At 43.6% G+C, this 57,671-nt stretch carries 32 protein-coding genes, 1 tRNA gene and 1 pseudogene (1 of these 34 running past the window's edge); 14 read left to right on the top strand and 20 right to left on the bottom strand.

What is annotated here, in order from left to right:
- A protein-coding gene (locus EJ419_RS03505; protein ID WP_131283669.1) for a GNAT family N-acetyltransferase crosses the window boundary here: on the bottom strand, positions 1–517 show its 5' portion. It extends 155 nt beyond the left edge of the window; the window shows 517 of its 672 coding nt (coding positions 1–517); it begins with the start codon at positions 515–517; its stop codon lies beyond the left edge, outside the window.
- A gap of 251 nt (positions 518–768) precedes the next feature.
- Here EJ419_RS03505 and xseA point away from each other — a divergent pair, with 251 nt between their 5' ends.
- From xseA to EJ419_RS03460, 9 genes are all read left to right on the top strand, one after another.
- Positions 769–2,046 carry an exodeoxyribonuclease VII large subunit gene (gene xseA, locus EJ419_RS03500; protein ID WP_131283667.1) on the top strand — a complete coding sequence of 426 codons (1,278 nt, stop codon included), beginning with the start codon at positions 769–771 and terminating at the stop codon, positions 2,044–2,046.
- Positions 2,047–2,105: 59 nt separating this feature from the next.
- Entirely contained in the window at positions 2,106–2,384 is a 279-nt protein-coding gene (locus tag EJ419_RS03495) for an exodeoxyribonuclease VII small subunit (RefSeq protein WP_131283665.1), read from the top strand.
- Positions 2,385–2,517: 133 nt separating this feature from the next.
- Positions 2,518–2,590: transfer RNA gene (locus tag EJ419_RS03490), tRNA-Arg, on the top strand.
- Between the two features lie 139 nt (positions 2,591–2,729).
- A complete protein-coding gene (locus tag EJ419_RS03485; RefSeq protein WP_205668816.1) occupies positions 2,730–3,470 on the top strand; it encodes a TraX family protein in 741 nt (246 codons plus the stop codon).
- 264 nt (positions 3,471–3,734) lie between these two features.
- Positions 3,735–4,475, top strand: coding sequence for a hypothetical protein (locus tag EJ419_RS03480; RefSeq protein ID WP_131283661.1), 741 nt, complete (start codon positions 3,735–3,737; stop codon positions 4,473–4,475).
- A 10-nt stretch (positions 4,476–4,485) separates the two neighbouring features.
- Positions 4,486–5,817, top strand: coding sequence for an InlB B-repeat-containing protein (locus tag EJ419_RS03475; RefSeq protein WP_131283659.1), 1,332 nt, complete (start codon positions 4,486–4,488; stop codon positions 5,815–5,817).
- A gap of 314 nt (positions 5,818–6,131) precedes the next feature.
- Entirely contained in the window at positions 6,132–6,563 is a 432-nt protein-coding gene (locus EJ419_RS03470; protein WP_165496217.1) for an Rrf2 family transcriptional regulator, read from the top strand.
- Positions 6,556–7,938, top strand: coding sequence for a hypothiocyanous acid reductase MerA (merA, locus tag EJ419_RS03465; protein ID WP_131283655.1), 1,383 nt, complete (start codon positions 6,556–6,558; stop codon positions 7,936–7,938). Before EJ419_RS03470 ends, merA begins: the two co-directional genes overlap by 8 nt.
- Before the next feature lie 101 nt (positions 7,939–8,039).
- The gene (locus EJ419_RS03460) at positions 8,040–9,839 is read left to right on the top strand and encodes an aryl-sulfate sulfotransferase (protein WP_131283653.1); all 1,800 of its coding nucleotides are present in this window, start codon (positions 8,040–8,042) and stop codon (positions 9,837–9,839) included.
- Between the two features lie 333 nt (positions 9,840–10,172).
- Here the strand turns inward: EJ419_RS03460 and EJ419_RS03455 are convergent, their stop codons facing one another.
- From EJ419_RS03455 to EJ419_RS03405, 11 genes are all read right to left on the bottom strand, one after another.
- Positions 10,173–10,826: a peptide deformylase gene (locus EJ419_RS03455; RefSeq protein WP_131283651.1), complete on the bottom strand. Its 654-nt coding sequence runs from the start codon at positions 10,824–10,826 to the stop codon at positions 10,173–10,175.
- A gap of 74 nt (positions 10,827–10,900) precedes the next feature.
- On the bottom strand, positions 10,901–12,271 hold the full coding sequence (gene glmM, locus EJ419_RS03450; RefSeq protein WP_131283649.1) for a phosphoglucosamine mutase: 1,371 nt from the start codon (positions 12,269–12,271) through the stop codon (positions 10,901–10,903).
- A 162-nt stretch (positions 12,272–12,433) separates the two neighbouring features.
- A complete protein-coding gene (gene pepN / locus EJ419_RS03445; RefSeq protein ID WP_131283647.1) occupies positions 12,434–14,992 on the bottom strand; it encodes an aminopeptidase N in 2,559 nt (852 codons plus the stop codon).
- A 164-nt stretch (positions 14,993–15,156) separates the two neighbouring features.
- A complete protein-coding gene (locus EJ419_RS03440; RefSeq protein WP_131283645.1) occupies positions 15,157–17,079 on the bottom strand; it encodes a ribonuclease J in 1,923 nt (640 codons plus the stop codon).
- Between the two features lie 65 nt (positions 17,080–17,144).
- Positions 17,145–18,044, bottom strand: a complete 900-nt coding sequence (gene dapA / locus EJ419_RS03435) for a 4-hydroxy-tetrahydrodipicolinate synthase (protein ID WP_165496218.1) — start codon at positions 18,042–18,044, stop codon at positions 17,145–17,147.
- A gap of 46 nt (positions 18,045–18,090) precedes the next feature.
- Positions 18,091–18,831: a 4-hydroxy-tetrahydrodipicolinate reductase gene (gene dapB, locus EJ419_RS03430; RefSeq protein ID WP_131283641.1), complete on the bottom strand. Its 741-nt coding sequence runs from the start codon at positions 18,829–18,831 to the stop codon at positions 18,091–18,093.
- Between the two features lie 76 nt (positions 18,832–18,907).
- A complete protein-coding gene (locus tag EJ419_RS03425; RefSeq protein ID WP_131283639.1) occupies positions 18,908–20,242 on the bottom strand; it encodes an MFS transporter in 1,335 nt (444 codons plus the stop codon).
- Positions 20,243–20,349: 107 nt separating this feature from the next.
- On the bottom strand, positions 20,350–21,030 hold the full coding sequence (locus EJ419_RS03420; protein WP_165496216.1) for a GNAT family N-acetyltransferase: 681 nt from the start codon (positions 21,028–21,030) through the stop codon (positions 20,350–20,352).
- A 370-nt stretch (positions 21,031–21,400) separates the two neighbouring features.
- Positions 21,401–25,489 (bottom strand): ATP-dependent helicase, encoded by a 4,089-nt coding sequence (locus tag EJ419_RS03415; RefSeq protein ID WP_420836909.1) that lies wholly within the window; start codon positions 25,487–25,489, stop codon positions 21,401–21,403.
- A 62-nt stretch (positions 25,490–25,551) separates the two neighbouring features.
- A complete protein-coding gene (locus EJ419_RS03410) occupies positions 25,552–29,781 on the bottom strand; it encodes a PD-(D/E)XK nuclease family protein (protein WP_131283633.1) in 4,230 nt (1,409 codons plus the stop codon).
- A gap of 72 nt (positions 29,782–29,853) precedes the next feature.
- On the bottom strand, positions 29,854–30,465 hold the full coding sequence (locus EJ419_RS03405; protein WP_240680322.1) for a holo-ACP synthase: 612 nt from the start codon (positions 30,463–30,465) through the stop codon (positions 29,854–29,856).
- Positions 30,466–30,594: 129 nt separating this feature from the next.
- On the opposite strand from EJ419_RS03405, the gene EJ419_RS03400 reads away from it, so the two are divergent.
- Positions 30,595–32,151 (top strand): carboxylesterase/lipase family protein, encoded by a 1,557-nt coding sequence (locus EJ419_RS03400; RefSeq protein ID WP_131283631.1) that lies wholly within the window; start codon positions 30,595–30,597, stop codon positions 32,149–32,151.
- A 339-nt stretch (positions 32,152–32,490) separates the two neighbouring features.
- On the opposite strand, the gene EJ419_RS03395 is transcribed toward EJ419_RS03400, so the two are convergent.
- The 7 genes from EJ419_RS03395 to EJ419_RS03365 form a co-directional block, all read right to left on the bottom strand.
- Complete coding sequence (locus EJ419_RS03395) at positions 32,491–33,174, bottom strand: YesL family protein (protein WP_131283629.1); 684 nt, start codon at positions 33,172–33,174, stop codon at positions 32,491–32,493.
- A 246-nt stretch (positions 33,175–33,420) separates the two neighbouring features.
- Entirely contained in the window at positions 33,421–34,350 is a 930-nt protein-coding gene (locus EJ419_RS03390; protein WP_131283627.1) for a carbohydrate ABC transporter permease, read from the bottom strand.
- Between the two features lie 21 nt (positions 34,351–34,371).
- The gene (locus tag EJ419_RS03385; RefSeq protein ID WP_131283625.1) at positions 34,372–35,379 is read right to left on the bottom strand and encodes an ABC transporter permease; all 1,008 of its coding nucleotides are present in this window, start codon (positions 35,377–35,379) and stop codon (positions 34,372–34,374) included.
- A gap of 10 nt (positions 35,380–35,389) precedes the next feature.
- The gene (locus tag EJ419_RS03380; RefSeq protein ID WP_131283623.1) at positions 35,390–37,225 is read right to left on the bottom strand and encodes an alpha-glucosidase; all 1,836 of its coding nucleotides are present in this window, start codon (positions 37,223–37,225) and stop codon (positions 35,390–35,392) included.
- Between the two features lie 304 nt (positions 37,226–37,529).
- The gene (locus EJ419_RS03375) at positions 37,530–40,703 is read right to left on the bottom strand and encodes a glucodextranase DOMON-like domain-containing protein (protein WP_165496215.1); all 3,174 of its coding nucleotides are present in this window, start codon (positions 40,701–40,703) and stop codon (positions 37,530–37,532) included.
- Between the two features lie 440 nt (positions 40,704–41,143).
- A complete protein-coding gene (locus EJ419_RS03370; RefSeq protein ID WP_131283619.1) occupies positions 41,144–44,584 on the bottom strand; it encodes a glucodextranase DOMON-like domain-containing protein in 3,441 nt (1,146 codons plus the stop codon).
- 213 nt (positions 44,585–44,797) lie between these two features.
- Positions 44,798–46,462 carry a type 2 periplasmic-binding domain-containing protein gene (locus tag EJ419_RS03365; protein WP_240680321.1) on the bottom strand — a complete coding sequence of 555 codons (1,665 nt, stop codon included), beginning with the start codon at positions 46,460–46,462 and terminating at the stop codon, positions 44,798–44,800.
- A 377-nt stretch (positions 46,463–46,839) separates the two neighbouring features.
- Between EJ419_RS03365 and EJ419_RS03360 the strand changes: the two genes are divergently transcribed.
- The 3 genes from EJ419_RS03360 (at position 46,840) to EJ419_RS03350 (ending at position 51,669) form a co-directional block, all read left to right on the top strand.
- Entirely contained in the window at positions 46,840–47,859 is a 1,020-nt protein-coding gene (locus tag EJ419_RS03360) for a LacI family DNA-binding transcriptional regulator (RefSeq protein ID WP_131283615.1), read from the top strand.
- A gap of 1,884 nt (positions 47,860–49,743) precedes the next feature.
- The gene (locus EJ419_RS03355; protein ID WP_131283613.1) at positions 49,744–50,724 is read left to right on the top strand and encodes an Abi family protein; all 981 of its coding nucleotides are present in this window, start codon (positions 49,744–49,746) and stop codon (positions 50,722–50,724) included.
- A 291-nt stretch (positions 50,725–51,015) separates the two neighbouring features.
- A complete protein-coding gene (locus EJ419_RS03350) occupies positions 51,016–51,669 on the top strand; it encodes a DUF4145 domain-containing protein (protein ID WP_131283611.1) in 654 nt (217 codons plus the stop codon).
- A gap of 503 nt (positions 51,670–52,172) precedes the next feature.
- On the opposite strand, the gene EJ419_RS03345 is transcribed toward EJ419_RS03350, so the two are convergent.
- On the bottom strand, positions 52,173–55,562 hold the full coding sequence (locus tag EJ419_RS03345) for a glucodextranase DOMON-like domain-containing protein (protein ID WP_131283609.1): 3,390 nt from the start codon (positions 55,560–55,562) through the stop codon (positions 52,173–52,175).
- Between the two features lie 1,892 nt (positions 55,563–57,454).
- On the opposite strand from EJ419_RS03345, the pseudogene EJ419_RS03340 reads away from it, so the two are divergent.
- Positions 57,455–57,570, top strand: a pseudogene (locus EJ419_RS03340) (IS30 family transposase); the annotation flags it as partial.
- Between the last annotated feature and the right edge of the window lie 101 nt (positions 57,571–57,671).

The following is a 57,671-nucleotide window of genomic DNA, read 5'->3' as shown; positions in this document are numbered from 1 at the left end:
GCACAACTTTCGTTCCATGCTCGTCGATAACGCGGAAAAGCTCTTTGAAAAATTGGTCAATCAATCTCATCCCACGATAATGTGTGCTCATAGCTGCACGGTGAAGAACTGCGTATTGGCCGTACTCATCGACCGGATAGCGGACAGTTCCACCATGAATTGCGCTGTAGCCTGCTTCTTCCCCAAAAGAAATCATCGTCGTTCCAGCTACATGGGAATCAACAGTTATAACATAACTCGCGCCGGCATCAATATCAGATATAAATGTAAATTCGTTCGGGTAGCCATTTTGCCATTGAGAGCTACCATCTTCTTTCAATAATCTTTTTGCATCGTTAACGATATTCATAATTTCAGGCAAATCGTCAATCGTTGCTTTACGCACTTCAATGAGATGTTGGTGAGAACGTTTCTCTAATATTTCGTTGTTTTCAAATTTGGCAAAGTCATCTTCAACGTGCTCTCCCCCGATACTCTCACCTTCCGCTTGCAGATTTATCTTTTCTGATTCAACCAATCGACACACATCTCCTCAATTTTTCACTCCGCGCTCTCACATAAAGCATAAAGCACTAAACATATATCGCACGGCATGCAACACTGTGATACATATTGTTATATGGCGCTATGACTAATTCGTCCTCAAATCGACATGCTTCCGTCAGATTAACGAAAAATAATCTAAGTAGCTCCAAACCGTTATAGGCAGTCTATCGCACGAATTGTTTTCACATGTTAAGTGTCACAAGATTCGCATATTCTTGAATCATGCCTTTCCAAGCACATGACACAACGAACAATGCTTTAACCAATGAGCAACATCAGCTGCCTGCATTGGCGAGTCAAACGACTAAGGATAATCCTTGGCCAGTTTCCATGCTTAGTAGTAAATACGCTTCTGCTGTAGACCGCTGGCCAGCAGCATGGGTAAGTGGACAGGTGCACCAAATTAATGCACGTCGTGCCGGTCAAGTGTACATGACTTTACGCGATAACGATTCACCGACACAAATGGATGTTGTCTTTTTCGGAGCGCCCGCGTATGAAGCAGCCCGATTCCAGCAGGGCGATTTAGTCGTTGTTCACGGAAAAGCAAATATTTATCAACCGCGCACTTCGCTTAGTCTTCGTGCCGATGAGATACATCATGTAGGACGCGGCGGTTTGATGGAGCAGATTGAGCAACTGCGTAAAAAGCTCAAGGGCGAAGGCCTTTTCGACGACTCACGGAAAGTTGAAATTCCTCATTTTCCACATAAGATTGGTTTAATTTGTGCGCCTGGAGCTCGAGCTGAAGGCGATGTTATAACGAACGCTCGTTTGCGCTGGCCAAGTATCGAATTCGAGACTAAACATGTCCACGTTCAAGGCCCTCAATGCCCGCCAGAAGTTATCACTGCAATAGCAGAACTTGATGCAGATATCACGGTCGATGTCATTGTCGTAGCACGAGGTGGTGGTGCATTTGAAGATCTTATCGGTTTCTCTGACGAAGGCGTTGTTCGTGCTGCTGCAAACTGTGTAACTCCACTCGTTTCTGCTATCGGCCATGAAGACGATTGGACGCTTATTGATCTTGCTGCTGATTTACGCGCATCTACTCCAACCGATGCCGCGAAGCGCATTGTTCCTGATATACGCGAGGAAATGGCACTCGTTGCTGAGGCTCGTCGTCGAAGTTTTGAAGCTGTTCAACGTAAAATTGATGTGGAACATCAACGTTTGTCTGCTTATTCCAACCGTCCTAGTCTCACACACCCACAGACGATACTCGATAAGCCTTTGCAATTCGTTGCGGATGCCCGTTTGCGTATCCAAACTGCTATGAATTTCATGACTGCTGATGCCACATCGACAATTGATCGTCTCCACGCAACTCTGACAGCGCTTAGTCCGCAATCAACTCTTAATCGCGGTTACGCAGTCATTCAGTCAACCGATGGAACCGTAATTGATTCCTCTTCAGTGCTGACAGTTGGAGATAGCATTTCTATCACGCTTAAATCTGGCTCAGTCCACGCTGATGTCAGCGAAATTCTTCCGTAATCTCAAAACTTAATAATCCTATAATCATTCGAAAAACTTTCTAAACGATAAGGAAAATCATGACAGACACAAAAGCAACGAATCATTTAACTCCAGAACAAATCAAGGAAATTGAATCTTTGACATACGAGCAGGCACGCGACCAGCTCGTTGAAGTCGTACAAAAGCTCGAAGCTGGCGGACTTGAGCTCAATCAAGCAGTACAGCAGTGGGAATTAGGAGAAGCGCTATCGCGTCATGCTCAATCATTGCTTGACGATGTAGCTAGGAAACTCAATGAAGTTCAGGAATCCCAAGCACAATTCCAAGCAAATGCCGGAACTCAAGGCAACGAATAAAAGCTCCTTAAGACATCTTTTAAACGCTAGAATTTCATAATAAAACGCATGTGTACACAATACGTGCAAAACCGTGTACACTTTTACACGTATGCATGTACTCATATGAATGAATATATGTGCGTGATTACTTGCCTCGGTAGCTCAGGGGATAGAGCACCGCTCTCCTAAAGCGGGTGTCGTGCGTTCGAATCGCATCCGAGGCACGCGATTTTTGACCTATTCATTTTATTATCTGATTATTAACTAATTGTCATCCAATTGTCATCTAATTATCATCTGATTGTCATCTGAGCACGCGTAGTTTAATACATAGAATCCGACTATCCTTGTATATTCGCTGATATGAAAAAAATCTTAACCGGAAATCACATTAAACTCATTGCAATCATTGCTATGACGATTGACCATCTCGCATGGGTATTTTTTCCAGGAACACAAACCATATGGTACGTTTACGCATTGCATATCATCGGACGATTAACTGCTCCGATTATGTGGTTCTTCATTGCAGAAGGAGCTCATTATACGCATGATATGGGTCGATACATTGGCAGGTTATTCATATTCGCCGTTATCTCACACTTTGCTTTTACGTTTGCGTTTGGCATTCCAATGATTCCATTATCATCAGGACTATTTAACCAAACAAGTGTCATGTGGTCTCTTGCTTGGGCAGTCGTCCTTATCGCATTATTTCGTATCAGGGAGATTCCAGACTGGGCGAAAATTGCTTTAATCATTATCATATGCCTTATCACTTTCCCTGCTGACTGGTCGAGTATTGCAGTCATGTGCCCATTTTTCCTTTATCTCCATCGCGGTAATTTTACTGCTCAAACAAGAGACCTCGTCATCTGGGCATTCGTGTATGCCACCGTTTATTTCTTCTTCCTTGATAAACCGTATGCTTTTTTGCAATTATTCATCTGTTTATCTATTCCTATTCTCGCAACATATAACGGAAAACGTGGAAGCTGGAAGGGCATGCAGTGGTTTTTCTATATCTACTACCCTGCTCACATGGTGATTATTGGATTACTTCGCTTGTATCTGCACGGCAATGTTCCGATTATTTTCTCGTAGGACGTGTACGCTTTTTTGCAGGTCGTATTGTTTCAGCTTTAGCTGTTTATGAAGGAAATACGCAGCGATACGACATGCAAAAAACCATTTTTATTTTCTATTTTTTAGATCATAATTTCATCGACACCGATAGATCCGCTGAGTCATTCTCCCGAGTACAATTACATATGAAGGGGCTAAAAGCTTTTGCATAAGGTAGTGCATGAGCATATCTGATGAGAAAACTCTTAGCTCGAGATTTTAAGAAGATCAAAGGAGGATACCATGAAGCGTAAGAGTTTTAGCGCAATAGCTTTTGCAATTTTTGCAATACTTGCTACAACGCTCGCCTTACCTATTTCCAACGCTTCTGCAAGTACATCAGTTCCAAGTAATTTTACAAATTCACGTTCATCAATCACCGGAACTATTGACTTATCATCACATGCTATTAACTCGGGCACAGTCGAAACCACAAACGGACATACTTACTATAACGGTGTAGTAAGCGGATCTGTAGAAGCAAGTGACTTGTTCGAAGGCGCATACAATAAATACGTAAAGGATTTTCAAGGGAAAAGTGGTTATCGCAATAAACACTTTGAAAATATAGTCATGTTTGGAAAGAACAAAACTTTCCCTACAGCTTCCTACACAGTAACTTTCCCCTCCTACTTTTCGGTAAATGAAGCTGCCATTTCCGTAGCTGAAAATACCTCTACGATTAGCAACATCAGTCATGAATACAATCCAACAACGAATTCCGTAACGTTTACTTTTAATCTTGGGAATTGGAACGATTATAAAGGGTTCTTCGAACTTTATAAGAGTGAGCGTGGAGCTTCAGGCCATCCAATTTCTATCAGCATCCCTTATACAGTTGACATCACAGACATTTCTTCTTCCCAGATCGGACAAATCACTGCCAAGGGATCATGCGAATTGTATAAGTATGGTCGTCTGTTTTTTAGTTCCAAGATTGTAAACATTTCCATTGTTACCAACCCAATAACAGTTACTCGATGAGGAGCATATAGTGAAAAAGAAAAATATTTTAGCAAGTGTTACGTCCTTAGCATTGCTTGCAAGCGCATTGTTTATTCCAAGTGCTTTCGCAGCTGATCCCGATGTGAACGGCGGAATTCGACCGTTAAACGAAACCCGACTTAACGATTTCAGCCCTTATGCCGGATCTCGTATCGGATCCGTAGGCTTGAGCGACAGCGATGGTCTCTTCTACTCAGAGATTTTGGGAGATATGACCGATATTGAAAAGGATGCATTAGGCTCTGAATGGGATAATCAGCAGGTCATCAATGCGCTTGGAATTAACGTTGAAACAGATACAATTAAGAACTCAACCGAATACTCATTCCCTGGAAAGCTTGAAACAGATGCGCCACAACAAGTAGCAAACGGTGAACATATACAAGCCACCTATACTCTTGATGCATCATTGCTCAAAAAGACATTAAATACATGGCTTATAACTTCGACAAGTTCTGAAAACGCTGCAACGCATGAAGATTCATGGAATACTCCATCTAACTCGTGGTGGAAGAACTCGGATACAAAATCAGATCCCGAGCTTGCTTTTATTTTCGACCTTCCATCCCAAATTTCTGCGACTTCTGCTACCGCAAGCGTATCAGGACTTGATGGACTTGGTTTCAACGTAACGACGACTGTTGACGGCCAAAAGTTACGCGTGAACGTTCGCAAATCTGCAATAGAGACTGGTTCTCTAGTTGATTTATTCAGAAAAATTAATTCTGTGTCCACAGTTACGCTCACCGTTAATAACCTGACTGTGCAATCCGTAACTAGCGCACAAGACTTATCAATTTCAGCTCAGGCTTATGGAGAATACAGCTTCTATGCTACTTCCCCAGGAGCAGCAGAGCCATATTCCTATGGATACTGGGCAATGGGTGCACAGCCAAATCCTGCAACTACTACAGTTCATGCAGTAGCTACAAGCACGGTAACATTCATCAACAAGGGCCAGACCTACGCAAGCGTCACTGTGCCTACTGGTTCGACACTCAATACTGAAAACAGCATGCCAGCAAATCCAACTACTGATTCTCAATCCACATTTAGAGGATGGAATACTAGCGAAGATGGCTCTGGTCAGTGGTTTACCGGAGATGACACCGTTAATGGAGATGTCACGGTTTATGCCGTATATGACACGGTACCGGTTGTCACACCAACAGTTAAGCCGACTCCAAAACCTGCAAAGAAAACGACAAAGCCAAAGGTTCTCTCCAATACCGGTGCTGACATCAGTATCGTCGCTATGACCATGCTTGCTTTGTTGAGTTTAGGCGGTTATTTACTTCGTCGCCGTGCGACTCATAAGTAACGACTTAGCTAGCTACATCTGCTAGTAATTAAAAAGCAGCCCCTCACGGTGGTGCTATTCGAAGGAATAGCACCACCATTTTTTGCACGTCGTATCGTTTCGTTTTTTTTGAGGATTTAGCGATAGCAACTTTCAAACGATACGACCTGCAAAAAATGTAAAACCGTCAAAATTCTCTCCATTTGGGAAGTCCACCCTAAGTATTTTAATTGTAACTATAATAATTACAGTTACGCATGTGGATTATGTAATACACCTTCATGTGCGACGATACGACCTGCAAAAAATCATTTGCACTTAGGCGAGGAGGCAGAATGAATCTTCACTTCACGATTGCCATGCATGCACTTGCATACCTTGCGAAACATCACGACAGCTCATTTTCGTCTTCGCAGCTTGCCGAACTCATCTGCGTAAATCCAGTTCAACTACGCACAGTTATGACCCAGCTCGTTCATAACGACCTCGTCATTGCTAGTCCTGGGAAATTTGGCGGATATAAATCGATTGAGAACGCGCAAGAAATACAATTATCTTTGATCTTTAATCTTTTTCGCATTAAGACACCAGATACTCGAGTTATAACAGGCGAACCTACGAGCACCTGCGCTATTGCGCGAAATATGAAATCAATTATTGAAGATTTTCAAACTGAGGAACTGACACTACTCAGCGATTTTTATAGTCACAAAACCATCGGTGACATACTCACCATTGTAAATTCGAAGGAGAATTCTCATGATTAACAACTCTGCTGATACTGCTCAGTATGTAGACAGCAAGACCCCTACTCCACCAGTCAAAAATTATGACATACTCATAATCGGTTTCGGCAAGGCTGGGAAAACTTTTGCAAAGACGGCAAGCGCTCAGGGACTTAAAGTTGGCGTGGTTGAAATGTCACCTGCTATGTATGGCGGTACGTGCATTAACATTGCTTGCATTCCAAGCAAAACTCTTGTTAAGGCAAGCAATGAAGGCTTGAGCTTTGATGAAGCCATGAATCGCAAACACAATGTAGTTAGTGCATTAAACAATAAGAATTATCATATGCTTGCCGACGATGACAATATTGATATTATTGACGGTGTCGCTCGTTTTATCAGCGATAAGAGCGTAGAAGTTCTCCACGATGATCAAGTAATTGCTACGATTATTGCCGACCGTATTATTATCAATACAGGCGCAGAACCTATAATCCCCGATATTCCAGGTCTTGCATCCTCGAGATTTGCTTATACTTCTACAGAAGCGCTCGATTTGGATCATTTGCCAGAGCGAATTGTTATTATCGGGGGCGGTTATATCGCTTTAGAGTTCGCGTCCATGCTCAACACTTTCGGGGCTCATGTCACAGTTCTTGAGAAGTCTGACGCAATTATGCGTCGCGAGGATGAAGATATTGCACACTTAGCGTACGAAGACTTGAAGAATGCTGGCATAGAATTCCACCTTCACACGAATACTCTTGGCGTTGAAGATTTGGATAGTTCAGCACTCGTTCATACAAGCGAAGGTGATTTTGAAGCAGATGCCATCTTGGTAGCGGTTGGACGACGTCCTCGTACACAATATCTTGGTCTTGAAAATACTCATATCTCTGTTGGTAGTCGTGGCGAGGTTATCGTTAACGAGCGTCTTGAGACAAGTGTCCCAGACGTATATGCAGCCGGTGATGTCACTGGAGGTATGCAATTTACATATATTTCTTTAGATGATTTCCGCGTACTTCGTAGCCAAATTTTCGGGGACGGTTCGCGAACTACTCTCAATCGTGGCGCCATTCCGTACTCGGTATTTATTACACCGACCTTGAGCCGCATTGGTCTTACTCGTAAAGAAGCTCAATCGCGCGGATTTAACATCGCGAGCAAGAGCTTGCCGGTTTCTTCAATTCCACGTCATAAGATTAATAACGATCCTCGTGGCCTATTTACGGTTGTCATTGATCGTGATTCTCAAGAAATTCTTGGTGCAAGTTTGTATGGCGATAAATCCGAAGAACTCATTAATTACATCAAGATGGCGATGGATAATCATATCCCATATACGTATATTCGCGATGCTATTTTCACTCATCCAACGATGAGCGAATCATTTAACGACCTCATGAATATCTGATAGCGCTATCCCCAACGAAACTGATAACCGCATTCTCCCGCGGTTATAATGCTCTTTGCATATAATAGGTATGCAAAGAGCATTATTAATTCGGAGGATTTATGGCAAGACCTGAACTCATCCATTACGCGTCTGGATCGCGAACAAAGAGTTCACAATACCGGTCCATTCCAAGTCCTCGCAATTTTACGGGTGATTCTTCCAATTCTCCGCGTAAAACTGCACGCGAGCGCCTACGCCAGTATGCGGTAATTATTTCTGTTATCCTCGTGCTCGCTCTTACCTTATGGGGAGCTGTCACGTATTATAATGCTCGCAGAAATTCTCCTGAAAATGTTCTCACCCATAGTGTCGAGCGAATTTATACAGTTGGATATCAAAATCGCGCAGCCACGCAAATTGATCGCAAAAAACGTGCGCATAATTACACCATGAATGACATGCTCATTGAAGCTAATCCTTATGGCACGAATACCACATCTCTTTACGTGTACTTTGTTACTGAGCAGCCGATGAGTGTCTCCTACACAGTTAACGCTCCTGAGACCGATTATCCGGCTTTTACAAGAACTATATCCGACGCAACTCATCGTGGTCGAACCCATGAATTCCAAGTCATCGGGCTGATTCCCTCAACGAAGAATATTGTAACTTTTACTATTACGGATGCGAACGGAAATACGACCACTCGCGATTACACCTATGATATGGGCGATGTCTTGGGATCCGAACCTGTACAAGTCGATGTGAATGATGTGCAAAATTCAGGCGACTCCGTTCCTTTGCAAGATATCGGTAACGGATTATTTGCCGTTATGCCTCAGACTTCAGGCTCTACCAATTTCACTTTCTTGTATGATTCGCATGGAATTTTACGCGGCGAGATTCCACTCAAAAACATAACCGCTACACGATTCATGTGGCATAGGAATCGTTTGTATTACGCAATTAGCCCAACCCAATTCGTTGCAGTAGACCGATTGGGACGTGTAGAAAATTTCATAACCTTTGACGGACGCTACAGCCTTGCCAGCGATTTTACGATGGATTCGCGCGGAAATATCGTTGCTATTGCTACGAATGCCGGTTCGCGAGATTATTCTGGCGAAATAGGAAATTATGTCGTTCGTATCAATATTCTTAATGGGAAAATGCGCGTTGTTGCTAATTTGTCAACCATTTTAAACACATATCGCGCGACGACTGTGCGCTCAGCATTAAATTCTGACGGCACTACGAATGATTCCTTGTGGAATTGGCTTGGGCTCAATTCCATCTCAATGATTGATGATACTCACATCCTTCTTTCTTCGCGTGAGACCTCATCATTGCTCACCTTGGATATATCGGATTCCCCATCAGTTACTTCAATACTCGGACCAGCATCGCTATGGTCCGACCCTGAGTACTCATACCTTCTCATTTCACAAAATGGCAACTTCGACCAAGCTGCTGGACAAAGCGATATTCAAGTCCGAAATGTTACATCTGATGGATATGACGTCACATTATTTAACAATAATTTCGCCGCTTCCCCATCGAATCCAACGTTTTCATGGGCGACTGCCATTCCAACCGCATCTTTGGATTTCGCGCCACGCATGAGTACCGTACATTCATATGCATACACATATCATGTGAACACGGTAGAAAAGACATATTCGTTGACTTCCTCACAACGCGTTGATTTCACACCTATTAACGGAAACGCCCAGCATATCAATGGCAAACTCATTACCACGACCACACAAAATCGTAGCTGGGAAGCGTCAGAATCGGGGATGCCCGTTACCAGATATTCATTCCCAAGCAATCAAGTTAACTCTGCCTCCACTTTCACTACGGCTTTGTACCGAGTGCAGTATGTGCCGTTTACGGACTTTTATTTTATTGATAAATAATGAAAAAGACCCGATGCTGAGCTGTTTATGGGTGAGCCGCCTGGTGGGAGTTGTGTCTATCTTTTACATTGCCCTGTGGTCATAAAACTTTCAGATGATAAATGACTTGAGCGTCATTCATAAACTAAATCGTATGAGGCCTATTTAAAGCATCTTTTGAGCAAAACGGGTCGTTATGGATATCATTTTTATCAGTTTCGATCCAAAAGTTGACCCGTTATGCACAAAACCTTGTAAAATCGCCAGCTTTACATGAAATAAGGTGTGAGGAAATAATTCTCACTCACACCTTGTAACTCGCTTGTTCTTATAAACTCCAGAACGTTGCCAAGCTTACAGCTCAAAGCCTAACGTTTCGGCAGCTTCACGCGGCACAGCTTCGAAAGCCCAATAATCTTCAAGATTATCGTACGTAGTTAAGCTTCGCGTTTCCGCCTTATCTATATAAACTTCACCGGAAAGATGATCAGTTTCATGCTGGAAAATGCGAGCAGGCCAGTTATGCAATTCCTGCTCGTGTTCATTACCTAATTCATCCAACCACGTAGCTTTGATATGCAGATAGCGTTTACGCACTGCTTGGTATCCATCAAAACTCAAGCAGCCTTCATAAAAGCTCGCTGTTTCGTCATTCAATGGCTCGTAGTGGGGATTTATTATTGCCATGAAAGGCAATTCATCAATGCCGCGAGGATCTTCTTCATCACCACGAATATGATCTTCTACGACTGCGATAGCTAGCCCCAAACCAATTTGAGGACCAGCTAAGCCAACTCCAGGAGCTGCAAGCATAGTCTTATGCATTACCTCGATAAGCTTCAGCAAAGTTTTATGGCTAAGCTGACCATCGTAGAGTTCAGTTTCCATGCGTAAAACTGGTTCACCTAATTGAACGATAGGCAAATTCCCATCTTCATCCGTGTCTACAAGTAGTGCACGGACGTCACGATCAAAATCCTTGTCAACATTCTTGCTTGTCCACGCCATTTTGATCCCCTTCTATGATTGCTCCATGTACGCAATGAAACATTTATGCGCACAAATTATCCCATTACTAGTACTTACAATGCCAATTCGCGCGCTACAACTTCAGCCAAACGATTGCACACAGCATCTGCTTGCTCCTGAGTTGCCGCTTCCGCCATAACACGTACGAGAGGCTCTGTACCTGAAGGGCGCAAAAGCACACGACCCGTTTCGCCCAAAAGTTCTTCTTCTTGGCGTACTGCCTCTTGAACAGCCTCATTCGTATCAGCTGCAAGTTTGTCTACATTTGGTACGTTAACAAGCTGCTGAGGAAGCTGAGGGAAGTCAGATGCTAGATCTTTCAGACTTCTACCCGACTTCATGACTTCATTTGCCAAGCATAGCGCTGTCAAGGTACCGTCGCCCGTGGTCGCAAATTCACGATTGATGACATGTCCTGATTGCTCGCCGCCTAAGGTATATCCACCTTCAAGCATTTTTTCAAGAACATATCGGTCGCCTACACCTGTTTGTACCGTTTTAATTCCCATGCTCTTCAAGGCGAGGATAAGACCCAAGTTGCTCATAACAGTAATTACGAGGGTGTTATTCTTGAGCTTTCCTTGACGCATATAGGAACGTGCCAAAATACCCATAATTTGGTCGCCATTAACAAGCGTGCCATCTTCATCCACAGCGAGGCAACGATCAGCATCACCATCGAAAGCCACACCCATCGTTGCATCGCTTGCCTTAACCATGGCTTGAAGCTGTTCAGGATGCGTAGAGCCAGCATGATCGTTAATATTGTAGCCATCAGGAGAAGCATTAATAACGACCACGTCTGCACCTGCGCGACGAAGAGCCTCAGGGGCTACTGCCGATGCCGCACCGTTGGCACAGTCAACGACAATGCGCAAACCTTTCAAAGGTTGAGGCTGAACTTTATCACTTCCCATAGGTGCAATGGAATTGACCAAATGTTCGATATAAAGATTACTAGCGGTTACATTATCATGTGAAATTCGCCCTACACCGGCACCTGTTGGTCGTTCCCAATCAGTTCCAAGAATCTCTTCAATTTCATCTTCTTTGGCATCAGGAAGTTTAAAACCGCCTCGAGCGAAAAACTTAATACCGTTATCTGGCATAGCATTATGCGATGCAGAAATTACAGCACCCATTTCAACGTTGAGAACCGATGTCAAAAAAGCTAATCCTGGGGTAGGTAAAATACCCACATCGATAACATCAAAACCGCCCGAGCTCATACCTGCTGCGAGCGCGGAAGCTAAGAAATCTCCCGATACGCGTGTATCACGTCCGATTAAAGCGCGCTTTCGCCCAGAAATATTATCATCACCAAAGACACGAACAGCAGCGTCACCCATTTTTAACGCTAGATCAGCGGTAAGCAATCCATTCGCTAAACCGCGCACACCATCAGTTCCAAAAAGACGAGGCATTTTCTCTCCTTATGCATATAGAAAAACCTGCCGTTAAACTATTGTAGTCTGACGGCAGGTTAGGCGTGTCATTTATGGTTTTGTGCATAAATTTCAGAAGTAAAATTCATGCCTTCAGTACTGTAAATCAAACGGTTAAGGTCAATTTACAATACCTCTCCCTTACAATGACTCGTTGTAACGCTGGACGCGAAGGATGCGTTCAGAGCTATCCAAATTCTCCGATACCATACGACGCAAAGCAGCATCTGTATGAGGGTGATCTTCAAGCCACTTCTTTCCAACTTCAACAAGTCGAGCTGTGTCAGCATAGCTTGGATAAAGGCTGGTCATTAATGTTTCCGCCATATGGAAGGTCTTATTCTCCCAAATCCAATTAATGGTGTCAGCATACTTTGCTACGTACTCATCGTACAACTTTGGTTCGCTGTTCCATGAGAAGCCGAGAGCAACATTACCAAGCTGAGAATTTGTGAGCTCGTCATTATGCAATGCTTGATCCCATGCCCAAGCCTTAGCTTCAGCTGTTGGAATTGCAGCCTTTGCCATAACAGCAAATTCGCGGTTCTCAGTCGTATCACGCAAAGCAAGCTCTGCATCAATTTCTGCATTGGTGATAACACCTGCAGCTGCCTGAGCAATGACAATGCTCCAACGCATATTGTTATCAATGTCAAGACCGTCAAACTTCAAAGAACCATCAAGCAAACCTGCAGCACGTTCTTTGAATTCAGGATCGCTACCATTGTTCAAATATGCCTTAACAAGCTGGAACTGCTCATCAGAGCCAGCCTTTGCATCCTGAGCAAGTGCGAAGAGTGCATTTGCTACTTCAAGCTTCAACTCATCGCGCTTTGCAGCTGGAACATAATGCCCCACAGCTGTATTAACCTGACCCAAAGCGTAGCGGAAGGTGGTCGACTCCTTCTCGGTACCCAATGCCTTCAAGCTTGTCTCCACGAAGTCAACTGCTGGGAACTGTGCATCGCGAGTCATATCCCACAAGCTGAGCCATACAACTGCACGAGTCAAAGCGCTGTCAAACTTATAGAGATTGTTCTTAGCAAATTCAAGAGACTGTGCATCGAAGCGAAGCTTAGTGTAAGTCAAATCATCTTCGTTTACCATGATAAACGCTGGACGCTTCTTACCAGCTACTGCTTCTACTACAGTACGCTCACCGGTTACATCAAGATCGAAGCGTTCAGTCATAACAATCTGACCGCTTTCGTTCTCGTCATAGAAGGCAACTGCCAGACGGTGATCGCGAAGCACAGGATACTCTTCAGATGCGCTCTGAATTAATGCCATCTCTTCGATTGTGCCGTCTTCAGATGTGCGGACTTCGGAAGTAATAGTGTTGATGCCCGCATTCTCAAGCCACTGCTTTGACCAGTGCTTCAATTCGCGACCAGAAGTCTTTTCAAGCTCAGCAAGCAAATCAGCAAGAGTTGCGTTAGAGTACTGATACTTCTCCAAGTAGTTATGAATACCTGCAAAGAATTCCTTACGACCTACATAAGCCACGAGCTGCTTCAAAACGGAAGCACCCTTTGCATAGGTAATACCGTCGAAGTTAACTTCGGTATCGTGAATATCGTTAATTTCTGCAACGATTGGGTGAGTTGTAGGCATTTCGTCTTGTGCCTGGCCCCAGCTCTTTTCACCAGATGCGAAGGTAGCCCATGCATCCTTCCACTGTGTCGTTTCAGCGGTAGCCAATGTCGAGGTGAACTCTGCGAAGGACTCATTGAGCCACAAATCGTTCCACCATTTCATGGTGACCAAATCTCCGAACCACATGTGTGCAAGTTCGTGAAGAACAGTCACATCGCGACGCTCAAAGATAGCGTCAGTTACCTTAGATTCGAAGATATAAGAATCACGGATGGTAACAGTACCGATGTTTTCCATTGCGCCAGCATTATATTCAGGAACGAAGAGCTGATCATACTTAGCATATGGATATGGCACGCCCCACGTCTGATCATAGAAGTCCATGCCCTTCTTGGTGACATCGAAGAGATAGTCGACGTCCTTCGCCATAGCATCTTTCAATGCTTGGCGAGCATAGATAGCCATAGGAACTTCGCGGCCATTAGACAAAGTATGGGTTGTGTTCCAACGAGCATATGGACCAGCTACAAATGCGGTAAGGTATGAGCTCATCTTTGGTGTAGTTGGGAATGTCCAGCGCACCGAGCCATTTCCGAGATCTTCTGGCTCGTTAGCTGGTGTAATTGAGATTACTTCCCAGCCTTCAGGTGCATCTACGCTAAAGTCAAAGGTTGCCTTAATATCTGGCTGATCGAATACTGCATATACGCGACGTGCATCAGGTACTTCGAACTGAGTATACAGATATACATTTCCATCGGTAGGATCAACACTACGATGCATACCTTCACCAGTATGGGAATACTGCGCAAGCGCTTCTACTGTTACTGTGTTATGAGCTTTCAAATTTGTGAGCTCTACACGAGAATCCTTGTATACTACTGAAGGATCAAGTTTTTCACCGTTGAATTCTACAGAGGTTACTGTATTAGCAATAAGATCAACGAATGTTGATGCACCTTCTACAGCATCAAATTCGATAGTGCTAACCGTGCGGAAATCCGTATCGCCTTGATTAACATCCAAATGTACTGTGTAATGTGCATTGGAAACGATACCAGCACGCTCTTGTGCCTCGACACGAGTGAGATTTGCTCCTGGCATTTTACTCTTTCTGTACAGGAGAACAGCTTCAAGTAGTTCCTCCACCTCACTCTATCGACATACTCGTTGCCGTAGTCATTCGAGTATGTCCATTGTGTAAGAATGAACGATATCTTGAGCTGTTCTCTTTTATTTTTTAACTATTGTAAAACTTATTTACGAATTTAGTTCTTCTGAACGTCTTTTGCGATGTCAGCAACAACCGGAACGATCATTGGGCGACGACGATTGAACTTTCGAGCAATCCAGCCACCTAATGTGCGACGCATAATTTGCTGAAGCTGATGCGTATCATGAGTTCCTCGAACCATCGCATCTTCGACATCTGAAACGATACGCGAACGAACCTCTACGAAATCGCTTTCGTCTTCTGCTACAGCATTGAGATAAATCTTTGGCCCGCTAACTACTTCGCTAGTACGTGTATCAACGACTAGGAAGGACGAAACGAAACCTTCTTCAGAAAGAATGCGACGCTTTTCCAATTCCTCTTCGCCAATTTCACCAACAGACTGACCATCAACGTATACGTACCCACATGGAACAGAGCCGACAACTGCAGCTTGCCCCTTGTACAGGTCGACGACGTCACCATCTTCTGCAAGCACGACGTTATTAGGGTCTACACCAGTTTTCACAGCGATTAAACCATTGGCAACCAAATGACGATGCTCACCGTGAATAGGCATAGCAGCCTTCGGCTGGACGATATTGTAGAAGTAAAGCAATTCACCTTCGTCACAGTGTCCAGATACGTGGATTGCTGCATTGTCTTTATTAACCACGCGTGCACCCAGACGAGTGAGCTTGTTAATAACCTTATACACCCCATGCTCATTGCCTGGAATCAGCGAACTTGCCAAGATGACTGTATCGAATTCACCAACTGTGATATCTGGATGGTTACCATCAGCGATTCGTCCCAATGCCGCCATTGGCTCACCCTGAGAGCCTGTGCACATGTATACAATCTTGTCGTCTTGAATATCGTTAGCCTGCTTTAAGTCCACAACAGTATTTTCAGGCAAATGCAAGTATCCAAGATCAGCAGCAATTCCCATGTTACGAACCATGGAACGTCCGACGAAGACGACTTTGCGACCATGCTTATGTGCAGCATCAACGACTTGCTGTACGCGATGTACGTGCGATGAGAAGCTGGCAACGATAATCTTTCGACTTGCTTCAGAAAATGCGCGGTCAAGAGCTGGCCCAATTGTCGTCTCAGGCTTAACGAATCCTGGAACTTCAGCATTTGTTGAATCAGACATCAACAAATCAACGCCCTGCTCGCCTAATTTTGCGAACTGGCGCAAATCGGTAATCTTATGGTCGAGAGGAAGCTGATCAAGCTTCATATCACCAGTATCGATAATATGACCTGCTGGTGTCTTTACTGATACTGCAAGAGCATCAGGAATAGAGTGTGTAACTGTAATAAATTCAAGATTGAATGGCCCCATCTTGAGCTTATCGCGACCTTGAACAGGATGAAGAACAGGATTAATGCGATGTTCCTTGCACTTAGCCTCAACAAGAGCCAAGGTTAGTTTCGAACCAATAAGCGGAATATCCTTGCGCAAACGAAGCAAATACGGCACACCGCCAATGTGATCTTCATGGCCGTGAGTTAAGACCAGTGCTTCAACCTTATCGAGACGATCTCGAATGTAGTTAAAGTCAGGAAGAATCAAATCAACACCTGGCTGCTCTTCTTCTGGGAAAAGAACACCACAGTCAATAAGCAGGATATGCCCGTTATACTCAATAACGTTCATATTGCGACCAATTTCACCCAAACCGCCCAATGGAACGATTCGCATCGAACCCTTGCGATACTTAGGAGGAGCGATAAGTGGCTTGCCATCAGATGTAGTATTTGGGTTCGCCTGAGCGTTCACTGCACGAATTGGAGCAGTGTTCCGTGGCTTACGAGCACGAGATTGTGCTGATTTTGATTGTCCTGCTCGACTCTGCGATGTCTTTGTTGTACGAGTACGAGTAGAAGCGCCCGAGCTAGAGCGAGTCGTAGCTTTGCGTGTTGTTGTCTTGCGTGTCTGTGTACGCGTTCCTTGAGTGGAAGGCATGATTAACCTTTCGTTAAAGTGGTGAGCCCATTGAGAGCTCTCTTAAGCCTCATCCACTACCGAAACTACTTATGCTTAAGCACTCCTGCTGCACGCATTCCTTCACGTGCTTTTACCAGCTGATCCGCATTTGGCCCTACGTTTGGAAGACGCATTGTAGTGTCATCCATATAGCCCTGTACTTGACATGCTGCTTTTGCCATAACTGCTTGGAAACCATCACCATTTAATGCAGTTACGAGTGGCGATAATTGTACAGCAATGCGCTGGGCTTCGAGGATATGCCCTTCATCAAAAGCTGTTGTAAGATCGCGCAATGGTCCAGATGCCACATGAGCAATAACTGAAATAATTCCTACAGCACCAATAGACAGGAATGGCAAATATACTCCATCATCACCGGAATACCATGCAAGTCCCGTTTCGAGTTTCTTTACAACAGCAGCTGCCAAATCCCCAGTAGCATCCTTTACTGCTTTGACCTGAGACAATCCAGCAAGACGTACGTATGTATCTGTGGAAATGCGCACACCTGTGCGTCCAGGTACATCGTAAATAATGACAGGCACATCAGAGGAATCATTAACAGCTTTGTAATGCTGATAAATTCCTTCTTGAGATGGACGTGAATAATATGGAGCCACGATAAGCAGTGCATCGGCACCTGCTTCTTGTATATGCTCAGCCATGCGCACGGAGTGTGCGGTATCGTTTGAACCAGCGCCCGTAATAACAGGGATATCCACAACTTCTTTAACAGCACGTACAAGATCAATCTTCTCTTCAAGGTGCGTTGTAGGAGATTCGCCGGTTGTTCCATTAAGTAGGATGCCGTCTGCTCCGTCGTCTACGAGATGCTGCGCCAAAACTTGTGCAGCTTCGTAGTCGACGGTTCCGTCCGCCTTCATCGGAGTTACCATTGCAGGTATTACTCGACCAAAAGGCGCATTTTCAAGCAGATGCATCTCGGTAGTCATATCTTAAAAATTACCCGTGGGGTATGACTTCATCCTATAAATCTAGATAATTATCAAGCCCTACGCTTAATCCTGGTGTCTTGCCAGCGTGGCGCACAGCCAGTAACACTCCAGGCATGAAAGAGCTACGATCAAATGAGTCTGCACGTATGACGAGTTGCTCTCCAGCATTGCCGAAGAGGATTTCCTCATGAGCATTGAGCCCGCGCAGACGGACAGCATGAACATGAATATCATCAACTATTTGACCGCGCGATCCACCATCTGACTGCGTATTATCAGGAATTGGAGCGCAACCAGCTTCTCGTCGTGCAGCTGAAATCTTATGAGCTGTATGTAAGGCTGTTCCGCTCGGTGCATCCACCTTATCTGGGTGATGCAATTCGATTATTTCTGCTGATTCAAAGTAGCGTGCAGCTTGGGCAGCAAAATGTTCAGCAAGAACTGTCGAAATTGCAAAATTTGGAGCAATGAAGACGCTTAACTGAGGATGATTGACCAGTTCTTCGCGCACTCGGTTCATCTTGTCTTCAGTCCATCCAGTTGTACCAACGACGACATTGACATCGTTACGAATAAGAGCTAAAACATTGTCAAGACTGGCCGATGGTACAGAAAACTCAACTGCTACATCTGTGTTTCCAGAAGTTATTGCAGTAATATCATCGCCTGAGTCAATCGTATGGACAAGCTCCATATCTTGTGCAGCATTCACTGCACTCACTACATTGCTTCCCATACGCCCATGCGCGCCTACAACAGATACGCGAATCATATGTACCCCTTTCAGGTAAAAGGTCGATATGTTACTAAAGATATTCCCCTAGTACGTAATATGAAAAAGTATTAATTTATTTATCAGTTTCACTACTATCGTCAGGCTTCTCTACTATTTCAAATTTAATGCCATGCTTCTTTTCAAACGAGCGAACTTGCATGTACCCTAAGAAGAACAGCGGAAGCGCAATTAAAGCATTAATCCATAGTAAATGTAAAGTCGCATAATTGCCCACTTGGTCGAGGAAGATACCACCTACTGCAGATCCAATCGATGAACCGACAGTACTTCCCGTTGAAATCCAGCTCAGTCCTTCTGTAAGTTGATTTGCGGGAGCAGTTTGACGCATGATGAGATTAGCTGTCGCATACGTTGGCGCAACGAAAAGACCTGCGAACACTCCGAAAAGTCCAGCTAGAATAATCTGATGCATAGTCATAGATATCGATACACCAGCAATTCCAAGAGATAAGAAAGCCATGAAAATCATCATACGAATCCATGAATTATGCTTGTGCTTTCGAGATCCAAAGAAGAGTGCACCCATAAGGGAGCCCACTGCAATAGTTGCAAGCATAAAGCCAGTGCGCTGATACAGCCCTATCTCCTTCATAACTGCTGTCATAGTGACATCATATGCGGAGAAAGTCGAGTTGAAGAAAGTAATCGCGAATATAAGAAAAAGCATTCCCGGGAAAAGCAGAATGTGTCGCGAGTAGAGTTTCTTCATTTGTTCCGACATAGCTGTATCTGGTACATCCGTTTGGACAGAATTATCATCGATATCAACTTCTTGTACTGCCACTACCGCAGGTGGATTAGCTGACTTCAAATTATAGAAAATCATTGCACCGATAAAGTTAATTCCACCAAAAAGAATAAACGGAATTATCGTAGAAATAGGTGGGAAACTTGTCGAAATAGTGGCAGCAAGAATTGGCCCGAAAATAAAAATAATTTCGTCAATTGCCGCTTCCCACGAATATGCAGTATTCAAATAGTCTTCTGGCTTATCGCTCAAAGCCCAAGCCCAACGAGTACGTACAGCTGCTCCAACCGAATACATACAAAAGCCGATAAGAATCGCAAGCGTAAATAGTAGCGCCAAAGGAGCTCGGAAATACGCCGCAGCGGCGAACGCAAGAAGAAGCGCAAATTGAACCGGCGCAATCATCAACCCGATACGCTTTTGACCATACTTATCAAAAAGGCGCGCATAGAACGGAGTAACTACAGCCGCTGAAATAACGTAGACTGCACTGAGCAAACCAGCTGAAGTCCATTCATTGTACAAGTTATTCAAGCATAAAATCATGCTCAAACCGATAGTAGACATCGTAGCACGTGTCATCGCTCCAGAAATGGAGAATGCCAAAGTTCCCGGTATCTTGAATATCTGCCTGTACACGCTTCCTCAAACTTTCTTTTCTTTATTAAATTATTCGAGTTATTCGAGAATTTGCAATTGAACTAATCGTTATAGTTTTGTAGCAACGTTCTCAAGCCACAATGATTCTACAATGTGCCTGTATAAATGAACTTATCCAGCGGTTCCCCACTTGGGCCAGGTACGTTGAAAGCTTCGGCAGTACGCGTCATTCCAATGTAATCGTAGAATCCATAGTCACACGTGCTGTCGGTATACAGATAATATTGCTGAGCGCCAGAATCTTTCATGGATTTCTCTGCATACGAAAGTAACTTTTTGCCAACACCTTTACCTCGAGCTGATTCATCCATCATAAACAATCGCAATTCCGCTTCTGACTGATCGGCAGCTTTCTTGCTTAATTCAATCGTACGTTGAGCATCGGCAAGGAATTCGTCCAACATCGTTGCAAATTCATGATCTTCTTCTTGACGTTTGTATGCGTGCTTAAGCTCGTCATCGGCAAGATGCTTTTGCGTAGTGCCATGGAACCAATCGCTATCATTTCGCCACATGGCTACGCCTAAGACAGTTTCTTCATCAGCACCGTCATTTGCAGATAATTGGTGTTCATCTTTTTGCACAGCAACCATCGCATGAGTTGATGTTTCTAGATAATGAGCTACATCAAATCGTGCCATTTGCTTAAATTGGCTCACGTTAGTTTCGTTGACGCTTTCGTCTGCATACCATGTGTCAAACATGATACGACTCAATACATCAAAATCTCGTGCTTGAACCGGGCGCAAGATTACTGAATTTGTCATTTCCATCCGTTCACTACTACGTTTATCTCGTCTAAAATATCTTCCACATGTACCTATGTCTCATCTCGCCTCGTTCCGCATTACGTTTCATCCCGTAGTAACCTTTCCATGTCATTCATTCGTCAACATGTATAAGTTCTGGAAGCGAAATCTAAGGACAGAGACTTTGAATACATTCTCTTAATCCTGTGTATTTCAAGTGTATCTTACGGGCAGTCAATTCTCCCTCAGATTATTAATTGATATACGCTGAGTTTTCATCCCATGATTGATAAATTGCTCATAATATGAATTCGTCAATTAATCCTCTCTACTTAGTCCTCGCTAATTAATCTTCGCTAATTAATCTTCGCTAATTAATCTTCTCTAATTAATCTTCTCTGTCGCTTAACAGTCGAGTAGAGTCGGCGCTATCACCGTTTACAGCATTTCCAGCAAAGATTTCTTCAATCTCCTCAGCTGTTTTTACGTTCGCACATATTGCCCGCAAAGAACGATCCTCTTCACTAACGTAATACAATGCTGCATCCACTTCCTCAATGTCTACTCCTCGAAGAGTCGCAACTATTGCACGATACATATCGACTTGTAATAGCTTATGCTCTATCTCTTCAGGGCTAACAGGCCTACGACCTGTTTTCCAATCAATAACGGTGTAGCGTATGTGGCGACCTTGGGCATGCGCAGCACGTGCGATAGGCGAATCCCCTAACTGTTCTCCTTCAAAAATGGCATCAATTACACCTACCACGGCATGCTGGATTCTTTGAGGAACGTATGCGAATGGAACCTCTACCCCATCACAATCATCAAGTGCGAAAGGTGACTCGAGCAGACGCTCTTTCCACTTATGCATTTCCTTTTCGACAGCAGTAACCGGTTTTTCTGCCTCAACCTCTGCACGGATAGCTGCCTTCGTCTGAGCAAAGACATCATCGTTAAGTTGAGCTTCAGGGGTGAAATACCTTTGAGCAAAAGCATGAAAAACTGTTCCTCGATTAGCCGCTGTCAGTTCCCCTTGCCAAGAGTACAAAGCAAGATTTGGAATTGGACGCACTATAGCTTTGGCACGACGCAACTGCTCAAACTTACTGCGCATATCGGCAGTTTGCTCGTCCGCATTGAAGTCATCAGAAATTTCTCTTTGAATTGCCGTAACTGACGTATTACGCCCTGATTGAATACGCTGTGCAGATTCGAGGATTCGCTGATCATTATCGTCGCTCGTATGCGAGAACCCTAGAGTTTGCAATGTTCTATGAACGAGCTCTGCACGTTCTCGAAGAGCTCCCGCGCGACTTGGAATCTCAGCTTCTGCGGAGAAAATCGCAGCAGAAGCATTAAGTTCTGGTTCAATGCGCTCATCAATAGCACGAGGATGTACATAAATCTCGTAATCAATATTCTGCTCAGCATGTCTTGCAGCTTCAATCGCCTGACCAACTGTTGCTGACGCATATTCGAATGCATCATCACCGACAAAGAATCCTCGCGGCGTATCAATGAATCCGCAGTCTGCAAACATACGGGATAAATCTATATACTTTTCAGCACTACTCGTGCCATCGCTGAACTTTTCAGCACTGTCCTTTTCAGCGCTGCCCTTTTCAACAGTGCCCTTTTCAGCACTGTCATTTTCAGCACTAAATTGCTCAGCTACCCTACTTCCTCTCAAATACTCTTGTGCCTCAGCAAGGAATTTTGAAGTCTTTGTAAAGTCAGGCGTTCCATAGGATAGAGCCATTTCTTCAGGTATGAAACCAACCGGTTTGAAAGTATCAGTAATCTCGCCAGTCGTCTTGAGTATGCCCATCATAATAACGTCTCTGCGAGCGCGAGTAATAGCTACATATATCAGTCTGCGTTCATCTTCGAGGACGGTTTGTCCGCTTTCTTCTCGCAGACTCATAATGTCTGAAAGATTCTCGCTCGATCTGAAGGCTACTTTCCCGTCAACCAGATTTTCGAGTTCAAAACCATCTGGAATTTGTGATGAGAATTCATCTATATCAGCAAAATGAGCCACCGCATCTTTGTCTACGCGCACAGGATATGGCACATCTGTAGAATCAGTCACCCACGTCTGTGCAGAAGTTGAATACCGCCCAAACTCATATGCTTCAGCATCGTCAACATCTTCAAAAGATAAATGCGAACCTTGATTTGACGGAAATGTTCCGTTATTAATTTCCGGAATAATAACGCTATCCCATTCCAAACCTTTGGAATGATGAACTGTGCATATAGTCACATCCGCCTGTGCGGAACCGATTAATGTAGGATTATCCGGCGAAGTTGCCATTCCAGAATCTAACCATGCTAAGAAGCCACTAAGAGTACTTTTTTGCCCCTCTGATAGTTCGTTTTCATAAGTCTGCGCTAACTCTACAATTGAGTCAGTGCTTGCAACTGGTTGCGCTTTACCGGTATAACCTTTGGCATACGATATCGCGTATGCAACTGCCACATCAATATCTACGCCCAGTGCTTTGCCCGTGGCACGAATAATATCTTCGAGATTTGATTTATTGCGAGACTGCACAAAAGCTATTTGCTGAGCACATTCTTCAATGCGCTGACGCCCATAGCTACTTCCTGTAAAGTATTTATCCAATATCACCTGTCGACTCTTATCAGGAAGGGTCATGATGTCTATAAGTGTGGCAACTGGCGGCAACGCCCAACTATTTCTATCAGGTTTTTCAACTCCCATACTATCAAGCAAACGCTTTTGCATGTCGCTATTATGCATATTAGCGGCATGAGAGAGTGCTCGTAAGTCGCGCGCACTCATGGCGTACCGCGTACTCGCTAGAAGGTTAAGCATCGCATCTGAATTGGCATGGTCGCTGATGACGTGCAAAAAGTTGATGATATCACGTGCATCTGGTCGGTCAAGTGCCGACTGGACTCCATCTACTTGCACGCTAATACCTGCATCAGTGAGCGCATCCGCGAATTCTCGCATATGAGTTTTTGAACGTAGCAGTACAGCAACGAATGGTCCAGATCTTGCCGGTTTTCCTGCTGCGATAAGCCGATCATTAGCCTGTCGACTTTTCTCAATCGCTTTTTTTGCATATCGAACTACGCCATCGATTTCTTGAGCACGCGTTGTATACGTAACTGCAGCGAAACTGCCAGTAATACTTTCACTCAACGTGGAAAGCTCAGATACCTTCACTTCTTGAAGTTTAATAGTTCCCTGCCGTCCGTAAGCATCATAATGTCCTGCACGAAGAGGCTGAGTTACAGCATTAGCGACATCAAGTACGATGCGAGGATTGCGTACAGTTTTGCTCAAAGATAGTGGCGATGAAGCACCCGTTTGCTTCAAGAATGAAATAAACGCGCCCGGAGCAGCACCTCTCCACGCATAAATCGCTTGATACGGATCACCAACTGCTGTTAGAGCGGATGAATCGTTTGATGAAACACCGTGAGGCGCAAATAGTTGCACGATTAAGCTCGCTTGAGCAGTAGAAGAATCCTGATATTCGTCAAGGAATACATGCGTAAAGCGAGAACGATATTGTTCTCCAATCCATGGGAATCGTTGAACCAATTGCATCGCAGCAATTGTAAAGTCAGAGAATTGTGCCATACGCATTTCGCGCTTTTTCTGAGCAAAAAGCTTGACATAACGCACATAAACAGAACGCATCCTCGTTTTCTCGCGCATCTCGACGAGAACGTTTGCGATGTAATCACGCGCTTTAGTGTCATGCCATTTTTTATAACCTGATTCAGTTTTCCCTTTAAATAAACCTACGGGTTGCCCAAAATCAGGAAGATGACGTTCCTCAGGATAATCGCGTTCAATAATCTCATCGAGATGCTTAATAAACGCATCATCCCATTTCTCTATCCTGTCAGCCGCCTCGTCCATCGTCGTGCACGTTTTATCAATCATGCATGAACTCATCGCATCTGACAAAGCAACGATATTGTTCACAAACACAGAGTACGAATTGATGTCATCAATGGAAGAATTAGAATTCGCATCAGAATTACTGCTACCAGTTTCTCCAGTATTCTCAGATAATTGAGCAATCTCCGAAAGCGCTTGTCTAAGATGCTCATGAACCACCTGATCAGCAAGTTGATATGCGCCCGCCGCGCTCAGAGGAATGGTATTAGGATCAAATCCTACGAGTAAGCCATATTGTCGCACGATACTTTGGAAGAATGCATCATAGGTATACACTTCCGGTTTCATAAAAGCATTGTCAGCATGCGCATCAGAAAAGTCGAAACTGCCCTTATCGATAGAACTTGCATTACTTATGCGCTGCTTTTGCACTGCAGCAGATACTCGAGTAAGAAGCTCCGTAGCAGCAGCCTTCGTGAAGGTAAGTCCCAAGATTTTTTGTGGTGCTACACCAGAGGAAATCAGCTGAATAATTCGCTCAGTCATTGTAAAAGTTTTGCCCGACCCCGCTCCTGCGACAATAAGCATGGTTTCGTTTTTATCCGCATGAACGATACGTGACTGTTCGTCGGTTAAGGTAAATTCTGCCATTATAGCCACTCTTCCATCACTGAATTATTCCTATGAGCGCACGCTGAACAAACATCTTTATACGCGCAGTACTTTGTATCATGAGATAAATGAACCGTGTGAACAACGAGATTTTCTGAACGCATTACAGCTGCTGCATAAAATACTCGTGCAATGAGTGAAAGTGTATACAATGTACGATCGTGGTCACGGCCAGCGAATTCTTCTAAAATACGCTCAATTGCTTCTTCTCTCATTCCTTCAACTCCGACGAATGAATGTGGATCAAAAGTAAAGTCCTGCTGCACATTGACATGTGATTTCATATAGCTTCGTGTAGCATCTGAGCAGCCCAAATGACCATTTTCGAACACTGCCGGCTGATATTTAGCAAAGCCTTCTCCTCGACTAGTCGCTGGAACATTTTCATGCTTAACGTCAAAGAGAACCGACATATCAATCATCGGCGCTTTGCTAAGTACTTTCTTACGCTGTTCATCCGTATCATGCTGCGTATTATGGAAAGTCAGACCAAGCTGATAACTAATAAGCTGCAAATCATTAAATTGGCTTGAGAGATTATGCGCTTTATTTCCCGTCTTAAAATCGACGATATACGTGGCTCCCCCATGCTTTTCCACGCGATCAATAAACCCGTGAAGATTTACAACAGTATCGTAGTTATACCCCAGTGGCATACCTTCAACGAGCCGCGTCATGAGCTCGCCAAATTCGTTCCTTGTAAGCGCAATACGACCTGGTATCGAATTATACGCATATCGAATATCTTCCATCGTAATATATGCATCAAATTCCACTTCAGTTTGCGCACTTGTCAATGGAAGGTATGGTGGATGGAATTTATCATTCGATGCAATCTTTGCCTCATGCGACATAACAAAGTAGTACGCGATATTGTGCAATATATCTGAAGCGAGTTGATCATTTTTCACTTCACGTAGATATTCGTTCATATTTGCATCAACGTCAGGCGCAGTACGAAGTTCATCATAGTGAGCTTTCATTTCTTGCGCGACGGTTTCGACTACTTTCGCACTACTACCTAGAGATTTAACTGCATCCTCATAGAAATCAGCGCTGTCAAAGAACATTTCCTCGCTTGCCCACTGAGCTACGCTGTGGATAAGAGTACCGAAAGACGTAGCTGCTGTATTTGCTTGAGGACCTGATAACTGATTTTCTAGACGATAGCAAATCGCACATCCCCAGATCTTCTCTACACTCGATGGAGATAAGCGCACAGGGTTATCTTTTCCAGTCTGTAAAGTTTTGCTTTCTTGGATAGCACTTTTACGTTCATCCCCTGATAAGTAGCCGATAAATCCCCACTTAGCAGGGTTTGCTTCATCATATCCAGCTGTACGCAAATAGTCTAAGGCAGACATAGCATCTAAACATTCTGGAGTTGGTCGAGTATGACTTATCTCTTGTGACAAGGTAACGCGAGCTTGACGAATAATGTCTGAAATACTAGTCAGTTCCAAGCTTCCCATTTCTTCTTGAAGTGAGGCATCCTCCATAGAAATGATGGGAACGGACGTAAAATCAACCTGATCAAGCTTATCAACGCGCGGGAAAAGTTCATGCGCATATTCAAAGAGGAAGTCTGACGGAGTGGTCGATTCATCCCATACCGCACTGACATGCGTAGTGCGCGAGGCTCGAGTAAGTGCAACAAGGAAACTGCGTTTCTCAGAATGAAGAACGCTCATCATCTGCTCATGCGCATCGTGTGTACTAGAACCGTGCATAATAATATCTGCTAAATTATCCGCGCCAAACATCGTATTACGGGCTGCAAGATTTGGCCACGTACCCTGCTGCATGCCAACAATCCATACATCTCGCCAAGTCTGCCCGGCAGCAGAAGCGGGAGTCGTTACAGTCACAGCTTCATCAATGGGAGCGAGATGTGCCAAAGAATCTGCAGAAATTTCAAGTTGCATCACATGTGAGATAAATTCAGGCACACTCATAGCAGTATTCTTCTGATCTGCATAATCGAATAATCGCATGACATTATCAAGCCACTCGTTATAGCGTAAACGCTGAGCAAAGTCGCTAAAGTCCAGAGCCTTACTCTGCCATTTTTCCGCTACATGAGAGCTACTCCATACTGCCCATAGCACGCTTATAATATCCGTGTCCTGACCGGATCCAGATTGAGCAGATCTAGATTGCTCGCCCCCAGAATGTTCACCCTTTAATGAGCGTCGAGCTGTTTCAGACATGAGGATAAATTTTCTCAGCATTTCGACATCATGGCGATATTCAGCTCGCATGGAACCCATCAAATCAAGAATTGAGTTCGTCTGATTTGCGATATTTAACAGTGCGATTGTCTTAAGCGCTGAAACATTGAGCGGATAATCATCCTGCGATACGCCAAATTTTTCTAGTACGCTAAGCCATGCATTGTATAACGCATCAAAATTATACGTATCATTTTCTTCTTGTTCCGATTCTTGATTCGCTTCCTGTACTGCAGCGCTTTCCTTCAGCTGTACAGCGTTCGAACGCCATGCTTGAATAATTGTCGTGATCGCGTTCAAAGCAGCATCAATATGACGCATATTAAGCGATCGTTCTTGCTCATCCATAGCAAATGGGCTCATAGTATACTGCTGCAAAGATGCATTTACTCGCGCCAAGAGTTCATCGCTAGACGATACATTTGACGTGCTGATTTCATCCGGATTAATCATGCCTAATTGAATCGCAGCAAATAAACCAAGCGTAACCGGATCTTCACTTAATGGTTTAGATATCGCTGAAAAACGAACAGGTATCCCCTCGTTTTGCAAGCGTACACCGAGCGCGCGAGCCACAGAATTATCATGAACGATGATTGCTGTGTCATTCCATGAACGTTGATGAGTAATACGTTCATTCATAATCGAATTAATAACGAAATCGCTTTCCTCACGCGCAGAGTGGAAAATATGCGCATCAACCGATTCGCTCTTCATCGCATCATCATGGCTGCTCATCAATGACTTGAGATTATCGGTATCGTTAGAATCTCCATCCAAAGTTGGGAACTTTTGAGCACGATATGGCAGCGGAATATCTGTCGGGTATTCTGACGGAATATTAAGCGCTACTCGTGCAGCAATGACATCATTGTAGGTCAAGTGATCCCATGAATATCGACTCGTCAGATTTACCTCGCACGCATCAAAGCATCCAAAGTCTTTACTCAAGAATGGACTAGTATTATCTTCCTTTTGAGGCGCTCTATTCCATAAGAATTCTCCATAAGCTCCTCTAAAGCCGAGCACAGATTCATCAGGATTTCCAATGAAGATGACGCGTGTTCCTGCTTTGTATAATTCATGTACGAGAAATATTCCTGCTAAGGTCAGTTCTTGCGCATCATCAACGATAAGCACCTTCGGCACATTTAAACCAATTTCTTGTGCCTGACCAGAATTAAAAGTTAACGCAGCCTCACGTAAAAGGCGTGAAGAATCAAAACGCAGCTCACGCGAAAATTGCTCATCTATTTCCTGTGCATATTCGAGGCGCAACGCATACGCAAGTTTAATTTGCAGAGTCGTATATTCTCGTTGCAAACGTTGCTGAGGATTGTCATCATGCGTAGTAAGAACATCGATAATCTGAGCTTCCATACGATGCGAGGCACCCAGCTCATTCATGCGAGCCAGTATATCTCGAAGCTGGAGGGTAAATACAGGCGTAATGTAACTTTCGAACAATGAAAGCGTATCAGTAAGCTGACTATCCGCATGAGAGCCTACAAAATACTGGCGCAGAAGCATACAAGTATCGCATAAATCACCAGTTTGAGCATGCATGACATGTCGATCAAAAATCGTACGCAAAACAGCTGTTTGCTCAGCACCATTAAGAAGGCGAGGTGCAGGATCTCCAGCAAGCATTTGACGTTCGTCAATAATTCGAAATGCTACAGCGCTCAATGTCGTAGCAAGACGTCGTTGTCCAGAAATCGTAAGCTCACGAAGAATTTCTCGATTTGCCTCATCTGCAACTAAACGATTTGTAACCACAAGCGTGACACTATGCGAGCCAAACTCCTGCGCAGCCTTCACAGCAAGACGACGTGCGAGCCATGACTTACCGCTACGAGGAGAGCCTGTCACGAGAAAAGCGCGATCATTCGCATCGTTGTGCATAAAACTTTCAGCAATACGTTCTAGCGCGACATCACTTGTAATCTTCATCGTTTTCACCATTGTTTGACTCACAATTAACTACTCATTCACTTTACTGTTTCACTCTACTGTGCACGTTTTGCATATACCAACAAACTTGTACATTCAGACGCTGCGTTCAATAATAACGACTGCGCTTGCAACCGTGCCATCATGACTCAGTGAGATGTGGAATCGCACATCATTGCCAACGCTATCGTAAACTCTTTTCACTACGTCATCACTGATAATAAGCGAGGGCCGGTGAACGGCATCGCTCATAATTTCAATGCTCTCCCATGGAAAGTATTCGATCGCATAAGGCATATCACAAGAGGGTGCTAAAGCATGAGACCATGCTTTAAGAAAGGCCTCTTTTCCAGCCCATCGTGCAGCAAGATGCTGAGCATAACTGTCCCCTGACTCTGCTGATCTCGCATGACATTGCGCAATTTCTCGACGCGAAAAAAGTCGTTCAAAACGACTTCCTGCAAGATTGAGCTGCTCCTCGAATTGTAGGTAATCCACGACGTCATGTCCCATGCCGGCAATCGATAAGTGAGACAAAGCCGAATCATTGATAGATTCATAGCTTTGCGCAAGGCTCCGGTTTAGGCTTTCGATAAGGTAATCGCCCATGATTCTTTCGTTTTGCTCACCACCACTCATAGAAGTAAATTTAGCACCCGGGGTATAGGTTATTTTGCCATACTGTGCCTTATACGATGCTATACGCACAATGCACAGCTTTATTCGCAACTCGTATATGAATCTAGGCCAATCTTTCCCGTGGCTGAACCCTGGCCAATATAATTCTTATAGATTACATATATAGAAATAACGGCGATAAGGCAAGAGAGACTAGCCATGAAACACAAGAAATTATGGATTACGATAGGCGCTATCATTACTAGCCTTATCGTTATAGCCGGATTGATTTTTTCATATATTTATTTTAGATATCCGAGTATGTTTATGACGCCCAATGTGAGAGAAGGCTCACCGTCAAATAACGCAATAGTTCAGACCAAGCAAGGCCGATTACGAGGATACATCGATGATAATGTGTACACCTATCATGGTGTCCAATATGCGCAGGCAACTGAGCGCTTTATGCCTGCCCAGCCAGTAGAATCATGGCCTGATGTCAAAGATGCAACAACGTATGGCAAAATTTCCTATCAGGGTGAAGTTGCTGGAATGCAAGGCAATAATGGCGATGGAAATGATAACAACAGTCAGAATCTGAACATTTGGACTAATGGTTTAGATAATAATAAACGCCCAGTAATGGTGTGGCTTCACGGTGGAGGTTTCTCCACTGGTAGCGCAAATGAAAGTATGTATGACGGAACTACCCTAGCGAAGAATCACGATGTGGTTGTAGTAGGTGTAAACCATCGTTTAAATGTATTTGGTCATCTTGATTTGTCTCAGTACGGCGAAAAGTACAAGGACTCAGCAAATGTAGGTCTTGTCGATATTCAGATGGCTTTGGAATGGATTAAAGAAAATATCGCTAATTTTGGCGGTGACCCTAATAATGTCACGCTTTTCGGCCAATCTGGTGGTGGTGCGAAGGTATTATCTATGATGACAGCACCATCTGCGAAGGGGCTATTTAATAAGGGAATCGTCCAAAGTGGCGCTACAGAAGCAATGGGAGTAAATTTTGCGTCGAAAAGTGTCAGCGAGCGTATCGGCGAACTCACTTTGCAAAATCTCGGAATTGCTCCAGAAAATGTCGACGAGATACAAAACGTCTCTTATCAAGACGTCATGAGCGCATCAGATCGAGCACGAACTCAAGTGGGACAAGAGACCAATACCCGCCTAGCATTATCTGATAACTTCGGTATCGATTGGGGTCCAGTTATCGATGGAGATTATCTTCCAACCGCTCCTGTAACTGACGATGGTTTTGCCGCAGCAGGTAAAGACGTGCCTCTTCTTATTGGAAGCAACTTCAGCGAATGGACTCACATGATGCGTTCTACTCGCCATGAAAATATGACATCAGCACAGGTCGATGCTTTCGAAAAAGCATATCCAATGCGTAACGCTTCAGATGCACCATATGTAGACACCTTTATCCGTCTTCCAATGCTTAAAATTATGAGTCATAAGGCAGATCAAAATGGTGCTCCTGTATACGCATACGTTTTCAATTATGGATCAGATCCTTATCATGGTGCAGAAATTCCATACGTATTTGATCATGGTAATAATGATTTCAGCACAAAGATAAGCTCTGCATGGGTAAACTTTGCCCGCAACGGTGTACCAAGTGCTGATGGATTACCTCAATGGTCATCCTACACCCGCGATAACGGTAATACTATGATTCTTGATGACAATTCTCAGCTTGTACAGCATCACGATCAAGAATTGATGAGATTGCTTGACCCTGATTACCGCTATTAAGAGCCATTAATAATTGAATAACTACTAGCTGTAGTACTAGTTACTTATAGAGCGATGTGTGCGGACAATGATTTTTTGTTCGCACACATTTTTGCATATCTAGAGGGGACTAAGTTACTCAGAAAATTCTTTGAAGTACTGGCCTGACATTCGCATTCAATGCGTTCGCCGCGTAGTTTTATCATCTTTTGTGCATAATGGGTCACATTTCGATGAAAAATTCATAAATTAGCATCCAAATATGACCCGTTTTACCCAAAAGATGGTCAAATCTCGAATCTTACAAAATGTAACGAGTGTATCCCATCCTCGTCTGATTTTCAGTTGCTTCCTTATCCCCTACCTGTCAGCTTCATAGCTTGGGTGCACTTCTTTACTTTCCATCAATTCAGCAAGAATGCTAAATCCAGGGATACGCGCAAAAGAATAAATCGTTGCGATAACGAGGAAGAGTGGGACGACGATGCCAAAAGTCATAAAAATTCCCGGCCACTTTACCCACACCCACACAGTGAGAAGGAGTTCAAGAATAATGAGCAGTGAGCACAGTGGCCGAGCGATACACATGGATACGCTCATGCGAACGATCCACATGATTTTCTCATCGAAATGAGCACGGATAGCCCAACTCATTAAGGCGAAGAGCCAGTACACGACATTCACAACGAGAAGAATGCCTGATACTGCAATTCCCACATGCCCACCAAGATCATTATTGTTCGCCAGATAATAATCCCATGCAAGGAATGCTCCCGCAATGAATTGGATCCATCCAAATCCGTTCGCTGAAGTAATTTCTTCTCCCCAAGCTTCATGGAAGACTTTCCACACTTGTCTCCAAGTCCAGCTTTGATCTTCGTCAATCAGCCAGGTACGAACAGTCGAGTAAATCGCAGCGATAGAGGGAAATAACCCGATGACAATTAGCCCCATCAGCGTGTGCGCAATGAAAGCTACGTTGATATTGAACACGACCCAAATGACTCGACATACCTTTTCATATCCCACTGCGAAGCGCTGCATGATTACTCCTTATATGGTGTTTAAGGTGTAAACGGGCTTGAGCATTAAAAGGGGTGGCTCAAGAGCCCGTTTACGATAGGCCGTACGCATTTGCACCATCGTAAGATGCATACGACCGGTCTTATGTCGGCTTTGTGGTAGCGCTCCGACGCCCATCCACAAAGCCGTTCTGTAATATTCAGTTATATTCAATTTTAGTTCCGAATATTCATATACTCTGGATATTGAGTAATTCGATGGTAAATTTTATCCCTTGATTGCTCCAATCATGACGCCCTTGTTGAAGTACTTCTGCAAGAACGGATAGATGACGAGCAACGGCAAGGTTGACACGATAATCACACCGAATTTAATTTGATCTGCAAAGTTTTGCGATTCTAGAGCACTCATTGACGCAGCTCCCTGACCAGTTTGGTTGGACAGAAGAATCATCTGCAAAATATTTTGCAATGGCTGCTTATCCAAATCGCGAATGTAGATCAAACCAGTGAAATAATCATTCCAGTGTCCTACAAAGTAGTACAAACCAATAACCGCGATAATTGCACCGGAAAGAGGCAAAACTATTCGAATGAAGTAACTGAAGTAGCTTAAACCGTCTACTTGAGCTGCATCACGTAGTTCTTCAGGAATAGACGTTTCGAAGAAGGAACGCGCGATGATCATGTTGTACACGCTAAAAGCTCCTGGCAAAATGAATACCCACATAGAGTTCAAAATGCCCAAATCCTTCATCAGCAAGTAGCTAGGAATCAAGCCACCACCAAAGAACATGGTGAATGTGAAGAGGAATAAGATGATTCGACGAGGCTTAAACTCCGCACGAGAAAGAGCAAAAGCAGTAGGAAGAGTAACGAGCAAGTTAACTGCAGTACCTACGAGAGAGTACACAATTGTATTGCGGTAGCCTGTCCAGATACGCTCATCCATGATAATTTTCTCGTATCCTCTAAAGCTCACTCCCTGTGGAATAAGCGTTACCTTTCCTTGCGCTACCAAAGCAGGATCAGAGAATGATGCGATGATAATGAAGTACAGCGGGTAAATGACCGATGCTACGATTGCCACGAGCAAGATCACGATAATAGTATCGACGATCCAGTCCGACACAGTTTTATGCTGTGCCTTGCGCTTTTCGGCACGAACCTTCACCTTTGAAGCAAGTGCTGTTGCCATGTTAATTACCTACCTTTTCGCCTAGAACAAGCTCGTGTTCGAGACTTTCTTTGCAATCTGGTTTGCCATAATCAAGAAGATGAAGTTGACTACGGAATTGAACAAGCCAATTGCTGTCGAGTACGAGAACTGAGTCGACAAAATACCGATACGATACGTGTATGTCGAGATAACTTCCGAAGCTTGGATATTCAACGTATTTTGCATCAAGAAGATCTTCTCGAAGCCAACGCCCAATACCGAACCCATATTCATAATGAGCAAGATACCTGCCGTTGGAAGTAATGCAGGAATATCGACATAGCGGATAAGCTGCAAACGTCCAGCGCCATCAATTTTCGCTGCTTCATAGAGAGACGTATCCACTGATGCGAGCGCGGCAAGATATATAATGCAGTTCCATCCGCAGTGCTGCCAAATTTCACTCATCCAGTAAATCGGCGTAAACGCTGCCTGATTTCCCATCAAATTGATGGTTGGGAAAAGCTTCGCAATCAAACCAGAATCTGGAGACAGGAAGATGTTCAGCATCGACACCATAACAACTGTCGAGATAAAGTGAGGCATATATGTGATTGTCTGAACGAACTTCTTTGTCTTTTCTCCGCCAATTTGGTTGATGAGCAAAGCCAAGAAAATCGGCGCGATAAAGCCCATGACGAGAGTCCACATCGAGATGCGCAAGGTATTTCCGATAATGCGGAAGAACAGAGCATCGCGGAAGAACTTTTCGAAATATTCAAAGCCTACCCAATCGCCACCTGTTAGTCCCTTAAGCGGATCATAACGCCTAAAGGCAAGCTGTACACCATACATTGGTACATAACTGAACAAGATAACTAGGAACATTGCTGGCGAAACCATCAACCATAATTGCCAGTACAGGCGGAAATGGCGTGCAAGTCTCTTATACCATGGACCTAAACGCTTACGCCTATCTGCTTTTTCTTGAATTTCGCGCTTTTTGCGAGACTTATTCAACGCACGTAACTCTGCACGAGTCGGCTTCTTATACGCTGCCTGTGCCATTGTCTTCTCCTTATTTCACCTCATAGACGAAAGCAGTCCAAGGATTGAGAGACTTGGCGTTAATCTGTTCGATTACGCCTTGTGCACTGTCATTGGACAGAATCACCTTTGATTCGTGTAGACCATCACCATGTTCATCATTAGTATGGTCTGTATTGTTAAGCACTGCCGCCGTCTGAGTTGGAAGTGCTGCTAGCTCGCTACTGACGTTAATGACAACAACGAGTTCATGATCATCAAGAGTGCGTGTAAACGCATAGACTTGTTCATCGTCTATGTCCAATGCATTCCAATGACCATGTGAAACTATTGGGTTTGTATGACGAAGTGCGATGAGCTTTTGATAGAAGCTAAACACCGAATTTTCGTCATTTTGCTCAGCTTGAGCATTAATAGTGGCTTTATTCGCATTCACACCAAGCCATGGCTGAGTGTGTGCATCAGCAGATTCAAAACCAGCATAGATAGAATCATCCCACTGCATAGGCGTGCGAGAATTATCGCGTCCCATACGCTGAATGCTGTTCATCATCTCATCGCTGCTCAAGACTCCAGCGCCGACGAGTTGATGATACATATTAATAGATTCAAGATCTTCATACTGATCAAGACTCGTATAATCAGCGTTGGTCATGCCAAGCTCTTCACCTTGATAGATGTATGGAGTCCCCTGATGCATATGAAGAAGCAAACCAAGTGCTTTTGCCGAGCGTGTACGTGATTCTTCGCTCGAATCATCACCCCATCGAGAAACTACGCGAGGCTGATCATGATTGCAGAAGAACAATGAAGTCCAACCGCCCTCATCAATAATCTGCTCGTATCGAGCTTGAATCTTACGCAAGTCGCTGAGCTTCCAATCGGTAACACTCCACTTTCCTGCTGGACCATGCTGGTCAATGCCCATATGGTCGATAAGGAAGAGCATGTCCAGCTCTTTATTCTGAGGATTTGTTACGTGCGTAGCTCGCTCAGCACTAATGCCAGGCGCTTCGCCAACATTCAAATATCCATCTCGACCGTCAAAGACTTCTCGATGCATTTCTTGCAAAATTTCATCGAGATGAGGACCATCTGAGCAGTAGTCAAATGGACTATCGAAACCGTCTGGACCGGCTGGACGCTCAGGAATGAGCGAGCCAGCTATCCCTGGGAGACGTCCGTTTTCATCATAAGTCTTGGAAATGTATGAAATCACATCCATACGGAATCCATCAATGCCACGATCCATCCACCAATTCATCATCTGGTAGACTGCCTGACGCATAGCTGGATTTTCCCAATTAAGGTCAGGCTGCTTCACACTAAACTGATGGAAATAGTACTGTCCTCTCTCAGGAACCCACTGCCACGCCGACCCACCGAAGTAGGAGCCCCAATTATTTGGCTCGGCACCTGGTTGACCGCCGACGTGACCCGGCTTTGGATCTTCCCAAATATACCAATCAGTATACTTGGAATCGCCTGCGGCGGATGCTTTGAACCAATCGTGCTCGTCGGAGGTGTGATTGACCACCAAGTCCATGACCACTTTGAGGCCGAGTTCGTGCGCGCGCTTGAGGAGGGTGTCCATGTCGTCGAGCGTTCCGAACATTGGGTCGATATCTTGATAATCGGAGATATCGTAACCATTATCATCTTGCGGAGATTTGTATACAGGAGAGAGCCATACCACGTCTACCCCCAAAGATGCCAAGTATGGTAAGCGAGATGTAATTCCCGGTACATCTCCCATGCCGTCTCCATCGGAATCTTGGAATGAACGTGGATAGACCTGATACACTACCGCGTTTGACCACCACGGTAGCTCTCTGGAGTCTTTCTCCGTCACGTCATGTGTTGTCATTACTATCCTTCACCGTTGAACTTAAGAAACGTCCTTTTTTTCCTCTACGAAAATACTTTAAACTGTTTCTGAAATATATAGTAATCTTTTCGCAAATCTTGCGCAAGTTTTGCGCTCGGAATGTTGCGAAATTTTTTAAAATTTTTTTTAGAACGCCACCGAATGTTAATAATTCCAACGTTTCTAAGATAAGAAAACTCTTGCAAAAAACATGCGAATTTTAACGCAAGGTTCTTGCAAGAGTTTTGCAATTATTGCTACGGAGAACTTACACATATTATGTAAGTCTCTGTCGCGTTTATATTTATCGGGCTAACCCAACGTACGGCACAACTGCCCTACTTTTATTAAGGCTGAGGAATTGCGATTGAGTGCCATCCTTTTCGTAGCCGATAAAGATATCCAAGGCATTTGACCCAGAGGTATCCGTCGTAAACGGAGTGTGAGACATATAATCGCCTTTACCTCCGCCAAAACGATATTTCCCTAACCAATCTTCACCAGATGAAGCTTTATAATTCAAGCAATCAGTTGAATATACTGGTCGAATATTCCCTACACCTTCTGAGCTCTCCCCAGAGGAATACATGGATACTTGATACTTAGCCTCACGTATATTCATAAACCCAAAGACGCCTTTTGAAACGGAAGCAAGAATCGTAACTCCATCAGCAGAAATACGAACATCGCCTACTTTTTCCCCATTAGGTAAGTAGACGCCGGCTCCTTGCCTACCATCCACTACAATTGCATAATTCCACTTGCCTTTAGCATAGGTTTGAGTACCAGCACGCAGTGGAGTCTCTTCCTTATCACTCATCGCTTTATCGCGAAGATAAATATGTAATTGCTGGGCCGAGATGCCAACCCCTAACCAAGGATTAACTATTTGAGTTCGCAGCGTTGTCGCAAAATGATAGTCGCGAGAATCTTCATATACATCGAAATGAGTCATATCAAAGTTACCCGGAGCAAACATTTCAGATAATTTTGGATACGTGTAACTACCCGGACCATTATCGTCATAAAGAGCATCTGCCATATACCCAATTTTTTCATCCAAAACAGTAATGGTATAAATCTTCGATACCGTTTGCCCAGCGTATCCACGTGCTACCACACGAATATTATTATTCGTTTTATTTAAGTAAGCACCCGGCTTTAGCCAATATTCACCGTTATACAAGATTGGATCTCGCTGTATCCCGTTGACATACACAGACACACTCGACGCATGTCGCGCTTTACCTTTTACAGGTAGCAAGCGTGAGGTAACAACGGAACCATCTTGATAGTTATACAATGAAATCTCAGGATTTGCATTTGCATCATCCGAGCTATGGTCAATACTCCATCCGTTTTCAAACGAACTATCAATATCAACTCTACCTAGTGAACGAATGTCATTTTCACCTTTAGAAGTAACAGCCTTATTCCCTACATAGAAATCATGTATGATCAGACCGTTTCTCTGACCCGGATCTCCAAGGTAGCCCCTGATACCATTGACATCCGATGAAACTCGAAGCTTTGACCTCGAATGATCATCTTTGTACTGATGATTAAAAGCTTCGACATAGAAGCCATCGATCTTCACGTTCTTCATTGATCTTTGATTATCAATTCGCATAGCACAATTAAGTGCACCTTCAATATGGAAATTTTTGAATGTTATATTTTCCACCAGGAAGCGAGGCGATGGTGAACTAGTATCACCTGGGTAGAGATCTCCAGCAGAGTTAAGCACGCAAGTGTTTGACGCCCACCCCATGTCCATTCGAGAGTGAATGACATTGATATCTTCGACAGTTACGTTACTTATATCTCGCCCGGTCCATCCCCATTGGACGACAGGACCATTCTCATTCTTCCAAATTACTGCATCCTTAACTACAGCATCGGGATGATAAATTTTAATAACATCATCATTGGCATGGAAGAAGACGTGTTGCATATCAAATTTCTTGTACAGCTCAACACCGTCGCTTTGCCAGTACCAAGCACCCACCTGCTGATAGTTGCGAATCTTCGCTTCAAAACTATCTTCATTCCCATATACAACGAATGAATGATATGCAGGCTCTTTAAGCGTTACTCCCTGCAAAATAAGCTTTTGTTGTTCATTCGTTGAAGTAAATCTTAGAGCCTTCACACATGTACCATGACAGCCGTCAGGCTCTTTATCCTCATCTCTCCTGTCAAAATTATTCTTCGTGGACGCTTCATACACATATTGCTCGCCAGATAAAACACCGTAACCAGTTACTTTATAATTACGCTGACCATTATTGAAGAATAGTCCACCTTTAAGGAAAGCTCCTGGCTCAAAGTATATCCAGCGGACGTTTTTGCCCATATTATCTTTGAACTCAGCGTGGCGATGAGCTCCCATCCAGTGCACACCGCTCTTGAGATATATTATTTCGACATCGTCTGGAATATCCTTAGGGAATTCTCCTGCTTCAAGCTTCTTCATATTTGGGGAATCCCCGCGAGGTATATTTTCTTCTTCCCCATTCGTATTTCTCACTTCTGGCTGCGCAAAAATCATCATTGAATGACGCGGTTCAGTTTCGACATACCACTTATTCGTTTCAATCCGATATCGCACATCAGGCCGCGTAGACTTCCAGCTAATCGGATCCGTGCCATTCGTAGCCATAAATACGGGAGTTTGTTCTGGTTCAAAATCAACTGAGAACCGATAACCTGCCGCACTATAGGGAACTTTTACTGCAATCGTATGCTCATTGACATATTTTTTCTCAAAGTTTAAACTTTTCGGACGAATTGTAACGTCATTAGCGCTTGAAATCTTCTCCCCTGTATCCAATGAAACCTTAACCCATACATCATGCGAATACACGAAACTAGACCAGCTCATATTAAAGCCGTTTTCATATGCAAACTCCGCACCATCTTTATAAAAGCACCTTGGAAGTTCGCGTTCCTCACTTTGACATTTTGCTGAATTGTTATACAGCGGCTTTTCTTTGCCATTTCGTGGGATGGACAAATACGTGAACGAATTATGCCACCAAAAACTATCAGTATTGCGCACTTGTACCGAATAATGAGGAGATTCCCTCACTTGATCATCAGCTATTTCACTCACATCATTTTTTGTTGCTTGAGAACCATAATCCCACGTGACAGGTTCAGATTCTTTTGGCAATGACGTTATTTGATCTATTGCGGGCTTGTTTTCCTCTCCATATGCAGGCTTCACCGCCCACACTCCAGCTCCAGCCAAGGTAGCAAGCGCAACTGCGGCGGCTACGAAAGTTGCCACTGCTGTTCGTTTAAGGCAACCATGCTTGCTTAAGATACCGTAATCGCTCGCAATTTCTTGCATTCGATCACTGACACTATCCAATTTTCGTGTGGTATCAACCACATTCTTTGAGCTCAGGATTTCTTCCTCGAAATTATTCGAGCTCATCGTTGTAGAGGCAGCTCTGCCCATACGTTTATTCATTGAAACTCCCTTGTTTTCAATTTTTCTCTTGTATGAATAAATCATTCTTTCTCATGACCTCAAAAAATTAATGCCATAACCCTCCGTAAGAGTCACTTCGATGTTTCTCTTTACGGATTGAGTTATGGCATATTATGAGATTTTAAGAAAGAAAGAATAGTTTAGTGTGCTAGTTATCAAGTCCTTTCTCTTCTATGCTTTAACGGATAAATCTATGAAAGCTATGTATGTATAAAGTTTTAATAAGTTATACAATCCGGGAATTCTGTAATTCAATGCAAGCATTCTCGAGTTAGCAATTCCAAACCTGTAACTAAGCACGGATTTAGAATTGCTAACTGAGAATTATCACCCGGACTATCAGGAGTGTGAGAGCTCTCAAAAGTATTCGTAGAACTCTCACACTTCGTCTATTTCTTGAATTCTCGTTTCGGGAAAACTTACTTGGCCAACGTTACATAAGGAACGACGACCTGATCCTTATCGAGACTCATGATTTCTGTCTGTGTACCATTAGCCTTCTCATCGCCTACGAGGATATCGATTGCGTTAGAAGCGGTGGTATCAGTGATGAATGGGCTTTCGCTTTGGTATACACCCTTTGCACCACCGAAGCGATACTCGTGCAACCAGCTACCGGTGCAGCCTTCAGCAGTTCCCGCGAAGCAAGCTGCAGAGTACACTGGGCGTACGTTATCAACACCTTCTCCGCCTTCAGCAGAAGAGTAGAGCGAGACTTCGTACTGTGCAGAAGCAGCATCAATATCCTTGATAACTGACTTCTTAACTGTCACTGCCAGACGGTTACCGATAGCACTGATTTCAAGGTCACCTACCTTTGTTCCATCAGGTGCATATACGCCTGGGTTGTAGCGACCGTCAGCGATGATTGCATACTTCCATGCGCCCTTAACGTAGGTTTGTGTACCCTTGCGAAGTGGTACTACAGCATCGTCAGTTGCCTTTCCATCGCGAAGATAGATATTGAGCTGCTGAGTTGAGATGCCGTTGCCACCCCATGGGTTATTGATTTCAGTCGCCAGTGAGGTTACGAAGTTGTAGCTGTCGCCATCATCATAGGCATCGAAATTGGTCATATCGAAGTTACCTTCAGCAAATGCACCGTTAGTTGGATACGTGTATGATCCTGGACCATTATCGTCACCCTTAGCATCTGCAATGCTTCCCATCTTGTTGCCGAATGCTGTCAAAGCGATGTACTTTGCGGACTTTACGCCTGTCTCACTTTGAGCCAAGATGCGTACAGAGTTGCTGACTCGATCAAGATGAATAGTTGCTTCGAACTTTCCATCAGCACTGACTTTTCCAGGAACTTCCTTACCGTTGACATCAATAGTGACGGACTTTGCATCCTTGACACTACCCTTCAAGGTCAAATCACGGGATTCAACAGTTTGTCCATTCGTATGACTGTCGACAGTAATTTCAGGCTTCTTACCGGTTGCCTCGCCATCATAGCCAACTGTCCATTGCCCTTCCAAAGAAGGATCGAATGCGAGACGTCCGAGTTGGTCGCCCTGCCAGTTTTCATCAGCGAAACTGATTCCCTGACCCTTGACATAGTAGTTGCGAATGATAAGACCGTTTGCCGTATCCTTATCGCCGAAAGTACCATACTTGCCATCCCAGCTCTTTGCCATCTTCAAAGTAGACTGCTGGAGATCTTGGCGCTGTCCTGTCCAATCATCGACATAGAAGCCGTCAATTGTCACGTTCTTCATGGAACCCTGATTGTCGATACGAATACCACAGTTCAATGTACCTTCAACGCGAGTATTCTTGAATGTCATATTCTGTACCCAGTAATTAGGCGCAGGGCTTTCCTTGTGAGATCCGCCCCACAGATCGCCTGCAGAGTTGAATACGCACATATTGCTATTTCCGCCCCAGTACATACGAGAGTGGATAATTTCCGTATTCTCTACATGTACGTTGTTAATATTGCGGCCAACCCAACCCCACTGGAAGATAGGACCATTCTCATTCTTCCAAATAACAACATTCTTAGACTTTACATTGTCATGATAAAGCTTAATAACATCATCATTTGCGTGGAAGAAGGTATCTCGCATAGTAGAACCAGTATGCAAATCAAGACCATCGGTCTGCCAGTACCATGCACCCACCTGCTGGTAGTTTCGAATATCCATGGAGAATGTTTCTTCGCTACCCATAGGGCGAACCTTAGCTTCTTCTGCATCCTTTGGAACGTATGCATAGTGAGCATAAGAGTGGTATGAAGGTTCCTTGACAGTCAAACCTTGAAGATCAAGCTTTTGCTGAATAGCATCAGAAGTAAAGAGCATTGGCTTTACGCACGAGTTCCAGCACTGATCATCTTTATCTGGACGATGGTTGAAACCATTAGTCGTAGAAGTTTCATAACCATACTGTTCGGTAGACAATACACCATAACCAGTGAGCTTATAGTTCGTATACTTTGGATTACCAGTAAACTTCAAAGCACCCTTGAGATAAGCACCCGGCTCGAAGTATACCCAGCGAACGCTAGGACCAAACTCTGCTTGACGCTTTGAACCCATCCAGTGAGAACCAGACTTTAGATAAATGATTTCAACGTCATCAGCAATTGTCTTAGGGAATTCGCCAGGCTCAAGCACAAGCATTTTACCATCTTGAGCAGTAGGAATCGTTGCCTTGCCTTCATCTGTTCCTTCAACCTTTGGCTGAGCGAACACCATCATAGAATTGCGTGGTTCAGTTTCGATATAATCCTTCGCATTCTTGAGCTGATCATCTTTATCTGCAGCTGTAGAGAACTCAGTTACAGCACCACCAGCACCATTAGCAAATACCTTAGTCTGCTCAGAAGCAAATTCTACTGAGAAACGGTATCCACCCTGATTAAACGGTACTTTTACAGCGATAGTATGATCGTCAACCATCTTCTTTTCAAACTTCAAAGAAGTTGGACGAATGGTTACATCATCAGCACTTGAAATCTTTGCACCGGTATTCAAAGAAACATTTACCCACACATCCTTGGAATACACGAAGCTAGACCAGCTCATAGTAAAGCCGTTTTCCGCTGCGAATTCAGCACCATCAGTACCGTTATAGCCAACCTTTCCAAGACCACCGCGAGGAATGGAAAGATATGTGAATGAATCGAGCTTCTTGTCACTTGATACATTTCCTACCTTGACAGAATAGAATGGCGATTCACGAACTTGGTTGTCCTTCAATGCATTCTTTGAATCCTTGATAGCATCAGCACCATAGCCCCATACGACTGGCTGATCTGAGTCGTTATGCTGTGGCTTAGTTTCATCTGCAGGCTTGCTTGGATTTGGCTTAGTAGTTTTATCCGGATTTACCGGAACGGTCTGCTTGCCAGAATTATTGTTGCCTGGTCGTGATGGCTGAGCAGGCTGTGCAGGCGTATTACGAGTCGGATTAGAATTGCTTGCACCACGTGAGCGTGAATTACGCATCTGTGTACGAGTGCGTGGGCGAGCAGGAGCGCTTTGTGAAGCCGCACCTTGATTTTGCGAACCCTGATTCTGTGAATTCTGTGCTGGTTGCGCTACATCTTTCTTAGCCTCAGATGAGGTATCGGACTTCTTCTCAGTTTGAGTAGAAGTTTGTGGATTTCTTTTTGCACTATCAGCAGTACGTTTTGAACGCGATGACTGCGATTGCGACTGAGCTTCAGTCTTCTGCGTTTGCGATGTCGTTGTCTCATTGTCATGAGATCCGCGATAAGCAGAGCTAATTCCCCAAATTGCAGTACCAGCAAGAGTTGCTACAGCTACTGCAGAAGCGGTAAGGACGATAATTCCCCTACGCTTTGAGTCCTCTACTCCGTTAGTGGCATCATTGCCATTGACGTCGGTCATGGAAACTCCTCAATGTTTCATTTCTTCTCTTGAATAAAATTAATTAACAATTATTAAAGGTTTAATGGTTCAAACTATGCCATAATCCTTCCTATCGAGCTAGCGGTAAAGGAGCATCTATGTGCGACTAGCCTTTTAGGTCGGATTATGGCATTTAATGAGATTTTAAGAAAGAAAGAATAGTGATAGTTTTTATGTCTCTATAAGCTCTCCTTAATGTTGCGCGCCGACGAGTGTATTCAAATCAACACCAAGCTTTTCCATGCGAGCCTTGTAGCTGTCATAGATTTCCTGCTGGATCTTGATATCTTCTTCAAGCTTGTTGTCCTTGAGCTGCTGCTGGTATGCGTCCCAATCCTTTTCGACACCACCTTCAGTAACCCACTTTGCGAAGTTTGCCATAGACATCTGGTTCAAACCAGTTGCATTAGCAGTAATGGTTTCCTGCTGCTTTTGGGTAATTGGCATGTTCGAGTAGAGAACATCGGTATTCATGTTCATGTTTGCATAGTTTTCTGCATAAACTGCATCGACTACACCTACACCGGTTTCCTTCTCATCGTTCTCGTTGTATACCTTCATTGAACGAGACAAGTAAACAGGAGCACCATCAGCGAGTGCGTGGCTGAACATCCAGTCACCAGCATTCTTAGTCTTATCAGCTGGCTTCAAAACGGTGTAATCATTCTCACCGTTCTTCTTGACACATTCACCGAATTCACCGTAAGTCATCTGAACAGACATATCTGGGCTGTAGAATGCATCTACAAGCTTCAAAGTAGCTTCAGGATTTGCAGGGTTTGCCTTAACAACTGCCTTGTTTGCCTGATACTTCAAATCATCACCATTGAAGGTCCATACTGTCTTCTCAGTTTGATCTGCAGAAGCCTTCAATGTAGGAAGAGTAATGTACTGATCGCCCAAAGCGTTGCCGAAGAGATCGGATGGAGTCCACATGATAGAAGATCCAACGATTGCTGTCTTCTGATCATTCTTTGCTGTACCAGTGTACTGTGACCAATCGTGGGTGAAGATGTCCTTAGACATTACGCCATCATCCCACAAGCGGTGCAAGAACTGAATTGTGGTCTTCCAACGCTCATCTTGCAAGTAGTTCTTAACTACTCCATCCTTAGCATACATACCAATGGTTCCGCCAGCTGAGGAAGACAGAGGAATACCGAGGGAAGTAACGAATACGTTCATGGAGAACATACCGAATCCATCAGTTCCAGCAGCATTCAAATCCAAAGGAATTTCATCCTGCTTGCCGTTACCGTTAGGATCACCAGTCTTGAATGCCTTCAAAGCTGCTTCATACTCATCCCAAGTAGTTGGAACTGGAAGACCGAGCTTATCAAGCCATGTCTTGTTAATGAAGAGGTGGTTAGAAGAGTTGGATTCACGGGTAGGCGCGATGTTTGGCGAGCCCTGAATCTTACCATCAGCCTGGGTAGATACTACCTGGCCATATGGCTCTTCCTTGAAAGCCTTAGAAAGGTTTGGCATATCCTTCAAGTGTGGAGTCAAATCCATAAAGAGGCTGCTGTATTGAGCAATATCACTTGTGCCGTATCCACCGATGGTTACGTCAGCAATATCGCCAGCTGCAAGCTGTGCACCCTTTGCTTGACCCCAAGAATTTGCTGCAGTTTCCTGCCACTGAATCTTGCAATCGCAAGCCTTTTCGAGGTCCTTGACCCAACCGAGCTTGTCCATCTTACCCAAACGGGCATCCTTGACAACCTGAACCTTAACGATTGGCTTGCCATCTGCCGTCTTGGTTGCATTTGCGCCGTTTGCGCTGCAACCAGCCATACCGAGAACCGCTACGCAACCTGCTGCAATCACAACGGTAGCGCCAGAACGCTTCTTCATAATTTTCTCCTTATTTCATCATTGAACACCATAATGAGAAAGTCGTGCAGTCTCCCGCGACCTCATTTCTTTCTTTTATGATGTAAATAACAATACCACATTTCGCAAATTTTGCGCAACTTTTACGTAAATATTTTCTAGAAATTTCGTAAGGTTTACGAGAAAGCGCTAAATTATTGGGCTTCCGGCACGACAATTATTTCGAAAATTGCGTTTCTTTCGGCGTTTCTTTATGCAAACTACGCAAACTCTTACTATAAATATTGCGTTGTCATCTTAAACGCAAAACTTTTTACGCAAAATTTGCGTAACTTTTTGCAAAGGTATAGAGTGGTGGTAGAAGATTATCGCTTTCGTGGAAAATAGAGAGGGCACCCATGAAAACACTTGCAGATATTGCGCAAAAAGTTGGCGTAAGCCAAGCGACAGTATCACGCGTTATTAACGGTAAACCTGGCGTTTCAGAGGAGACACGTCAAACTGTGATGGAGGCCATGCAATCTTTAGGCATGCCAAGAAGCGAGGCAACGCGCACTACAACGCATGAAGTTGCACTCGTTACTCCTGATCTGAATAATCCGATTTTCCCAGCGTTTACTACCGCAATTGTTACTCAGCTAGCGCAACGTAATGTACTGCCACTGCTGTGCACCTATACATTGGGGGGTGCAACGGAAAACTCATTGCTCACTATGGTAATGAATCGGCAAATCGACGGCATCATATTTATCGCTGGAAATTATGACACACGTCACGGCGATTTTTCCATGTATAATCTACTGGACGAACGCCGGATTCCAAAAGTTTTCATTAACGAAGCAGATTCAAGTGTCAAGGGCACTGTAGTTCGCACTGATGATGCTCTTGGATGCGATATGGCAATGAAACTTTTCATGAGTCAAGGCCATCGTCGAGTCGCTTTACTCATGGGCGACCCAAACCACTACCCTTCTATCATGAAGTATCAGGCAGCACTTCGTTTTGCTGAAAACAACAACATCGAAATCGTTGACACCATTTGGACGACATACGGTTTCGAATCCGGCCATGATGCAGCAATTAAACTCGCAGAGAACGGCGTTACTGCGCTGCTGTGTGCAAGCGATTCTCTTGCGCTTGGAGCAATCAAAGCGCTCAATGCTAGAGGAATGCGCGTGCCTGACGATATCTCCGTAATCGGTTATGACGATTCGCCGCAGCTCGGATACATTCGTCCGGGTCTGACCACTCTTCGCCAGCCAGTCGAAAGCATCGCACGCTCTGCTGTTACGTCACTCTATGCCATGATGAACGATGATTCGCTTATCGGGCAGCATCGCGTGGTTACTTTTGACCCAGAACTCGTCGTGCGCGGCTCGACGGGGTTGTGCCGCGATTTGCTGCTCAAGCATGCGTAATGCATAACAATTGGTAGCAATGCGGGCAGCGCCCCGTACGATCTTCACATCGCACGGGGCGTCACTGTTTGGTATTCACATTACTCAGTGATGCCCTGCGTGATATGAATACCAAACAGCGCATCACTGCGTAATATACCTTGCATAGCATTTACAATTACAACTCCGCGCGGGGTTACAAACGATAAGGCTTTCGGATGACGAATGCTTAAGAGAGAAATATCTTCGACTAGGATTAATTTTCTAGCCGGAGATTTTTATATGCATTTTGGGCATTTCGGTACATCTTTAGCACCTAACGTATGCGCATATCTGCTTAAAGCTATTTGCGCGAATTTTTCTGCACCTATCTAACTGCGATAATTTTCCTCCCGACTCGATATTTATAACCTTTTGGGCATTTCGGTACCAATTTCGGATTAAAAAGATACTTTCTGCTCTCATTTGTGACCCGTTTTGCCCAAAAGATGGTAAAACCGGGTATCATCGCTCATTTTTCATTCTCATTTCATTCTCACGATTGCGCGCAAATAATTCCCTCCTCACTTATCGCGTCGAGCGCTTTTCATTGCCACCCCAAATAAATCGCGCTATAATACATTGCAAGAGAAGAGTTTTAAGCAATCATTACGTTATATTTGTTCGTTGCTATATTTATTTACTTAATTCTTTCCTCTTACCCCACAAATAATTCACACACTTCATTGGAGAAGATCATGAAAGGAAAAAAATAGGCGCGATAAGTGCCGCTCTCATAGTGCTCACTCTGACCATACCGCAAACGGCTAGCGCTTCGCAAATAATTAATGGTTACGAAGTGCAGCCACACGCTGGGCTCACAATCGAAGGTAATAATATAACGTTCGATTTAAGCCAGTACAACATAGACGGTAACTACTTTCTCATCCAAGAAGATTTATCCGTTCTATCATGCGTAGGAACGAGTAAAGATAATCTTACCGATTGCCACATCGCTTGAGATAACGTTGTACAGTGTAAAACATGTAGTGGTGTGCAAGAATTGAAGTGGTGAGGAGTTGCTAGACTGGTTTGATTCCGTCTCACAATTCGAGGTACGTCAGTAACCTACTGAATTTAGAATCTTAAGTCATTCATAGATTCGTTTTGCACTGTGCCAGCCTATGTATCCGTTAACAGTTTCTTTTAGACGACTAAACAGTGGCTAACACATATCAGTAACCATGCATCCATATATATCGGGCTTATTCCATCTCACAATAATTTATCTATACAGAAAGAGAAAAACTTCATAAATAATCCAATTACACAATAATCATGCTCTCTGTGCTGAGAATGTATATACGCAGACAACCATAACTCATTACCTCAGTCATCTATACGAGTCTAAATTCAAACTTTCTAAACTCAAACAGAGCAGAATTGTTACTAAGCCGTAGCTAATTTAGATAAGTAGGTAAAATAAAAATATATTTGGTGACGCGAATAGTGTCGCACGAACAGTATTTGACCTTTTTTAAACGAAATAAATTTGTCAGGATATATTCGCACTCTTCAACAAGCTCATACGGACGATATCCATCTAAAGCGAATAAAGAGCTAATCCATGTAATCTATCTCAGTACTATATAGAATATTGTATGCAGGCACAAAAATGAAACAGACCATCGATTAGCATGCTTGCTCCTGTTATTAGCCCGTAAGACAGCATAAGACCAAGCATGCATAATACTACTAAAAGAGATACTTTATGTTATATACTCTCTAAAGACAAACAAACCATGAACGAAAGCGCACTTGGCGTGTCTAAAAAACTAAATGATACGATAGAAATGTGATTAAGCCGGGCGGTGTCCGGTTCGTTAGAGCCACTCTAGAGCAAGTAACTTGTATAGAGTGGCTCTAATGCATAAAGAAAAGGGGGCAATGATGCATAAACCTTTCACGACAACAGAACAACAGATACAAATATTAAAAAGACGGAACATAAAATTCAGTAACGAAGGTATAGCTAAACGCAGGCTCCAACGAGAAGGCTACTACAGCATCATCAATGGCTATAAGGATCCTTTTCTAGTAAACGAAAGTGCTAATGCAAAAGAAGATAAATTCAAAGAAGGAACAGAATTCGAAGATATCTATCAATTATTTAAATTTGATAGAGAACTACGAAGTACGATATTCATAGCTACTACAAAAGCAGAAGCAGTTTTACGAACAACATGTGCATACCACTTTACTAAAAAATATCCGAATATAAAAAACGCATATCTTGACAGCAGCTACTACAATCCAAAAGCAAAAGTACATGGATTAATAGCTGATTTCCATCGCATAATTGCTAATAATAGTCCCGCCACAAAGCACCCAGAAAGAATAAAATCCTACATACAGCATTGCATCACTAGGCACGACGGAGAAGTCCCACTCTGGGTTCTGTCAAACAATCTAACTTTAGGCCAAACAACATGGTTCTTCAAGTCACAAACAAAAGATGTTAGAGGTGAAATCGCTCAGACATATACGAAGCTCTATAATCAATCCCACAAGACGCCGATAACCATAGATTCCAAAAAGCTTGATTCGGTTTATACACGAATAAGAGAATTCAGAAATATATGTGCACATGACGAACGACTCTATTGTGCTCAACCATTAACTGCAAACGAAAAAGTATTCCAACTTATTAAAGATTTTAATTTAATTATTGACAAGTCAGAATACTTAGAATTTCTTAAAAAGATAGAAGCATTACTCACTAACCTGTGCAAGAAAACATCCAAAAATCCATACTGTTTTAATCATGTTCTCAAGCAAATGGGAATAGATAATATGGACAACTACAAACAATGGTATGAAAAGGCGAGAGAACCTAAAAAACACTAATGTCACACACACGTTCCCTTGCGAATATCCATCAATTATGTGCGGATGCATTATCACAACAGCAGTGCAACACCTTACCCGTTACACATCTCAACCATGTAAACACGCATCAGACAATGTTAGTCTCTTTCGTATTTAATATCAAAGTTGTAAGTTAACCAAAATTGCGCCCACATCTCCCAGCATAATAAAATGAAACATTTATCATAGTAGTTAAGCCATTCGGGAAAATGAGTAGTTTACTTTTTCTCAGCTCATTTCATTACTCGTGTTAAAAGGTACAATAAAGGTATGGTAACAAGAATATGCTGGACATGTAGAACAGCATCACATATGACACAATATGCGCCTGCCTACAAGATTGAAACAGATGAACAAAACGTTCGGATAGTTGCATGCAAGTGCGATAACTGTAATGCACCAAATATTGCAGTTACTGAACCGCTAGTCCCCGAGTACGACTATTCATTCTCTGCTCCAGATTTTATAGAAGCAGGAGGAATCCGAATAATTCAATGGTATCCCGATTTCCCATATGGAAAAGAGTATAAAAATGTGCCTGAAGCTATATCAAGCGCAGCTAGCGAAGCATACTCCTGCTTTAGCATTAGAAGCTATAGAGCCTGTATACTCATGGCGAGAAGTGCACTTGAGGCAATATGTAAACAGCACCACATCGAAAAGGGAAGCCTTGCGAATAAAATCGAGAAGCTCTCACAGGAAACAAACATGTCGTCACTCGTTACTGAACAAGCAAATGAGATACGTTACTTTGGGAACGAAATGGCGCATGGAGATTTCACCCAGCCAGTAGACGAAGACGATGCCAAAGATATTCTTGATCTCATGGATATTATTATCGACTATGTCTATCAGCAACCAGAACAACTTGCAGCGTTAAAAGAGCGAAGACTCCAGAGAAAAGAACACAACGAGGAAACATAGTTCCTAGTACGTATGGACAACACCCACTAACAAATAGCAGCGGGACAATATCTGAATCTATTCCCCCTATACCCCAATGCCTACCGCATGAGCAACCTTACTAAGGTTCTATATCCGCATAAAGAACACTACAAGTTAACACAGTAAAAAGGAGCTGTGTGGGAAAAGACTCATTTTCTCACACAGCTCCTTTTGTGTTTGCTATCAGCCTCCGACTTTTACTTTCATTACTTGGATTTAGAGCTTGCTTTACAGGTACACTCATACCTCAGATTTCGAGCTTTATTTCAAAACGAATCTTCTGCAATTACCCTTTAGCTCTTTAGTCTTATCCATATGCGCCTATTTTCTGCTCGACTCAATATTTGTAACCTTTTGGGCATTTCGGCACCATTTTCAGCTCGAAATACCCAGTCGCGTTCTCAATTATGACCCGTTTTACCCAAAAGATGATAAATCGAGGCAATTTCACCCAACTGAACCCAGCGAAATATTCTAAGCTCCTACCTCTCCAGCTTCAGATATGGGAAGAGAACTTTATCATGATCCAAACTCATAATTTCAGCTTGCGTACCGTTTCGCTTCTCATTACCGACAAAAATATCCAGCGCGTTCGAAGCCGTATGATCGGTATTGTATGGGTTATCGTGCAAATAATTACCCTTTGCCCCACAAAAGCGATAGTACTTAAGCCATCCGTTATCGCACCCCTCTGCTCGACCAGCTACACATTCTGCAGAAAAGATTGGGCGAATATTTCCTAGGCCAGCATCACTCTCCACTGACGAATACATCGATACCTGATATTTGGCATCCTTCACATCAAATTTACCCAAGACCGTCTTAGCGACACGAGCAGTAAGTCGTTTGCCCTGTACTGCTATCTCAATATCGCCAATTTTCTTCCCCTGCGCATCATACACTCCTGGGTTAAAACGACCATCAACGACAATGACGTAATTCCAAGCGCCTTGGACATACGATTGCGTTCCCTCACGTAGCGGCACGATACCCGTATCAACAGCCTCACCATCGCGCAAATAAATATTGAGCTGCTGAGTCGAGATACCGTTACCATTCCAAGGATTCGTAATATCTGTGGCCATGGTCGTTGTGAAGTCGTAATGGTCTCCATCAGCGTAAGCTGTGAACTCGGTCATATCAAAGTTGCCTTTGGTAAACGCCGAGTCAAGCGGATACTCGTACGAGCCTGGACCGTTGTCATCGCCCTCTCTGTCAGTCATTGAGCCGAGCTTTTCTCCATAGGAAACGAGAGTGAGAACCTTCTGAGCATTTTCCCCTAGTACGTTCGTCGCTACAACTCGTACAGAATTATTGGTACGCGCAAAATGTACGCGAGCTGAGAATTTTCCATCTGCAATAACTGCTGGAATTGCTTCACCGTTAACGATAACTGTGACATTCCGCGCACCGCTAACCGTTCCTTGAATCGTCACGTTTCGCGAATCGACTACCTGTCCATCGCCTAAGCCGCTAACTTCTACAGTTGGCTTGGTCGCAACGCTCTTATCGTAATCCACGCTCCATTTGCCCCACAAAGAAGCATCGAAGTTCAATCGACCGAGCTGATCAGCCTGCCAGTTGCCATCGTCAAGGCTAATTCCTTGACCACCAACGAAATAATTTCGAATAGTTAATCCGTTACTATGCTCGTCGCCGAATTGCCCTTTTTGCCCAAAACGGTTTGAAGCCATGGTCAGTCTTGAACGTTGCAAATCTTTGCTCTGCCCATTCCATTTATCCACATAGAAACCGTCAATGGTAATGTTCTTGGCGGAACCTTGATTATCAATGTTTATACCACAGTTCAGCGCACCCTCGACTCGCGTATTTTTGAAAGTCATATTCTGGACGAGCCAGTTCGGCGATGGGCTTTCCTCGTGAGAGCCACCCCACAAGTCCCCTGCAGAGTTAAAGACACCGGAGTTCGAATTACCACCCCAATACATGCGGTTATGGATGATGTCTGTGTTTTCGACGCGAACATTATTGATATTTCGACCGACCCAACCCCATTGGAAGACAGGGCCATTCTCGTTCTTCCAAATGACGGTATTTTTCGCGGTAACATCATCATGGTAGAGCTTGACGGCATCATCATTTGCATGAATGAAGGTGTTCTTCATGGTCGAGCCTTTATACAGCTCGAGACCGTCGGTTTGCCAGTACCATGCGCCGACTTGCTGGTAATTTCGCACATCGAGAGCAAAATCATCGTAACCGTATTGCACAAAAGAGTGATATGACGGCTCTTTTACCGTAATACCTTGAAGATCAAGCTTTTGAGGAACGTTTTCTGAAGAGAAACGCATTGGCTTCACACACGAATCCCAGCAATTGTTATCACTGTCTGGTCGGTGAGTAAAACCGTGGGTTGTAGACGTTTCATAACCGTACTGCTCAGTGGAGAGTACACCATAACCAGTTATTTTGTAATTCGTCACGTCACGATTTCCCTCAAATTTGAGCGCGCCTTTAAGATATGCTCCCGGTTCGAAATACACCCAACGCACACTTGCAGGAAACTCTGCTTGACGTTTCGCGCCCATCCAATGAACGCCAGCTTTAAGATAAATGATTTCGATATCATCAGCAATAGTCTTCGGGAACTCGCCTGGTTCGACAGTAAGAGTCTTACCAGAGGTTTCAGTTGGAATGGTCTTCGCACCTTCCTCAGTGCCCTTGACTTCTGGCTGCGCGAAAATCATCATGGAATTTCGAGGTTCGGTTTCGATGTAATCGTGAGCATTAGCCAGCTGTTCGTCTTTGTTCGATGCCGTTGAATATTTCGTCACCGCACCGCCAGCACCGTTTGCATACACATCGGTTTGCTCCGGAGCAAATTCTACAGAGAAACGATAACCGTCCGCGCTAAACGGGATCTTAATAGCAATAGTATGGTCGTTAACCAGTTTCTTCTGGAAATTAAGAGTCGTAGGGCGAATCGTTACATCGTCTACGCTCGAAATCTTCGCACCCGTATCGAGTGAAACATTAACCCACACATCATGCGAATACACAAAGCTAGACCAACTCATCGTAAAACCGTTATCCGCTGCAAATTCAGCGCCATCATCGCTAGTGTAGCCAACTTTGCCAAGACCGCCGCGAGGGATAGAAAGGTATGTGAAGGAGTCGAAAGACTGAGGAGTCTTGGTCTTGTCGTCTGTCGACGCATCGTTTCGCACCTGTACCGAATAGAACGGCGACTGGCGCACTTGATCATCAGCGAGCGTGTTTTGTGCATCTTTGACCGCGTGAGAGCCGTAATTCCAGACGACAGGGTCTGCTGGGGATGTTGAAGCTGCGGAGTCGGTCTTCTCATCGTCAGTTTTTGGGTCTTGCGATTGCTGCTCATGCTTTTCTGGCTGACTCTTATCCGAATCCGAACTCGTGTGAGAGCTTGATGAATCAGAATGGTTGCTAGTATCACCTTGAGTTTGAGAGTGGTGAGAGCGATCTGAGTTGCTGCCAGAAGTATCTGCTGAGCTATTCGAATTATTTGAGCGATTTGAACTGCCCGAACCTTGCGATTTCTCGCTTTGAGTAGCATCTGCAGACGAGGAATCTTGTGCACTGTCAGCTTGTGGTGAGCTTGGAACAGGATCAGTATGTTCGGTATTCGTTGGGCTCGAATTATCGTGAGTACTCTGATTATTCTGAACTGCAGATGAAGACTGGTACTGAGTGGTACTAGTTACCGTACCATCTGCAGACGTGCTAGCAGAATCATTCGTTGAATTAATCGCGCTTATCCCCCATATAGCTGTCCCAGCCAAGATAGCAACAGCTACAACTGCTGCAAGCACAATTAATATAATCTTCCTTTTTTCCTTCTTTCTGACTATAGAATCATCAGAAATATGTGTCATTCGTCTCTCCCTAAGAAAGTTATTCCCTCTCTACAAAATGAACCCCTCTATTAAAACATGAATGCATGTCTTGCAAAACGACTGCAAGACATGCAATACAGATGGAGTATGGTGTTAGCGCGGTAATCTCGCGCGTGTTTGCTTGAGGGAGTGGATGGAGTTATCAAGAGGAATTATCAAGAAATACAATTTTTTATTCCTATGGATGAAATTTTTATCGGTTTCGGATAGTTAGATTGTTTCAGTGGGTTTACTCGCATAGCTACAGTTTGTTTATGTACCAAGAACTCTACTTGGAGAATGCTCCACATTATGCAATCGAATTTTCAAAGATGCTACATTTTCAGACTCCGGTACTCGTTAAACATAGTATCTGTCATGTAACCGAGTAAAGTAAACAAAAGAGTGGGTTATAAAAAGCATCTCTTTATTGAATGATTTTATAACTCATTTTCTAACTACCCAGAATATTTTTTAATGCATATTTTTGAGATTAGGTACAAGAGTGAGAAGAAAACAATGAAAGATAAACTGTCTAAGCAAGTATCCCGTTTCTGTATGTGGATTAAAGGGAATATATATTTGTTTGTTACAATTCTTTTCTCAACACTTATCGATATATTCTTTGTATTTTTACTATTTACCCAGAAACTGGTTCCACTTCTTAAGTCAGTGGATATTTATTTTCGCGTATGGATACCTTTCATTATTCCTCTCATATGGTCCATAATTATGATTTGTCTCGATAGAGTGTTTCAAGTCAATTGGAGCAAACACAAAGGTAGTCATGAAAATTCCGCACTAGCAATTAGAGGAGCCACCATTGTCATGTATTGGATGTTCTGTAGTAGTTACCTTCAAGCTGTTGCTCACGCTTCCAAGATAGAACAATCACCAAAGATTTCCCTACTCTTATCAATAATTTCTCTACTCTTGACTTTAATCTCGTTCTGTTATTCCGTAAAGGTTTTTTTAAAATTATTACAAATAAGCGTTATCCCCTTGATCATAGGTTTACTTATTTTCCTTTTTCTAGGGACTGTTAACACTAACTCTACCGAGATGGTTGCCGCATTGGTCGCATTGAGCACTTTCACATTAACCTTCGATAATTTAGTACTATTAGTTTCAAAAATTACCTCATTAACGATAAAAGAAACTCCACTCAATAGAGCGAAACTAGTACAGGTGAGATTCAGTATATTATTATACGAAATTTGTTTATTTTTTACACTAGCCCTAGAAGAGAGGTATCACATATGCCTACCTACCATTGAATTACAAGATCAAGTTCCAATGAATTTGAATGATAGCTTAATCCTACAGGGTCTAATCAAAATATTCCCTGCTACGCTTTTATTCATTATTATCATAACTTTGCTTGGTGTACCAAAATCTAAAAAATTGTTGGCCGATGCTATAAGGAAAATCTTCACGATAAACTAAAGAATGGTTTCATCTTTTAGATTAGTAAAGTAATCCCTTGTTTATAGTAAGAGTAACAACACTCAAGCTATTATATTCGTTAAATGATACTTCTAACCTACTCGACTCAACCCTATTTAGGTATAATAAACACTATTGCTGACTAATGTTGTCACACAACGAATCTGTGACAACATTAGTCAGCAATAGTAAGAACAAATCTATGACTATTCTGATGTTCTTACTTCGAGTCATATGATATTGTCTCTAACTTATCTCTGCGAATTTAATCTTAACTATGAATGAATCTACTACCTATTTGATATCCCCCTACTTGTAAACTGTTCCCCGTTTTTTGGAGGTGGGAATAGGAGACCTCCGTGAACGTAGATAGTAAGAGTGTGAGACGGCAGGCTTTCAGCTTGTTTGCTCAAGGATATGGGTATAAATATGTTGCTCGCGTGCTTGATATGAGTGTTTATTCGGAAGATTACTTGGATACTGTAGCAGAAGAACTTAACGATCGGCCCCGTAAACCCTAGGGTGGAAGCGTCCTATCGAGAAAATACTCGAACTCATTAATGAACATAAAAAAACACCATGTACTGCTAAAATAAAACCACACAAAAGTAAGCAATGTTGCAACCACCACTAGAAACCACCCCACCCCAGTCAGTAAAGTCC

The sequence above is a fragment of the Alloscardovia theropitheci genome, from assembly GCF_004332295.1.
GTDB lineage: Bacteria > Actinomycetota > Actinomycetes > Actinomycetales > Bifidobacteriaceae > Alloscardovia > Alloscardovia theropitheci.
Note: the sequence above shows the minus strand (reverse complement) of the source record. Positions and strands in the feature narration are given on the sequence as shown.

What these genes read in the sequence shown, in the direction of transcription:
- EJ419_RS03375 (WP_165496215.1), bottom strand. Translation starts at nt 40,703, where the DNA reads ATGAATAAACGTATGGGCAGAGCTGCCTCTACAACGATGAGCTCGAAT.
- EJ419_RS03470 (WP_165496217.1), top strand. Translation starts at nt 6,132, where the DNA reads ATGAATCTTCACTTCACGATTGCCATGCATGCACTTGCATACCTTGCG.
- EJ419_RS03480 (WP_131283661.1), top strand. Translation starts at nt 3,735, where the DNA reads ATGAAGCGTAAGAGTTTTAGCGCAATAGCTTTTGCAATTTTTGCAATA.
- dapB (WP_131283641.1), bottom strand. Translation starts at nt 18,831, where the DNA reads ATGATTCGCGTATCTGTTGTAGGCGCGCATGGGCGTATGGGAAGCAAT.
- EJ419_RS03390 (WP_131283627.1), bottom strand. Translation starts at nt 34,350, where the DNA reads ATGGCAACAGCACTTGCTTCAAAGGTGAAGGTTCGTGCCGAAAAGCGC.
- EJ419_RS03400 (WP_131283631.1), top strand. Translation starts at nt 30,595, where the DNA reads ATGAAACACAAGAAATTATGGATTACGATAGGCGCTATCATTACTAGC.
- EJ419_RS03485 (WP_205668816.1), top strand. Translation starts at nt 2,730, where the DNA reads ATGAAAAAAATCTTAACCGGAAATCACATTAAACTCATTGCAATCATT.
- EJ419_RS03355 (WP_131283613.1), top strand. Translation starts at nt 49,744, where the DNA reads ATGCATAAAGAAAAGGGGGCAATGATGCATAAACCTTTCACGACAACA.
- EJ419_RS03440 (WP_131283645.1), bottom strand. Translation starts at nt 17,079, where the DNA reads ATGCCTTCCACTCAAGGAACGCGTACACAGACACGCAAGACAACAACA.
- dapA (WP_165496218.1), bottom strand. Translation starts at nt 18,044, where the DNA reads ATGCATCTGCTTGAAAATGCGCCTTTTGGTCGAGTAATACCTGCAATG.
- xseA (WP_131283667.1), top strand. Translation starts at nt 769, where the DNA reads ATGCCTTTCCAAGCACATGACACAACGAACAATGCTTTAACCAATGAG.
- EJ419_RS03395 (WP_131283629.1), bottom strand. Translation starts at nt 33,174, where the DNA reads ATGCAGCGCTTCGCAGTGGGATATGAAAAGGTATGTCGAGTCATTTGG.
- merA (WP_131283655.1), top strand. Translation starts at nt 6,556, where the DNA reads ATGATTAACAACTCTGCTGATACTGCTCAGTATGTAGACAGCAAGACC.
- EJ419_RS03415 (WP_420836909.1), bottom strand. Translation starts at nt 25,489, where the DNA reads ATGCTTATTGTCGCAGGAGCGGGGTCGGGCAAAACTTTTACAATGACT.
- EJ419_RS03345 (WP_131283609.1), bottom strand. Translation starts at nt 55,562, where the DNA reads ATGACACATATTTCTGATGATTCTATAGTCAGAAAGAAGGAAAAAAGG.
- EJ419_RS03380 (WP_131283623.1), bottom strand. Translation starts at nt 37,225, where the DNA reads ATGACAACACATGACGTGACGGAGAAAGACTCCAGAGAGCTACCGTGG.
- EJ419_RS03370 (WP_131283619.1), bottom strand. Translation starts at nt 44,584, where the DNA reads ATGACCGACGTCAATGGCAATGATGCCACTAACGGAGTAGAGGACTCA.
- EJ419_RS03460 (WP_131283653.1), top strand. Translation starts at nt 8,040, where the DNA reads ATGGCAAGACCTGAACTCATCCATTACGCGTCTGGATCGCGAACAAAG.
- pepN (WP_131283647.1), bottom strand. Translation starts at nt 14,992, where the DNA reads ATGCCAGGAGCAAATCTCACTCGTGTCGAGGCACAAGAGCGTGCTGGT.
- glmM (WP_131283649.1), bottom strand. Translation starts at nt 12,271, where the DNA reads ATGCCTCGTCTTTTTGGAACTGATGGTGTGCGCGGTTTAGCGAATGGA.
- EJ419_RS03385 (WP_131283625.1), bottom strand. Translation starts at nt 35,379, where the DNA reads ATGGCACAGGCAGCGTATAAGAAGCCGACTCGTGCAGAGTTACGTGCG.
- EJ419_RS03360 (WP_131283615.1), top strand. Translation starts at nt 46,840, where the DNA reads ATGAAAACACTTGCAGATATTGCGCAAAAAGTTGGCGTAAGCCAAGCG.
- EJ419_RS03495 (WP_131283665.1), top strand. Translation starts at nt 2,106, where the DNA reads ATGACAGACACAAAAGCAACGAATCATTTAACTCCAGAACAAATCAAG.
- EJ419_RS03455 (WP_131283651.1), bottom strand. Translation starts at nt 10,826, where the DNA reads ATGGCGTGGACAAGCAAGAATGTTGACAAGGATTTTGATCGTGACGTC.
- EJ419_RS03420 (WP_165496216.1), bottom strand. Translation starts at nt 21,030, where the DNA reads ATGACAAATTCAGTAATCTTGCGCCCGGTTCAAGCACGAGATTTTGAT.
- EJ419_RS03350 (WP_131283611.1), top strand. Translation starts at nt 51,016, where the DNA reads ATGGTAACAAGAATATGCTGGACATGTAGAACAGCATCACATATGACA.
- EJ419_RS03365 (WP_240680321.1), bottom strand. Translation starts at nt 46,462, where the DNA reads ATGAAGAAGCGTTCTGGCGCTACCGTTGTGATTGCAGCAGGTTGCGTA.